The 55746-nt window shown below is 62.1% G+C and carries 55 protein-coding genes, 1 tRNA gene and 1 pseudogene (2 of these 57 cut by a window edge); 19 read left to right on the top strand and 38 right to left on the bottom strand.

The window, feature by feature from the left end; genetic code table 11:
* From nuoG to ACIPK7_RS06960, 17 genes are all read right to left on the bottom strand, one after another.
* Positions 1-1857, bottom strand: partial view of an NADH-quinone oxidoreductase subunit NuoG gene (nuoG, locus tag ACIPK7_RS07040; protein ID WP_192431094.1) — the 5' portion only. The gene continues 858 nt to the left of window position 1, outside the view; the window shows 1857 of its 2715 coding nt (coding positions 1-1857); the start codon lies at positions 1855-1857; its stop codon lies off the left edge, out of view.
* 128 nt (positions 1858-1985) lie between these two features.
* Positions 1986-3335, bottom strand: coding sequence for an NADH-quinone oxidoreductase subunit NuoF (nuoF, locus tag ACIPK7_RS07035; RefSeq protein WP_401086802.1), 1350 nt, complete (start codon positions 3333-3335; stop codon positions 1986-1988).
* Positions 3332-3832: an NADH-quinone oxidoreductase subunit NuoE gene (nuoE, locus tag ACIPK7_RS07030; protein ID WP_169887231.1), complete on the bottom strand. Its 501-nt coding sequence runs from the start codon at positions 3830-3832 to the stop codon at positions 3332-3334. The genes nuoF and nuoE overlap by 4 nt, the downstream gene beginning before the upstream one ends.
* Complete coding sequence (gene nuoC / locus ACIPK7_RS07025) at positions 3829-5610, bottom strand: NADH-quinone oxidoreductase subunit C/D (RefSeq protein ID WP_081520488.1); 1782 nt, start codon at positions 5608-5610, stop codon at positions 3829-3831. Before nuoC ends, nuoE begins: the two co-directional genes overlap by 4 nt.
* Positions 5611-5669: 59 nt before the next feature.
* The gene (locus ACIPK7_RS07020; protein WP_045214755.1) at positions 5670-6347 is read right to left on the bottom strand and encodes an NADH-quinone oxidoreductase subunit B family protein; all 678 of its coding nucleotides are present in this window, start codon (positions 6345-6347) and stop codon (positions 5670-5672) included.
* A gap of 10 nt (positions 6348-6357) precedes the next feature.
* Entirely contained in the window at positions 6358-6771 is a 414-nt protein-coding gene (locus ACIPK7_RS07015) for an NADH-quinone oxidoreductase subunit A (RefSeq protein WP_017517108.1), read from the bottom strand.
* A gap of 440 nt (positions 6772-7211) precedes the next feature.
* Positions 7212-7712, bottom strand: a complete 501-nt coding sequence (locus ACIPK7_RS07010; protein ID WP_192431096.1) for a DUF4442 domain-containing protein — start codon at positions 7710-7712, stop codon at positions 7212-7214.
* A gap of 188 nt (positions 7713-7900) precedes the next feature.
* Positions 7901-9496, bottom strand: coding sequence for an isocitrate lyase (locus tag ACIPK7_RS07005; RefSeq protein WP_192431097.1), 1596 nt, complete (start codon positions 9494-9496; stop codon positions 7901-7903).
* A gap of 511 nt (positions 9497-10007) precedes the next feature.
* Positions 10008-10799 (bottom strand): secretin N-terminal domain-containing protein, encoded by a 792-nt coding sequence (locus tag ACIPK7_RS07000; RefSeq protein WP_192431474.1) that lies wholly within the window; start codon positions 10797-10799, stop codon positions 10008-10010.
* Positions 10800-10819: 20 nt separating this feature from the next.
* Entirely contained in the window at positions 10820-11446 is a 627-nt protein-coding gene (locus tag ACIPK7_RS06995; protein ID WP_192431098.1) for a histone acetyltransferase HPA2, read from the bottom strand.
* 21 nt (positions 11447-11467) lie between these two features.
* A complete protein-coding gene (locus tag ACIPK7_RS06990) occupies positions 11468-11896 on the bottom strand; it encodes a GNAT family N-acetyltransferase (RefSeq protein ID WP_017517103.1) in 429 nt (142 codons plus the stop codon).
* On the bottom strand, positions 11889-13064 hold the full coding sequence (locus tag ACIPK7_RS06985; protein ID WP_401086796.1) for a JmjC domain-containing protein: 1176 nt from the start codon (positions 13062-13064) through the stop codon (positions 11889-11891). Before ACIPK7_RS06985 ends, ACIPK7_RS06990 begins: the two co-directional genes overlap by 8 nt.
* A 60-nt stretch (positions 13065-13124) precedes the next feature.
* Positions 13125-14495: an adenylosuccinate lyase gene (purB, locus tag ACIPK7_RS06980; RefSeq protein ID WP_401086790.1), complete on the bottom strand. Its 1371-nt coding sequence runs from the start codon at positions 14493-14495 to the stop codon at positions 13125-13127.
* Positions 14496-14590: 95 nt separating this feature from the next.
* Positions 14591-15211, bottom strand: a complete 621-nt coding sequence (gene hflD, locus ACIPK7_RS06975) for a high frequency lysogenization protein HflD (protein ID WP_192431101.1) — start codon at positions 15209-15211, stop codon at positions 14591-14593.
* Entirely contained in the window at positions 15208-16335 is a 1128-nt protein-coding gene (mnmA, locus tag ACIPK7_RS06970) for a tRNA 2-thiouridine(34) synthase MnmA (RefSeq protein WP_192431102.1), read from the bottom strand. The genes hflD and mnmA overlap by 4 nt, the downstream gene beginning before the upstream one ends.
* Positions 16336-16418: 83 nt before the next feature.
* Positions 16419-16862 carry an NUDIX hydrolase gene (locus tag ACIPK7_RS06965; protein WP_192431103.1) on the bottom strand — a complete coding sequence of 148 codons (444 nt, stop codon included), beginning with the start codon at positions 16860-16862 and terminating at the stop codon, positions 16419-16421.
* 104 nt (positions 16863-16966) lie between these two features.
* Entirely contained in the window at positions 16967-19189 is a 2223-nt protein-coding gene (locus tag ACIPK7_RS06960; RefSeq protein WP_192431104.1) for an NADP-dependent isocitrate dehydrogenase, read from the bottom strand.
* 357 nt (positions 19190-19546) lie between these two features.
* Between ACIPK7_RS06960 and icd the strand changes: the two genes are divergently transcribed.
* Positions 19547-20800, top strand: coding sequence for an NADP-dependent isocitrate dehydrogenase (gene icd, locus ACIPK7_RS06955; RefSeq protein WP_401086788.1), 1254 nt, complete (start codon positions 19547-19549; stop codon positions 20798-20800).
* Positions 20801-20873: 73 nt separating this feature from the next.
* Here icd and cspD read toward each other — a convergent pair whose 3' ends face one another.
* Entirely contained in the window at positions 20874-21149 is a 276-nt protein-coding gene (gene cspD / locus ACIPK7_RS06950; protein ID WP_192431106.1) for a cold shock domain-containing protein CspD, read from the bottom strand.
* 228 nt (positions 21150-21377) lie between these two features.
* Between cspD and clpS the strand changes: the two genes are divergently transcribed.
* Both clpS and clpA read left to right on the top strand, forming a co-directional pair.
* Positions 21378-21740: an ATP-dependent Clp protease adapter ClpS gene (gene clpS, locus ACIPK7_RS06945; RefSeq protein ID WP_401086786.1), complete on the top strand. Its 363-nt coding sequence runs from the start codon at positions 21378-21380 to the stop codon at positions 21738-21740.
* A gap of 28 nt (positions 21741-21768) precedes the next feature.
* Positions 21769-24042 carry an ATP-dependent Clp protease ATP-binding subunit ClpA gene (clpA, locus tag ACIPK7_RS06940; RefSeq protein WP_192431107.1) on the top strand — a complete coding sequence of 758 codons (2274 nt, stop codon included), beginning with the start codon at positions 21769-21771 and terminating at the stop codon, positions 24040-24042.
* 85 nt (positions 24043-24127) lie between these two features.
* Here clpA and infA read toward each other — a convergent pair whose 3' ends face one another.
* The 4 genes from infA to trxB form a co-directional block, all read right to left on the bottom strand.
* Complete coding sequence (gene infA / locus ACIPK7_RS06935) at positions 24128-24346, bottom strand: translation initiation factor IF-1 (RefSeq protein WP_002553999.1); 219 nt, start codon at positions 24344-24346, stop codon at positions 24128-24130.
* Between the two features lie 104 nt (positions 24347-24450).
* Positions 24451-25158, bottom strand: coding sequence for an arginyltransferase (locus ACIPK7_RS06930; protein WP_401086784.1), 708 nt, complete (start codon positions 25156-25158; stop codon positions 24451-24453).
* Between the two features lie 31 nt (positions 25159-25189).
* On the bottom strand, positions 25190-25894 hold the full coding sequence (aat, locus tag ACIPK7_RS06925; RefSeq protein WP_401086781.1) for a leucyl/phenylalanyl-tRNA--protein transferase: 705 nt from the start codon (positions 25892-25894) through the stop codon (positions 25190-25192).
* A 36-nt stretch (positions 25895-25930) separates the two neighbouring features.
* Entirely contained in the window at positions 25931-26881 is a 951-nt protein-coding gene (trxB, locus tag ACIPK7_RS06920; RefSeq protein ID WP_401086778.1) for a thioredoxin-disulfide reductase, read from the bottom strand.
* A 221-nt stretch (positions 26882-27102) separates the two neighbouring features.
* Here trxB and ftsK point away from each other — a divergent pair, with 221 nt between their 5' ends.
* From ftsK to ACIPK7_RS06890, 6 genes are read left to right on the top strand one after another with little or no spacing between them, the layout of a single operon-like run.
* Entirely contained in the window at positions 27103-29514 is a 2412-nt protein-coding gene (ftsK, locus tag ACIPK7_RS06915; RefSeq protein ID WP_192431110.1) for a DNA translocase FtsK, read from the top strand.
* Positions 29515-29533: 19 nt separating this feature from the next.
* Positions 29534-30157, top strand: coding sequence for an outer membrane lipoprotein chaperone LolA (lolA, locus tag ACIPK7_RS06910; RefSeq protein WP_401086774.1), 624 nt, complete (start codon positions 29534-29536; stop codon positions 30155-30157).
* A 38-nt stretch (positions 30158-30195) separates the two neighbouring features.
* A complete protein-coding gene (locus tag ACIPK7_RS06905; RefSeq protein WP_192431112.1) occupies positions 30196-31521 on the top strand; it encodes a replication-associated recombination protein A in 1326 nt (441 codons plus the stop codon).
* 46 nt (positions 31522-31567) lie between these two features.
* Positions 31568-32848 carry a serine--tRNA ligase gene (gene serS / locus ACIPK7_RS06900; protein ID WP_401086771.1) on the top strand — a complete coding sequence of 427 codons (1281 nt, stop codon included), beginning with the start codon at positions 31568-31570 and terminating at the stop codon, positions 32846-32848.
* A gap of 1 nt (position 32849) precedes the next feature.
* Positions 32850-34235 carry a siroheme synthase CysG gene (gene cysG / locus ACIPK7_RS06895; RefSeq protein WP_401086768.1) on the top strand — a complete coding sequence of 462 codons (1386 nt, stop codon included), beginning with the start codon at positions 32850-32852 and terminating at the stop codon, positions 34233-34235.
* Complete coding sequence (locus tag ACIPK7_RS06890) at positions 34232-34579, top strand: lysozyme inhibitor LprI family protein (protein ID WP_401086766.1); 348 nt, start codon at positions 34232-34234, stop codon at positions 34577-34579. Before cysG ends, ACIPK7_RS06890 begins: the two co-directional genes overlap by 4 nt.
* 76 nt (positions 34580-34655) lie before the next feature.
* On the opposite strand, the gene ACIPK7_RS06885 is transcribed toward ACIPK7_RS06890, so the two are convergent.
* From ACIPK7_RS06885 to ACIPK7_RS06855, 7 genes are all read right to left on the bottom strand, one after another.
* Positions 34656-35657 (bottom strand): glutathione S-transferase family protein, encoded by a 1002-nt coding sequence (locus ACIPK7_RS06885; RefSeq protein WP_401086763.1) that lies wholly within the window; start codon positions 35655-35657, stop codon positions 34656-34658.
* 88 nt (positions 35658-35745) lie between these two features.
* Positions 35746-36744 (bottom strand): glycosyl transferase family protein, encoded by a 999-nt coding sequence (locus tag ACIPK7_RS06880; RefSeq protein WP_401086761.1) that lies wholly within the window; start codon positions 36742-36744, stop codon positions 35746-35748.
* Positions 36741-37076: a TusE/DsrC/DsvC family sulfur relay protein gene (locus ACIPK7_RS06875; RefSeq protein WP_401086758.1), complete on the bottom strand. Its 336-nt coding sequence runs from the start codon at positions 37074-37076 to the stop codon at positions 36741-36743. Before ACIPK7_RS06875 ends, ACIPK7_RS06880 begins: the two co-directional genes overlap by 4 nt.
* Entirely contained in the window at positions 37073-37375 is a 303-nt protein-coding gene (tusB, locus tag ACIPK7_RS06870; protein WP_401086756.1) for a sulfurtransferase complex subunit TusB, read from the bottom strand. The genes ACIPK7_RS06875 and tusB overlap by 4 nt, the downstream gene beginning before the upstream one ends.
* Entirely contained in the window at positions 37375-37734 is a 360-nt protein-coding gene (gene tusC / locus ACIPK7_RS06865; RefSeq protein WP_401086753.1) for a sulfurtransferase complex subunit TusC, read from the bottom strand. Before tusC ends, tusB begins: the two co-directional genes overlap by 1 nt.
* Complete coding sequence (gene tusD, locus ACIPK7_RS06860; RefSeq protein ID WP_192431120.1) at positions 37734-38126, bottom strand: sulfurtransferase complex subunit TusD; 393 nt, start codon at positions 38124-38126, stop codon at positions 37734-37736. Before tusD ends, tusC begins: the two co-directional genes overlap by 1 nt.
* A gap of 131 nt (positions 38127-38257) precedes the next feature.
* On the bottom strand, positions 38258-38923 hold the full coding sequence (locus ACIPK7_RS06855; RefSeq protein WP_401086750.1) for a Bax inhibitor-1/YccA family protein: 666 nt from the start codon (positions 38921-38923) through the stop codon (positions 38258-38260).
* A gap of 134 nt (positions 38924-39057) precedes the next feature.
* Between ACIPK7_RS06855 and ACIPK7_RS06850 the strand changes: the two genes are divergently transcribed.
* Positions 39058-39145: transfer RNA gene (locus ACIPK7_RS06850), tRNA-Ser, on the top strand.
* A gap of 128 nt (positions 39146-39273) precedes the next feature.
* Here the strand turns inward: ACIPK7_RS06850 and ACIPK7_RS06845 are convergent.
* The 3 genes and pseudogenes from ACIPK7_RS06845 to ACIPK7_RS06835 all read right to left on the bottom strand — a co-directional run bounded on the left by ACIPK7_RS06845 (position 39274) and on the right by ACIPK7_RS06835 (position 40869).
* Positions 39274-40304 (bottom strand): annotated as a pseudogene (locus tag ACIPK7_RS06845) (tyrosine-type recombinase/integrase).
* Between the two features lie 19 nt (positions 40305-40323).
* Complete coding sequence (locus tag ACIPK7_RS06840; RefSeq protein WP_401086748.1) at positions 40324-40548, bottom strand: DUF4224 domain-containing protein; 225 nt, start codon at positions 40546-40548, stop codon at positions 40324-40326.
* 198 nt (positions 40549-40746) lie between these two features.
* Positions 40747-40869 carry a DUF4031 domain-containing protein gene (locus ACIPK7_RS06835; RefSeq protein WP_401086745.1) on the bottom strand — a complete coding sequence of 41 codons (123 nt, stop codon included), beginning with the start codon at positions 40867-40869 and terminating at the stop codon, positions 40747-40749.
* A 188-nt stretch (positions 40870-41057) separates the two neighbouring features.
* Between ACIPK7_RS06835 and ACIPK7_RS06830 the strand changes: the two genes are divergently transcribed.
* From ACIPK7_RS06830 to ACIPK7_RS06820, 3 genes are all read left to right on the top strand, one after another.
* Positions 41058-41357 carry a hypothetical protein gene (locus ACIPK7_RS06830; RefSeq protein WP_401086742.1) on the top strand — a complete coding sequence of 100 codons (300 nt, stop codon included), beginning with the start codon at positions 41058-41060 and terminating at the stop codon, positions 41355-41357.
* Positions 41358-41793: 436 nt separating this feature from the next.
* Complete coding sequence (locus tag ACIPK7_RS06825; RefSeq protein WP_401086739.1) at positions 41794-42795, top strand: acyltransferase; 1002 nt, start codon at positions 41794-41796, stop codon at positions 42793-42795.
* A gap of 124 nt (positions 42796-42919) precedes the next feature.
* Positions 42920-43363, top strand: a complete 444-nt coding sequence (locus ACIPK7_RS06820; RefSeq protein ID WP_401086736.1) for a structural protein P5 — start codon at positions 42920-42922, stop codon at positions 43361-43363.
* A gap of 200 nt (positions 43364-43563) precedes the next feature.
* Here ACIPK7_RS06820 and ACIPK7_RS06815 read toward each other — a convergent pair whose 3' ends face one another.
* Positions 43564-44190, bottom strand: a complete 627-nt coding sequence (locus ACIPK7_RS06815; protein WP_401086733.1) for a DJ-1/PfpI family protein — start codon at positions 44188-44190, stop codon at positions 43564-43566.
* Between the two features lie 276 nt (positions 44191-44466).
* Here ACIPK7_RS06815 and ACIPK7_RS06810 point away from each other — a divergent pair, with 276 nt between their 5' ends.
* A complete protein-coding gene (locus ACIPK7_RS06810; protein WP_401086730.1) occupies positions 44467-44916 on the top strand; it encodes a 4-oxalocrotonate tautomerase family protein in 450 nt (149 codons plus the stop codon).
* Between the two features lie 473 nt (positions 44917-45389).
* Here the strand turns inward: ACIPK7_RS06810 and ACIPK7_RS06805 are convergent, their stop codons facing one another.
* The 3 genes from ACIPK7_RS06805 to ACIPK7_RS06795 all read right to left on the bottom strand — a co-directional run bounded on the left by ACIPK7_RS06805 (position 45390) and on the right by ACIPK7_RS06795 (position 49218).
* A complete protein-coding gene (locus ACIPK7_RS06805; protein WP_401086727.1) occupies positions 45390-46490 on the bottom strand; it encodes a polyamine ABC transporter substrate-binding protein in 1101 nt (366 codons plus the stop codon).
* A gap of 32 nt (positions 46491-46522) precedes the next feature.
* On the bottom strand, positions 46523-47860 hold the full coding sequence (locus ACIPK7_RS06800; RefSeq protein ID WP_401086724.1) for a hypothetical protein: 1338 nt from the start codon (positions 47858-47860) through the stop codon (positions 46523-46525).
* Between the two features lie 110 nt (positions 47861-47970).
* Positions 47971-49218, bottom strand: a complete 1248-nt coding sequence (locus ACIPK7_RS06795) for a serine hydrolase domain-containing protein (RefSeq protein WP_401086721.1) — start codon at positions 49216-49218, stop codon at positions 47971-47973.
* A gap of 145 nt (positions 49219-49363) precedes the next feature.
* Here ACIPK7_RS06795 and ACIPK7_RS06790 point away from each other — a divergent pair, with 145 nt between their 5' ends.
* A complete protein-coding gene (locus tag ACIPK7_RS06790; protein WP_401086719.1) occupies positions 49364-49966 on the top strand; it encodes a TetR/AcrR family transcriptional regulator in 603 nt (200 codons plus the stop codon).
* A 574-nt stretch (positions 49967-50540) separates the two neighbouring features.
* Here the strand turns inward: ACIPK7_RS06790 and ACIPK7_RS06785 are convergent.
* The gene (locus tag ACIPK7_RS06785; RefSeq protein WP_401086716.1) at positions 50541-50951 is read right to left on the bottom strand and encodes a GNAT family N-acetyltransferase; all 411 of its coding nucleotides are present in this window, start codon (positions 50949-50951) and stop codon (positions 50541-50543) included.
* A gap of 167 nt (positions 50952-51118) precedes the next feature.
* The gene (locus ACIPK7_RS06780) at positions 51119-52078 is read right to left on the bottom strand and encodes a GlxA family transcriptional regulator (RefSeq protein ID WP_401086714.1); all 960 of its coding nucleotides are present in this window, start codon (positions 52076-52078) and stop codon (positions 51119-51121) included.
* A gap of 107 nt (positions 52079-52185) precedes the next feature.
* Here ACIPK7_RS06780 and ACIPK7_RS06775 point away from each other — a divergent pair, with 107 nt between their 5' ends.
* The 4 genes from ACIPK7_RS06775 to ACIPK7_RS06760 all read left to right on the top strand — a co-directional run.
* Positions 52186-52980 (top strand): SDR family NAD(P)-dependent oxidoreductase, encoded by a 795-nt coding sequence (locus ACIPK7_RS06775; protein WP_401086711.1) that lies wholly within the window; start codon positions 52186-52188, stop codon positions 52978-52980.
* A gap of 144 nt (positions 52981-53124) precedes the next feature.
* Complete coding sequence (locus ACIPK7_RS06770; protein ID WP_401086708.1) at positions 53125-53721, top strand: DJ-1/PfpI family protein; 597 nt, start codon at positions 53125-53127, stop codon at positions 53719-53721.
* A 280-nt stretch (positions 53722-54001) separates the two neighbouring features.
* Positions 54002-55006: an acetoacetate decarboxylase (ADC) gene (locus ACIPK7_RS06765; RefSeq protein WP_401086705.1), complete on the top strand. Its 1005-nt coding sequence runs from the start codon at positions 54002-54004 to the stop codon at positions 55004-55006.
* Between the two features lie 34 nt (positions 55007-55040).
* Positions 55041-55746: the 5' portion of an NAD-dependent epimerase/dehydratase family protein gene (locus tag ACIPK7_RS06760; RefSeq protein WP_401086703.1), read on the top strand. It continues 233 nt past the right edge of the window; only the first 706 of its 939 coding nucleotides appear in the window; it begins with the start codon at positions 55041-55043; the stop codon falls past the right edge of the window.

The raw sequence follows: 55746 nt of genomic DNA, 5'->3' as shown, positions 1-55746 counted from the left end.
GCTGACCAGGGTGCCATCGCCTTCGGCGAAGCTGGCGGCCGGCAGCAGCACGGTGGCCTTGGCAGTGGTGGCGGTCTGCTGGTGATCGGCGACGACGACGATCTTCGCGGCGGCCAGAGCGGCATCGACGGCAGCAGCGTCGGCGCGGCGGTACAGGTCGTTCTCCAGGATCACCACGGCATCGGCGGCGCCGGAGGTCAACTGCTCGAGAGCGGCTTCGACGGATTCACCACCGAAGAGGGCCAGGCCCAGGCTGTTGGCTTCCGGGACGACCAGGCTCAGGGATCCGTTCTTCTCGCGGTTCTTCAGCGCGCTGGCGATGTTGGCCGCGGCTTCGATCAGGGCATTGCTGCCCAGCGAGGTGCCGGAGATGACCAGCGGACGCTTGGCGGCAACCAGGGCATCGGCGATGCGCTGGGCGAGGGCGGCGGCTTCGGCGTCGAGGCCGGCCACGGCCGGGGCGCTCGCATCAATGGCATGGGCCACGGCGAAGCCCAGGCGAGCCAGGTCTTCGGTAGCGGCGTGCACGCACTCGGCGGCGACGTCGTCCAGGCGGGTTTCATCCAGGCTGGCGATGAACAGCGGGTTCATCTCGTGCTGGGCGATGGTCTTCACCGCGGCGTCGAGCCACGGCTGGATCTTCATCGCGGCGGCCATGTCCTCGCCCTTGCCCTTCACCGACTGGCGCAGGGCCAGGGCGATACGGGCAGCGGTCTGGGTCAGGTCTTCGCCGAGCACGAATACCGCATCGTGGTCTTCGATGTCACGGATGGTCGGCGCCGGCAGCGGGCCGTCCTGCATGACTTTCAGGACCAGTTTCAGACGCTGTAGTTCGTCAGCGGAAATGCCGCTGTAGAAGTTCTGCGCGCCGACCAGTGCGGACAGGGCGTAGTTGCTTTCCAGGCTCGCGCGCGGCGAACCGATGCCGATGACCTTGCGACCCTTGAGCAACGCTGCGGTTTGGTCCAGGGCGCCGTCCAGCGAGAGCTTCTGCTTGCTCAGCATCAGCTGCGGCTGACGCGGGCGGTCTTCGCGGTTGACGTAGCCGTAGCCGAAGCGACCGCGGTCGCACAGGAAGTAGTGGTTCACCGAGCCGTTGTAGCGGTTCTCGATGCGGCGGATTTCACCGTAACGTTCGCCAGGGCTGATGTTGCAGCCGCTGGAGCAGCCATGGCAGATGCTCGGGGCGAACTGCATGTCCCACTTGCGGTTGTAGCGCTCGGAGTGGGTTTTGTCGGTGAACACGCCGGTCGGGCAGACCTCGGTCAGGTTCCCGGAGAATTCGCTCTCCAGTACACCGTCCTCGATCCGGCCGAAGTAGACGTTGTCGTGCGCGCCATAGACGCCCAGATCGGTGCCGCCAGCGTAGTCCTTGTAGTAACGGACGCAGCGGTAGCAGGCGATGCAGCGGTTCATCTCGTGGGCGATGAACGGGCCGAGCTCCTGGTTCTGGTGGGTGCGCTTGGTGAAGCGGTACCGGCGCTGGTTGTGGCCGGTCATCACCGTCATGTCCTGCAGATGGCAGTGACCGCCTTCCTCGCAGACCGGGCAGTCGTGCGGGTGGTTGGTCATCAGCCATTCGACGACGCTGGCACGGAATGCCTTGGATTCTTCGTCTTCGATGGAAATCCAGGTGTTGTCGGTGGCGGGAGTCATGCAGGACATGACGATGCGACCGCGGGTGTCGTTCTCGTCGGTATACTGCTTGACCGCGCACTGGCGGCAGGCGCCGACGCTACCGAGCGCCGGGTGCCAGCAGAAGTAGGGGATGTCGAGACCGAGGGAGAGGCAGGCCTGCAACAGGTTGTCCGCTCCGTCGACTTCTAACGTCTTGCCGTCTACGTGGATCGTGGCCATGGGTCTAAGTCTTCGTTGGCCCGTTGTCAGCGGGCGTGGCTAATAGAAATCACGGTTTCATCGGGCCGGCGGCACGCCGCGGCACTACAACGAAACAACGCCGGGCGCAGCGCCCGGCGATCAAAGCATCAAGCGCCGACGACCTGCGGAGCTTGTACGGCCTGAGCCTGGCGGGAAATGCCCGCTTCGAACTCGGGACGGAAATACTTCAATGCGCTGCCCAGCGGCTCGACGGCACCCGGTGCGTGAGCACAGAAAGTCTTGCCTGGGCCGAGGAAGTTGACGAGCTGCTCGAGGGTCTCCAGGTCGCCCTGGGCGCCTTCGCCTTTCTCCAGCGCGCGCAGGACCTTCACGCTCCACGGCAGGCCGTCGCGGCACGGAGTGCACCAGCCGCAGGACTCGCGGGCGAAGAACTCTTCCATGTTGCGCAGCAGGGAAACCATGTTGACGCTGTCGTCCACCGCCATGGCCAGACCGGTACCCATACGAGTACCGACCTTGGCGACGCCGCCAGCGTAGAACAGCGCGTCCAGGTGTTCCGGCAGGAGGAAGCCGGTACCGGCGCCGCCCGGCTGCCAGGCCTTGAGCTTGTAGCCGTCGCGCATGCCGCCAGCGTAGTCCTCGAACAGCTCGCGCGCCGGAAGGCCGAAGGGCAGCTCCCAGATGCCGGGGTTCTTCACCTTGCCGGAGAAACCCATGAGCTTGGTGCCCATGTCTTCGCTGCCTGGGCGGGCGAGGCCCTTGTACCAGTCGACGCCGTGCTCGACGATCGCTGGCACGTTGCACAGGGTCTCGACGTTGTTCACGCAGGTCGGCTTGCCCCAGACGCCAACGGCGGCGGGGAAGGGCGGCTTGGAGCGCGGGTTGGCGCGGCGGCCTTCCAGCGAGTTGATCAGCGCGGTCTCTTCGCCACAGATGTAGCGGCCGGCGCCGGTGTGCACGAACAGCTCGAAATCGAAGCCGCTGCCGAGGATGTTCTTGCCCAGCAGGCCTGCGGCCTTGGCTTCTTCGATGGCGCGGTTGAGGTTGCGGGCGGCATCGACGTACTCGCCACGCAGGAAAATGTAGCCGCGGTAGGCCTTCAGGGCGCGCGCGGAGATCAGCATGCCTTCCACCAGCAGGTGCGGCAGCTGCTCCATGAGCATGCGGTCCTTCCAGGTGTTGGGCTCCATCTCGTCCGCGTTGCACAGCAGGTAGCGGATGTTGAGGGATTCGTCCTTGGGCATCAGGCCCCACTTCACGCCGGTGGGGAAGCCCGCACCGCCGCGGCCCTTGAGGCCGGAGTCCTTGACGGTCTGGACGATGTCGTCGGCGGCCATCTGAGCCAGCGCCTTGCGGGCGGCGGCGTAGCCGTTCTTCGACTGGTACTCCTCCAGCCAGACCGGGGCGCCGTCGTCACGCAGGCGCCAGGTCAGCGGATGGGTTTCGGCCGCGCGCGCAGTGCGGTTGGGCGTGCCGTAGGAGGTGAGGCGACTCATGCGTAGGCCTCCAGCAGTTTGGCGACGCCGTCGGGACGCAGGTCGCCGAAGGTGTCGTCGTCGATCATCATCGCCGGGGCCTTGTCGCAGTTGCCCAGGCAGCACACCGGCAGCAGGGTGAAGCGGCCGTCGGCGGTGGTCTGGCCGAGGCCGATGCCCAGCTGCTTCTGGATCTCGCCGACTACGGACTCGTGGCCGCCGATGTAGCAGACCATGCTGTCGCAGACGCGGATGATGTGGCGGCCGACCGGCTGGCGGAAAATCTGGCTATAGAAGGTCGCCACGCCTTCGACGTCGCTGTCCGGAATGCCGAGGATGTCGGCGATGGCCGGAATGGCGCCGTCCGGCACCCAGCCGCGCTGCTTCTGGACGATCTTCAGGGCTTCGATGGACGCCGCGCGGGAGTCCTCGTAGTGATGCATTTCGTGCTCGATGGCCGAGCGCTCGGTTTCGCTGAGTTCGAAACGATCTGTCTGGATAAGGGTACTCATGATCAGCGGTCCACGTCGGCCATAACGAAGTCGATACTGCCCAGATAGGCGATCAGGTCAGCGATCATGCTGCCGTTGATCACCGACGGAATCTGCTGCAGGTGCGGGAAGCTGGGCGTCCGGATGCGGGTCCGGTAGCTCATGGTGCTGCCATCGCTCGTCAGGTAGTAGCTGTTGATGCCCTTGGTCGCTTCCACCATCTGGAAGGCTTCGTTGGCCGGCATGACCGGGCCCCAGGAAACCTGCAGGAAGTGGGTGATCAGGGTTTCGATGTGCTGCAGCGTGCGCTCTTTGGGTGGCGGCGTGGTCAGCGGGTGGTCGGCCTTGTACGGGCCTTCGGGCATGTTCTTCAGGCACTGCTCGATGATGCGCAGGCTCTGGCGCATCTCACCCATCTTGACCATGCAGCGGTCGTAGGCGTCGCCATTGGCCGCCAGCGGTACTTCGAACTCGAAGTTCTCGTAGCCGGAGTAGGGGCGGGCTTTACGCAGGTCGAAATCACAGCCGGTGGCGCGCAGGCCGGCACCAGTGGTGCCCCATTCCAGCGCTTCCTTGGTGTTGTACGCGGCAACGCCGATGGTACGACCACGCAGGATGCTGTTCTTCAGGGCGGCGGTTTCGTACTCGTCCAGGCGCTTGGGCATCCAGTCGAGGAACTCGCGGACCAGCTTGTCCCAGCCGCGCGGCAGGTCGTGGGCGACGCCGCCGATGCGGTACCAGGCCGGGTGCAGGCGGAAGCCGGTGATGGCTTCGACGACCTTGTAGGCACGCTGGCGGTCGGTGAAGGTGAAGAACACGGGGGTCATCGCGCCCACGTCCTGGATGTAGGTACCCAGATAGAGGAGGTGGTTCAGGATGCGGAAGAACTCCGACATCATGATGCGGATGACGTCGACGCGCTGCGGTACCTTGATGCCGGCGAGCTTCTCGACCGAGAGCACGTACGGCAGGTTGTTCATCACGCCGCCGAGGTAGTCGATACGGTCGGTGTACGGAATGAAGCTGTGCCAGGACTGGCGCTCGGCCATCTTCTCGGCGCCACGGTGGTGGTAGCCGATCTCCGGAACGCAGTCGAGGATCTCTTCACCATCCAGTTGCAGGATGATGCGGAACGCACCGTGCGCGGACGGGTGGTTAGGGCCGAGGTTGAGGAACATGAAGTCCTCGTTCTCGCCGTGGCGCTTCATGCCCCAGTCTTCGGGCTTGAAGCGTAGGGCTTCCTGCTCGAGGTCCTGCTTGGCGGCGGACAGCGCGTAAGGGTCGAACTCGGTGGCGCGCGCCGGGTAGTCCTTGCGCAGCGGGTGACCTTCCCAGGTGGGCGGCATCAGCATGCGGGTCAGGTGCGGGTGACCATTGAAGGTGATCCCGTACATGTCCCAGACCTCACGCTCGTACCAGTTGGCGTTCGGCCAGATACGTGTGGCGGTGGGCACATTGAGGTCGCCTTCGGATAAAGCCACCTTGATCATCACGTCACTATTACGTTCGAGCGACATCAGGTGGTAGAACACGCTAAAGTCTGCGCCCGGCAGGCCGCGACGATGCGTGCGCAGGCGCTCGTCGACACCGTGCAGGTCATAGAGCATGACGTAAGGCTTGGGCACGTTGCGCAGGAAGGTAAGGACGTCGATCAGGCGCTCACGGGCAACCCAGAGCACCGGCATGCCGGTGCGGGTGGCCTGGACGGTGAAGGTCTCGGCGCCAAAGCGGGAATTCAGTTCGACGACGATATCTTGGTCGTCTGCCTTGTAAGGCGGGATGTACAGAGCGGAGTCTGCATTCATAGTCTTTAAGTCACTCGGTCAACGGTGGAGTGAAAACGGGCCTCTCGTGGAGGGCCGGATCACACTTCGTCGGGGCTGCGCAGGTTGGTGACCGCAATGCGCTGTTCGCGCTTGAGATCCTTCTGGGCAGGCATGTCGGCGCGATAGACGCCTTGATCGCCTACAACCCAGGACAACGGGCGACGCTCCTGGCCGATGGATTCCTGTAGCAGCATCAGGCCTTGCAGGAACGCCTCCGGACGGGGCGGGCAGCCGGGGATGTACACGTCCACGGGGAGGAACTTGTCGACCCCCTGAACGACCGAGTAGATGTCGTACATGCCGCCGGAGTTGGCGCACGACCCCATCGAGATCACCCACTTGGGTTCCAGCATCTGCTCGTACAGGCGCTGGATGACCGGAGCCATCTTGATGAAGCAGGTGCCGGCGATGACCATGAAGTCAGCCTGGCGCGGCGATGCACGGATCACTTCGGCGCCGAAACGGGCGATGTCGTGCGGCGCGGTGAACGCCGTGGTCATCTCCACGTAGCAGCAGGACAGCCCGAAGTTGTACGGCCACAGGGAGTTTTTGCGACCCCAGTTCACCGCACCGTTGAGAACATCCTCGAGCTTGCCCATGAAGATGTTCTTGTGGACCTGCCCTTCGATGAGCGGGTCTTCTACCGTTTCGCGTTCGCCGATCGGGTATTGATCATTGGGCGCATCCGGATCGATCCGGGTAAGTTTGTATTGCATCGCCAAAGCCTCATTGTTTTAGCTTCGCCTGCCGTGCGCGACGTGCCGCCGGCGCCCAATCGAGCGCGCCGATACGCCACAGGTAGACAAGACCTGCCAACAGAATTGCTATGAAAATGGTTGCCTCGATCAGACCGGCCCAACCGCTTTCACGGACGGACACGGACCAGGCGAAGAGGAAGAGGGCTTCGACGTCGAAGATCACGAAGAGCATCGCGACCAGATAGAATTTTGCGGATAGGCGCAGGCGGGCGCTGCCGGTAGGAACGATCCCCGATTCGAACGGTTCGTTCTTGCTGCGACCAAATGCCTTACTGCCAAGAAGGCTGGAAACCCCTAGCATGAAGGCGAGCAGGCCCAGCACTCCTAAAAGGAAGGCGGCGAGTCCCCAGTGTTGAGCTGCAAGTTCAGCTGGATTGGGCATGCCGATACTCCTTCCTACAAAAAGCGATTGTCTTGGGTTTCGGGCGCAACGCCCGAGTACTGCGAACCCGACAACTCAAGGATAGTGAGCTAAGGGTTCAGGTGATCTTTCCAATTTTATGCCCAAAGCCTTCAGCAAGTAAATTTTTCCAACACAAACAGATGCTTCTATTTCGGGCAAAAGCCTTTTGCATTTCCCGTAGCGCCCTGTTTGCGCGGCTCTGGATGCCTAGTGTGACGGCACTTCGGCTTTGGTCGAATAGTACTTTCGAGGTATTTATCCGCAATAAATCGGCACCCATAAATGATAAGAATTATCATTTGCGGTGTCGTATATCCGTAACTTTACTACATATAAGCGGCGCGGCTTTTATTTCGCCTGGTATGTGACTTCGAATTATCCCTCTGTGAACTCGTTGGTCGCCCCCGCATCCGGGTGGTTCAATTTCCCTTCCGAATCCACGCCCAGCGCATCTCGCAGCGCACCGGTTCGGCCCCCGATTCGTCCAGAAGGGTCACCTTCACCAGCGCCTCGCCGCGATCATCGTCCCGCATTGCGCGGCGCTGTTCCGGCGTCAGCGTGGCGATGGCGCGCAGGCCGCCGCTGGCCCGAAGCAGGTAGTCGACCTTGAGGGTCTTGATCAGCGGCAGCTTGTGATCGGGCAGGTTCATGCCGACCATGCAGCCGCTGGCGGACTCGGCCAGCAGCGCCATGGCTGCGGCATGTAAGCCGCCGATGTGATTGCGGGCGCGGCGATGGTTGGCCAGGCTCATTCTCACTTCATCATTGGAGAGCCACTGGATGCGTACGCCGGCGGTTCCGGCAAAGCGCACCTGAGAGCAGAACAGGCGACTCAGCAGCGGCTCGTGGAGGCGGCTTGGCAGGCGCTGGATGAGGTGGGCGGCGAGGGCGAGGCGGTTGCGCTTGGGTTTATTGCTCATGGGGCGTTCCGTTCATATAAAGGAAGCCCGAGGCTGGCACGTCGAAGCGGTTCTGCCCTTGGCGGGCGGGGAAGGGGTTGCTGGCGGTTCGGCCAAGCGCAATTCGGCCAGACACAAAAAGCAAGACCCCGGCCGGGGCCGGGGTCTTGCGGAGTCTCCCAGCCCCGAGGGGCTGGTTGAGCCAGTTCTTAGTGGAACTGGTTCATGGTGTTGTCTTTACCCGAGGCTTTCAGAGCGGCTTCGCCAGCGAAGTACTCTTTGTGGTTGTCGCCGATGTCCGAGCCGGCCATGTTCTGGTGCTTCACGCAGGCGATACCCTGACGCAGTTCCTGACGCTGAACGCCCTTCACGTAGGCCAGCATGCCCTGGTCGGCGAAGTAACCCTTGGCCAGGTTGTCGGTGGACAGCGCGGCGGTGTGGTAGGTCGGCAGGGTGATCAGGTGGTGGAAAATGCCGGCGTGGGCGGAACCGTCACGCTGGAAGGTACGGATCTTCTCGTCGGCAACCTGAGCCAGTTCGGTTTCGTCGTACTCGACGCTCATCAGCTTGGCGCGGTCGTAGGCGGAAACGTCCTTGCCTTCGGCGACGAATGCATCGAACACCTGCTGGCGGAAATTCAGGGTCCAGTTGAACGACGGGCTGTTGTTGTAAACCAGCTTGGCGTTCGGGATGACCTGACGGATGCGGTCAACCATGCCTTTGATCTGGCCAACGTGCGGCTTCTCGGTTTCGATCCACAGCAGGTCGGCGCCGTTCTGCAGCGAGGTGATGCAGTCCAGGACGCAGCGGTCTTCGCCGGTGCCCTTGCGGAACTGGAACAGGTTGGAAGCCAGGCGCTTGGGACGCAGCAGCTTGCCGCCGCGGTTGATCACCACGTCGCCGTTCTGCAGTTCGGCAGCGGAAACTTCTTCGCAGTCCAGGAAGGAGTTGTACTGGTCGCCCAGGTCGCCCGGCTCTTTGGTCACGGCGATCTGCTTGGTCAGGCCGGCGCCCAGGGAGTCGGTACGGGCAACGATCACGCCATCGTCAACGCCGAGCTCGAGGAACGCGTAGCGAACGGCGTTGATCTTGGCGAGGAAATCTTCGTGCGGAACGGTCACTTTGCCGTCCTGGTGGCCGCACTGCTTCTCGTCGGAAACCTGGTTCTCGATCTGGATGCAGCAGGCACCGGCTTCGATCATTTTCTTGGCCAGCAGGTAGGTCGCTTCCGGGTTGCCGAAGCCGGCGTCGATGTCGGCGATGATCGGTACTACGTGGGTTTCGTAGCCGTCGATCTGAGCCTGGATTTCGTCCTGCTTGGCCTTGTCGCCGGCAGCGCGAGCGCTGTCCAGGGCGGTGAAGAGCAGATCCAGTTCGCGAGCGTCAGCCTGGCGCAGGAAGGTGTACAGCTCTTCGATCAGGCCGGAAACGGCAGTCTTCTCGTGCATGGACTGGTCGGGCAGCGGGCCGAAGTCGGAACGCAGCGCGGCAACCATCCAGCCGGACAGGTAGAGGTAGCGCTTGTTGGTGGTCTTCAGATGCTTCTTGATCGAGATCAGCTTCTGCTGGCCGATGAAGCCGTGCCAGCAGCCCAGGGACTGGGTGTAGACGGAGTTGTCGGCGTCATACTCGGCCATGTCTTTGCGCATGATGGCCGCAGTGTACTTGGCGATGTCCAGACCAGTCTTGAAGCGGTTCTGAGCGCGCATGCGGGCAACCGACTCGGGGTTGATAGCGCTCCAGCTGTTACCGGTTTTCTCTTTCAGAGCGGCAACGGCCTTGATGTCGTTTTGATAAGCGGACATGGTCAATCCTTCAAAGTATGTGTGTGGTTGAGCACCGACTACCCACTCAAAACCCGTATCTGCACGGAATTGACTGCGGGTTGCTCGCCGCGGGATGGCGAAGGTACGACCGAAAAGAAGGAGTGACGCTGGAGGAGTGGGGGTAGAGCGGCGTACAGACGGGTGACTGCAGCGGTGACATCCAGAATCGCTTGCCGGCTCGTGGCAGCCGTTGGGCAATGGTGGACGGCTGAATCCGTCACTTCGTACTGTTGCTAAGGCTTGCTTCCCCGTCCCTCAGGACAACCTCTTGCCAGTCGCAACCTCGTCGATCCGCCTTGTGGGCTTAACAACACGGACCAGCGCGGCGGGTGGGCCACAGGCTCGGTCCGGAGGGCTTTGAGACCCTCTGGTTAGCGGGAGCGAAGCCATCATGCACTTTCAAACGAGCGTTCGTCAAACGTTTTGTAGTGTTTTTTTTGGACTACTACACGAAGGTCTAACGAGGACTGGCAAGTCACCTACGGAAGGATTAGTCGAGCACTTCGACCTTCACCCGGAGGGTACTGTCGCTGCGCCCCTGGGTGCTGTACTGGCGGGTGTAGCCGCTTTGCGTGCTCTGGTTGCTCTGGCTGACGCCGCCTACGTCGATCCACTGGCCAATGGGGCCGCTGACGGTGGTGTCCGCCGAACTGGTGTTCATCGAGCCCTGGTAATTGCCGTTGAAGCGGTCGTTGCGGGTACTCAGGGTGATGTGTACCAGGTTGCCCGTGAGGCTGGCGGTCACGTACATGCCCTGGTTGGCGTCGCGGTATTCGGTCTGGCTGTAGACCTGGCCGTAGGGGCCGATGCCGGCGTTGGTCACCGGCTGACTCTGGCCGACCTGGATGAAGGCGGGCGAACCCTCGGTGGTGCGCACCTGCTGGGTGCCGCCTCCGCGACTGTTGGTGGATCGATTGATAATGCGCACCTGGTCGCGGCCGTTGACTTCGCCGCGACCCGCCTGGATTTCCACATTGCCGGCGCTCACCGAGCCGTTTACCGAGTAGCCGCTCTGGCTGCCCTGGCTGCCATCGAGTGTATCGACGCTGATCAGCAGCTGATGCGGGCGCGTATCCAGTTGTTCGAGCACCTGCTGCAGTTCGCGGATCTTCGCCAGCTCGGCGTTCACCACTAGCTGGTTGCCGTAGGCGCTAACCCGGCCTTCATTGCCCAGGACCTGCTGCGCCACCGGCAGCACGTCTTCGGCGGTGCGGTAGTTGAGCGGGATGATCTCGGTGCGCGGCGCTGCGGTGGCGGCGAAGCTGATCGCGCAGACGAGCATCAGGGCGAGGGTGTGTTGGCTCAAATCAGGAAACTCCGCAGGTTCGGGTCGAGGACGCTGGTGTTCCAGGTCTGTTCGAATTGCGCGATCAGTTGGCGGACGCGGCCAGCGTTGTTGTAGTGCGCGTAACCGGCGTACTCGCCTGGCTCCGGGCGCAGCAGCAGGCCGCAGTCGTCAGCGAGCAGAAAGGCATGCTCCTCGCTCGGGTAGTCGGGATTGATCCGGTGGATCTGGCAGTAGCTGGACAGCCGACGGCTGAGGTTCAGCAGACGATGGCCTTCCTTCACCGCGCGGCTACTGTCGCGCACCAGAATCATCAGGCGATTGCGCGGATTGCCCAGTAGTAGCTGGGTGCAGGCTTCCTGGATGCTGCTGTGGTGATACAGCCACGGCTCCAGGTCGGGGGTATAGAGGTAGAGCGTGCGGCGCGCCTGCTGGATCAGTGCCAGCGCATGGGCGCGGGCGTCATCCGGCTTGCTGAAACGGTGCAGCTGGTCACCCTCGCCGAGGCGGAAAGGCGCAGGCTCCAAGGCTTCGGGCGGCAGCGCTTCGCTGGGCGGGTTGTGGACGGCAAAACGCCCCGGTGACTGGAACTCGATGTCCGGCAGTTCTACCGGGAGATCGTCTTGGTCCGGGGCGTTTTCCATGTCGCTCCTTTGAGTCGCTGCTCAGGCGCTCTCGCGCACCATGTCCACGTGGGGGAGGCCGGCGTCGAGGAATTCGCCGCTGGCTACCTGAAAGCCTAGCCGTTCGTAGAAGGGAATGGCGTAGACCTGGGCCGTCAGCAACTGGCGCTGCAGGCCCTGGCTTTCTGCCTGCTCGATGGCGGCGCGCATCAGCAGGTCGCCTACCTTCAGGCCGCGCCAGTCCTTGAGGACCGACACCCGGCCGATGTGCCCGTCCGGCAGGAGGCGGGCGGTGCCGATGGCGTAATCGCCTTCGAAGGCCAGGAAGTGCACGGCTTCGACATCCTCGGCGTCCCATTCGAGTTCCGGCGGGACCGATTGCTCGGCGATGAACACCGCCTCGCGAATGCGCCGCAGATCGGCATTATCCTTCTGCCAGTCCGCGACGCGAACCCTGATCTTGCTACTCATCGGCAAACTCCAGACTGCCCTGTTTGATCAGTTCTCCGATGAGCTTACGCCCATCGTCGTCGGCCAGCCATTGGCCGAGATTCCCTTCATGCAGCGACTGGGCCGAGCACACCAGCTTGAGCAGGTCGCGCAGTTTTTCCGGCAGGACCACGGTCTGGCCGCTGGCGAACAGCAGCAGGCCGACGTCCACTTCGCTCCAGGCCATGCGGGCGCTGGGGTTGCGGATCAGCACTTCGCCGTCCTTGATGGCGGTGGTCAGGTCGTCTTCCTCGATCTCCTCGCCAGCCACCAGTTCCGGGTAGCGCGGCTCGGTCATGAACTGGCCGAACCAGGTGAGCAGCAGGCGTTCATCGCTCATGTGCTCTTGCAGCAGGTTTTTCAGGCGGTCGAGGGCGTCGCGCTGGATCTGGTGCTGGTCGAAGTCACCTTTCATCGCCGCCATGCCGGCGTCGCTGTAGCGCTCTTCGTCGGAGAGGAACTGGGCGAGGAAGTCGGTGAAATGGGTCAGCACTTCGGCGGCACTGGGTGCGCGGAAGCCGACCGAGTAGGTCATGCAGTCGTCTTCGGCGATGCCGTAGTGGGCAATGCGCGGCGGCAGGTAGAGCATATCGCCGGGCTCCAGCACCCAGTCGGCGCTTTCTTCGAATTCGGCGAGGATGCGCAGGTCGGCATGGGGCAGCATCGGGCTGCTGGCGTCGCAGGTCTGGCCGACTTTCCAGCGGCGGCGGCCGTGGCCCTGCAGCAGGAACACGTCGTAGTTGTCGAAGTGCGGGCCGACGCCGCCGCCCGGTGCGGCGTAGCTGATCATCACGTCATCGATCCGCCAGCTGGGCAGGAACTTGAAGTGTTCCAGTAGTTCGGCAACTTCCGGGATGAACTGGTCGACGGCTTGCACTAGCAGGGTCCAGTCGCGCTCGGGCATCTGGCTGAAGGTGTCTTCCTGGAACGGGCCGCGGCGCAGCTCCCACGGGCTGTCGCCGTGTTCGAGGACGATGCGCGATTCGATCATCTCTTCCAGGGCAAGGCCGGCCAGCTCGTCTGGGTCCAACGGGCTCTTGAAATCGGGGATGGCCTGGCGCACCAGCAGGGGCTTTTTCTGCCAGTAATCGCGGAGGAATTCTTCGGCGCTGATGCCGCCCAATAGCTGAAGAGGAATAGCAGGATTCATCGTTAAGTCCTTGAAACAAAAACGCCCGGCACAGCCGGGCGTGCAAAGTCAGGGCGAATCTCAGATGCGCTTGGCCTGGGCGGCGGCGTTACCGATGTAATTCGCGGGGGTCAGTTGCTTCAGCTCGGCCTTGGCTTCTGCCGGCATGTCGAGGCCTTCGATGAACACCTGCAGGGCTTCGGCGCTGATGCCTTTGCCGCGGGTCAGTTCCTTGAGCTTCTCGTAGGGGTTCTCGATGCCGTAGCGACGCATGACGGTCTGTACCGGTTCGGCCAGGACTTCCCAGCAGGCGTCCAGGTCATCGGCGATGCGAGCGGTGTTCAGCTCCAGCTTGCCGATGCCTTTCAGGCTGGCTTCGTAGGCGATGACGCTGTGGGCGAAACCGACGCCGAGGTTGCGCAGCACGGTGGAGTCGGTCAGATCGCGCTGCCAGCGGGAAATCGGCAGCTTGCTGGCCAGGTGCTGGAGCAGGGCGTTGGCGATACCCAGGTTGCCTTCGGAGTTCTCGAAGTCGATCGGATTGACCTTGTGCGGCATGGTCGAGGAGCCAATCTCGCCGGCGACGGTCTTCTGCTTGAAGTAGCCCAGGGATATGTAGCCCCAGATGTCGCGATCGAAGTCGATGAGAATGGTGTTGAAGCGCGCGACGGCGTCGAACAGCTCGGCGATGTAGTCGTGCGGCTCGATTTGGGTGGTGTAGGGGTTCCAGTTCAGGCCGAGGTCGCCTTCGATGAATTCGCGGGCGTTGGCTTCCCAATCCACTTGCGGATAGGCCGAGAGATGGGCGTTGTAGTTGCCCACGGCGCCGTTGATCTTGCCGAGCAGCTCGACCGAAGCGACCTGCTTGATCTGGCGCTCCAGGCGGTAGACGACGTTGGCCAGTTCCTTGCCCAGGGTAGTCGGGGAGGCCGGCTGGCCGTGGGTGCGCGAGAGCATCGGCACGTCGGCGAACTTCACCGCGAGCTCGCGGATGGAGTCGGCGATCTGGCGCATCAGCGGCAGCAGCACGGTGTCACGGCCTTCGCGCAGCATCAGGGCGTGGGACAGGTTGTTGATGTCCTCGGAGGTGCAGGCGAAGTGGATGAACTCGCTGACCTTGGCCAGTTCCGGCAGCTTGGCGGCTTGTTCCTTGAGCAGGTATTCCACGGCCTTGACGTCGTGGTTGGTGGTGCGCTCGATGTCCTTGATGCGCTGCGCGTGCTCCAGCTGGAAGTCGTCGGTCAGCTGGTTCAGCAGGGCGTTGGCTTCGGCGGAGAAAGGCGCGACTTCAGGGACGCCGGCGTGGGCGGCGAGACGCTGGAGCCAGCGAACCTCCACCAGGACGCGGAAACGGATCAGGCCGTATTCGCTGAAAATCGGACGCAGGGCGCTGGTCTTGCTGCCGTAACGGCCGTCAACGGGGGATACCGCGGTAAGGGAGGAAAGCTGCATGGGGCGTTCTCGTAGCTGTCGGTCAACGAAAAGGGCGCACATCATACATGAATGGCGCGAACCGGTCGCCCTTGCGACGACCGGAAGGGCGTGTTTCAGCCGCGAAGCAGGGGGCGCAGTTCGTTCAGCATTTTCTTCCGGCTGAACAGCATCTGCCAGCGGTTGCCGCCGAGCTGTCGCCACAGGCGCGCGGAGCGGATGCCCGCCAACAGCAGGGCGCGGATGCGCGCGGCATTGGCGTTGATCTGCAGGTGGCGCATGTCGCCATGTACCTGGATGCGCTGGCGGAAGGTGCTCAGGGTGTCCTGGTAGAGGCCGGCGCAGGAGGCGATGACGTTCTCGTGGACCAGGCCGAAGTGCTGCACTTGCTGCTGAACCTGGTCCAGGCGGGTGCCCATGATGTCGAGCATGTCGGGACGCTTGTTGAGCTGGCGCTCCAGGCCGATCAGCGACAGTGCGTAGCGCAGCGGCTCGCGCTGCAGGCTGTTGGGGTCGCGCTCGAGGGCGCTGACCAGCGCGCGGAAGCCCTCGCGCAGGTTGGCGGTGTCGCCGCCGTAGACGTCGAGGGTGGTCTTCGGGTCGCGCACCAGCAAGCTGCCGAGCATGCAGCCCAGCGGCGCCTCGGGAATCTGTCCTGTGCGGGCGAGGCGGTCTACCAGGGAGGCGGCTTCGAAGATGCCGGAGAGGGCGATGATCTGGTCGTGCAGATCGCTCATTTACGGTCCTTAGCGAACGCGGGTTCAGCGGATTCGATGACGCCGCCACCAAGGCAGACTTCGCCGTCATAGAAGACGACGGACTGGCCGGGGGTGACGGCGCGCTGCGGCTCGTCGAAGACGGCGCGGTAACCGTTCTCGGTGCGTTCCAGCACACAGTCCTGGTCGGCCTGGCGGTAGCGCACCTTGGCGCGCAGGGGCTTGGGCTGGTCCAGGTCGATGGGGTTGACCCAATAGATGTGCGAGGCGTGCAGGGCGCGGGAGAACAGCCATGGGTGGTCGTTGCCCTGGCCGACGACCAGGACGTTGCGCACCAGGTCCTTCTCCAGTACGTACCAGGGGCTGTCGTCGGCATTCTTCAGGCCGCCGATGCCCAGGCCCTGGCGCTGGCCGATGGTGTGGTACATCAGGCCGACGTGCTTGCCGATGATGGTGCCGTCGGTGGTCTCGATGTTCCCCGGCTGGGCCGGCAGGTACTGCTTGAGGAAGTCGCTGAAACGGCGCTCACCGATGAAGCAGATGCCGGTGGAGTCCTTCTTCTTCGCAGTGGCCAGGCCGTATTTCTCGGCGATGGCGCGAACCTCGGGCTTCTCCAGTTCGCCGACCGGGAACAGGGTCTTGCCGATCTGCTCGCCACCCACGGCGTGGAGGAAGTAGCTCTGGTCCTTGTTCGGGTCCAGGCCCTTGAGCAGCTCGCTGCGGCGGTCTATGTCGCGGCGGCGCACGTAGTGCCCGGTGGCGATCAGGTCGGCGCCCAGGGCAACGGCGTAGTCGAGGAAGGCTTTGAACTTGATTTCGCGGTTGCAGAGGATGTCCGGGTTCGGTGTGCGACCGGCCTTGTATTCCTCAAGGAAGTGCTCGAAGACGTTGTCCCAGTATTCCGCGGCGAAGTTGGCGGTATGCAGCTTGATGCCGATACGGTCGCAGACAGCCTGGGCGTCTGCGAGGTCGGTCATGGCGGTGCAGTACTCGGTGCCATCGTCCTCTTCCCAGTTCTTCATGAACAAACCTTCCACCTGGTAGCCCTGTTCCTTGAGGAGGAGGGCGGAGACGGAAGAATCCACGCCGCCGGACATGCCGACGATGACGCGGGTGTTCTGGGGGGCTTTGAGTGAGTCAGACATGGCAGCGGGTCACGAACGCAGGTAAAGAGGGCGATTCTACCAGAGCCGAGCGGTAGAGGCTCGGCTGCCGATTTGGGCTTGGCTCAGTCGCGGATCAGGGCCAGCGGGAAGCGTTCGCCTTCCAGGTAGTCGTCGATGCAGCGCAACACCAGATGGCTGCGCCAGCGCTCGGGCTGTGCGGCCAATTCTTCGCGAGTCATCCAGCGGGCGCCGAGGATGCCGTCGTCGAGCTCGCGCTCGGGATGATGGCGCAAGGGGCGCGCGGCGAAACAGACGCGCTGGTAGGTCACGCCGTTGCTCGGCGCGGTGTACAGGTAGATGCCGGTGACGGCGGTCAGCTCCACGTCCCAGCCGGTTTCCTCGAGGGTTTCGCGCATGGCGGCCTCGAGCAGGGTCTCGTTGGCTTCCAGGTGGCCGGCGGGCTGGTTGAAGACCTGCTTTTTGTCAGCGGACATTTCCTCCACCAGCAGGAAGCGGCCCTGGTCTTCGACGATGGTGGCGACGGTGACGTGTGCTAGCCAGCGCATGGTCATGATCTCGTTGGGGCGAAAAGGTGCGAGTTTAACGTGGCGGGGTGCAGAAAGCAGAACCCCCGGGAAGGCCCGGGGGTTCTGGTGTCACACGAAGCGGCTTACGCCAGTGCGTCGATCGCGGCGTTGAAGGTCGCACTCGGGCGCATGACCTTGCTGGTCAGCTCCGCGTCGGAACGGTAGTAGCCACCGATTTCCGCCGGCTTGCCCTGTACACCGTTGAGTTCGGCGACGATGGCCGCTTCCTTCTCGGTCAGGGTCTTGGCCAGGTCGGCGAAGTGGGCTTTCAGCTCGGCGTCGTCGTTCTGCTCGGCCAGGGCCTGTGCCCAGTACATGGCCAGGTAGAAGTGGCTGCCGCGGTTGTCGATCTCACCGATCTTGCGCGACGGCGACTTGTTGTTGTCGAGCAGCTTGCCGGTGGCGATGTCCAGGGTCTTGCCCAGAATCTTGGCCTTGGCGTTGTCGGTCTTGATGCCTTCTTCCTCGAAGGAGACCGCCAGGGCCAGGAACTCGCCCAGTGAATCCCAGCGCAGGTAGTTCTCTTCGACCAGCTGCTGTACGTGTTTCGGAGCCGAGCCGCCGGCGCCGGTTTCGTACATGCCGCCGCCCGCCATCAGCGGAACGATGGACAGCATCTTGGCCGAGGTGCCCAGTTCCATGATCGGGAACAAGTCGGTCAGGTAGTCGCGCAGGACGTTGCCGGTCACCGAGATGGTGTCCAGGCCGCGCATCTGGCGTTCCATGCTGGTGCGGATGGCTTCGTTGTAGCCTTTGATGCTGATGTCCAGGCCGGTCAGGTCGTGGTCTTTCAGGTACAGCTCGACCTTCTTGCGCAGCTCGTTGTCGTGGGCGCGTTCCGGGTCCAGCCAGAAGATGGCCGGGGTGTTGGAGGCGCGGGCACGGGTAACGGCCAGCTTGACCCAGTCGCGGATCGGGGCGTCCTTGGTCTGGCAGGCGCGCCAGATGTCGCCGGCCTGCACTTCGTGCTGCATCAGGACCTTGCCGTCGGCATCGACAACGCGCATCACGCCGTCAGCTTCCAGTTCGAAGGTCTTGTCGTGGGAGCCGTATTCCTCGGCCTTCTGCGCCATCAGGCCGACGTTCGGTACGCTGCCCATTGTGGTCGGGTCGAATGCGCCGTTGGTTTTGCAGAAGTTGATCATTTCCTGGTAGATGCGGGCGTAGGTGCTTTCCGGCATTACCGCCTTGGTGTCTTTCTGCTTGCCGTCCTTGCCCCACATCTGACCCGAGTTGCGGATCATGGCCGGCATGGAGGCGTCGACGATCACGTCGCTGGGGATGTGCAGGTTGGTGATGCCCTTGACCGAGTCGACCATCGCCATTTCCGGACGGTGGCTGTACACCTCGTGGATGTCGTGCAGGATTTCTTCCTGCTGCGAGGCCGGCAGCGACTTGATCTTGTCGTAGACGCTGGAGATGCCGTTGTTCGGGTTCACGCCCAGCTCTTCGAACAGCTGGCCGTACTTCTCGAACACGTCCTTGTAGTAGACGGTGACGGCGTGGCCGAAGACGATCGGGTGGGAGATCTTCATCATGGTGGCCTTGACGTGCAGGGACCACATGACGCCGGTTTCCTTGCAGTCCTGCAGGGTCTTCTCGAAGAAGGCGCGCAGTTTGCTGCAGCTCATGAACATGCTGTCGAGGACTTCCCCGTCCTGCATCTTCAGGGTCTTCTTGGTTTCGACCTTGCCGTCCTTGCCGACGAACTCGATGCGGACTTCACCGGCTTTCGGAATGGTGACCGATTGCTCGCTGGAGAAGAAGTCGCCGCCACGCATGTAGTCGGCGTGGGAGCGCGAAGCCATGCTCCACTTGCCCATGCTGTGCGGGTGTTTGCGCGCGTAAGCTTTTACGGCGGCCGGGGCGCGGCGGTCGGAGTTGCCCTCACGCAGGACCGGGTTCACGGCGCTGCCCAGGACCTTGGCGTAGCGGGCGCGGGTGTCTTTCTCTTCGTCGGTCTGCGGGTCTTCGGGGAAGTCCGGAACGGCGTAGCCCAGCTTCTGCAGCTCGGCGATGGCGCCCTTGAGCTGCGGTACCGAAGCGGAGATGTTCGGCAGCTTGATGATGTTGGCTTTGGCGTCGGTGGCCAGTTGGGCCAGATAGGCCAGATCGTCTTCGATCGCCTTGTCGCCGAGCTTGTCAGCGAAGGAGGCCAGGATACGGCCCGAAAGAGAGATGTCGCGGGTCTCGACGTCGATGCCGGCGGAGGCGGCAAAGGCTTTTACGATGGGAAGAAGCGAATAGGTCGCGAGGGCGGGTGCTTCGTCGGTGAAGGTGTAGGTGATCTTCGAGCGGATGGACATCTCGTTCTAACTCTCTTCTTTGCTGGGCGCGCACAGAGTCTCGAATCGCGTTGGTACACGCTTGCGTTCAACGAAGTGGTTGACCGACCTTCGAGATTTGCCGCGGGGATATTGGGGCGCCAGTAGAGCGTTGTACGGCGGGATCCTGGTGGGGACGTGCGCCGCTGCGAGGAGAGAGTCTGGTCCCAGACTGCTCGGACCTCGATGACCATTAAGTCATGCCGGCCAGTATACCACCCTAAAGGCAGGGTGAAGCGTGTCCCTTTTTTAGACTAAGGAATGATGTAGTTCGATTACCGACTTGTGAGCTACCCTCAGTGGCTGCAAGAGGGTTTCAATCAAAAAGCGGAGTTCAGCATGGGATACCAAAAGATCCAGGTGCCGGCCGGTGACAAAATCACCGTCAACGCCGATATGTCCTTGAATGTACCGAAGAACCCGATCATCCCCTACATCGAGGGTGATGGCATTGGCGTCGATATCAGCCCGGTCATGATCAAGGTCGTCGACGCTGCCGTCGAGAAAGCCTACAAGGGCGACCGCAAGATCGCGTGGATGGAAGTCTACGCGGGCGAGAAAGCCACCCAAGTCTACGACCAGGACACCTGGCTGCCCCAGGAAACCCTGGATGCCGTTCGCGATTACGTCGTTTCGATCAAAGGCCCGCTGACCACTCCGGTGGGTGGCGGCATCCGTTCGCTGAACGTGGCCCTGCGCCAGCAACTCGACCTTTATGTCTGCCTGCGCCCGGTGCGCTGGTTCGAAGGCGTTCCCAGTCCGGTGAAGAAGCCCGGCGACGTGGACATGGTGATCTTCCGCGAGAACTCCGAAGACATCTATGCCGGCGTCGAGTGGAAGGCCGGCTCGCCCGAGGCGCAGAAGGTCATCAAGTTCCTCACCGAGGAAATGGGCGTCAAGAAGATCCGCTTCACCAACGACTGCGGCATCGGCATCAAGCCGGTCTCCCAGGAAGGCACCAAGCGCCTGGTGCGCAAGGCCCTGCAGTACGCCGTGGACAATGACCGCAGCTCGGTCACCATCGTCCACAAGGGCAACATCATGAAATTCACCGAGGGGGCGTTCAAGGACTGGGGCTACGAAGTGGCCCGCGACGAGTTCGGCGCCCAGTTGCTCGATGGCGGCCCGTGGATGCAGTTCAAGAATCCCACTACCGGCAAGAATATCGTGGTGAAGGACGTGATCGCCGACGCCATGCTGCAGCAGATCCTGCTGCGCCCGGCCGAGTACGACGTCATTGCCACTCTCAACCTGAACGGCGATTACCTGTCCGACGCCTTGGCGGCGGAGGTGGGTGGGATCGGTATCGCGCCGGGCGCCAACCTCTCTGATTCGGTGGCCATGTTCGAGGCAACCCACGGCACTGCGCCCAAGTACGCTGGTCTTGACAAGGTCAATCCGGGCTCGGTGATCCTTTCGGCCGAGATGATGCTGCGCCACATGGGTTGGCCGGAAGCGGCCGACCTGATCATCGGCGGTGTGAATGGCGCCATCGCCGCCAAGACCGTGACCTACGACTTCGAGCGACTGATGGACGGTGCCAAGCTGCTGTCGTGCTCCGAATTCGGCGACGCGATCATCGCCAAGATGTAACCGGGTGATGCTTCGCCCATGAAAAAGGCCGGCTTGTTGCCGGCCTTTTTCGTTTCGTCTGATCCGTGACGAATCAGGCTTCCGCCGTGAGGTTCTCTACCTCGCTGCTAGGGGCAGCTTGTGCGGATGGGGTGGATGCATTGGCGTTGACGGGCTGGATGTTCACCGCGTGCAACCCCTTCGGACCTTGCAGGATCTCGAAACTGACGGGTTGGCCGGCCTTGAGAGTCTTGTAGCCATCCATCTGGATTGCCGAGTAGTGAGCAAACAGGTCCTCATCTCGGCCATCAGCCAGGATGAAACCGTAGCCCTTGGCGTTGTTGAACCACTTGACCTTACCGCTGAGCATGCTGATATCCCTCTGCAAAGGACTCCATCGCTGGAGTATCATCCACTACTATTCCGCTATGCCTTTTTCCTGAAGACTGGCGTCCGGAACTCCTGATACCCTCCGGGGGTATCCTTTGGTTGTAACACCCTTTTGCCGTTAGTCAAGGCGGCGTCGTCTGGGCCTGGGAGGTGTTTCAAACTCCGGTCGGCCCACTCATTCACCCACTCGCAAAGCTTTTATTCCAGCATGCATGCAAGTAGCCAGATTCGACTAACATTCAATCAGGACCGCCCGAATCCATTGGAAGACGACGGGGCGGGGCTGGCGGTTGAAGAAGCCAAGCCTGCCCTGAAGGCACCATCGATGTATCGGGTCATCATGTTCAACGATGATTACACCCCGATGGATTTCGTGGTTGAGGTGCTCGAGCTGTACTTCAACATGAACCGCGAGCAGGCAACCAAGGTCATGTTGACTGTGCATACCCAGGGCAAGGCGCACTGCGGGACCTTTACCCGTGATGTCGCGGAAACCAAAGCCATGCAGGTCAATCAATATGCGAGGGAGAGCCAACATCCACTGTTGTGCGAAATTGAGATAGAAGGTTGATGCGGATGTTTGGGAGCGAGGTGAAGTCATGTTGAATCGAGAGCTCGAAGTCACCCTCAATCTCGCCTTCAAGGAGGCGCGGGCGAAGCGGCATGAGTTCATGACCGTTGAGCACTTGCTGTTGGCGCTTCTTGATAATGAGGCTGCCGCAACGGTTCTGAAGGCGTGCGGTGCGAATCTGGACAAACTGCGGCGAGACCTGCAGGAGTTTATTGATTCCACCACGCCGCTGATCCCCCAGCACGACGAGGATCGCGAAACCCAGCCGACCCTGGGCTTCCAGCGCGTTCTGCAGCGTGCCGTATTCCACGTGCAGAGTTCCGGCAAGCGCGAAGTCACCGGCGCTAATGTGCTGGTCGCCATCTTCAGCGAGCAGGAGAGCCAGGCGGTGTTCCTGCTCAAGCAGCAGAGCGTCGCGCGGATCGACGTGGTCAACTACATCGCCCATGGCATCTCCAAGGTGCCGGGCCATGCCGAGCATCAGGACAGCGAGCAGGAGATGCAGGACGAAGAGGGCGGCGAGTCTTCCACTTCCAGTCATCCGCTGGATGCCTATGCCAGCAACCTGAACGATTTGGCGCGCCAAGGTCGCATTGACCCGCTGGTCGGTCGTGAATCGGAAGTCGAGCGCGTCGCGCAGATCCTCGCTCGTCGCCGTAAGAACAACCCGCTGCTGGTGGGTGAGGCTGGCGTCGGCAAGACCGCCATCGCCGAAGGTCTGGCCAAGCGTATCGTCGACGGCCAGGTGCCGGACCTGCTGTCCGATAGCGTCGTCTATTCCCTGGACTTGGGCGCATTGCTGGCGGGCACCAAGTACCGCGGCGACTTCGAGAAGCGCTTCAAGGCGCTGCTCAACGAGTTGCGCAAACGTCCGCACGCTGTGCTGTTCATCGACGAAATCCACACCATCATCGGCGCCGGTGCGGCATCGGGTGGGGTGATGGATGCGTCCAACCTGCTGAAGCCGCTGCTTTCGTCCGGTGAGATTCGCTGCATTGGCTCGACCACTTTCCAGGAGTTCCGCGGCATCTTCGAGAAGGATCGCGCGCTGGCTCGTCGCTTCCAGAAGGTCGATGTCACCGAGCCGTCCGTCGAGGATACCTTCGGTATTCTGAAAGGCCTGAAGCCACGCTTCGAGCAGCACCATCACATCGAGTACAGCGATGAGGCGCTGCGTGCCGCCGCTGAACTGGCCGCCCGCTACATCAATGACCGCCACATGCCGGACAAGGCCATCGATGTGATCGACGAGGCGGGTGCCTACCAGCGACTGCAGCCGGAAGAGAAGCGCGTGAAGCGCATCGAAGTGCCGCAGGTCGAGGATATCGTCGCGAAAATTGCGAGGATTCCGCCCAAGCACGTGTCCAGCTCCGATAAAGAGCTGCTGCGTAACCTTGAGCGCGATCTCAAGCTGACCGTGTTCGGCCAGGCTGCAGCCATCGAGTCGCTGTCCACCGCGATCAAGCTGTCACGTGCCGGCCTCAAGTCGCCGGACAAGCCGGTCGGTTCCTTCCTGTTCTCCGGTCCGACCGGTGTGGGTAAGACCGAGGTGGCTCGCCAGCTGGCCAAGGCGCTGGGCGTGGAACTGGTGCGCTTCGACATGTCCGAGTACATGGAGCGGCATACCGTGTCCCGTCTGATCGGTGCGCCTCCGGGCTACGTCGGTTTCGACCAGGGCGGTCTGCTGACCGAGGCGATCACCAAGACGCCGCACTGCGTGCTGCTACTGGACGAGATCGAGAAGGCGCACCCGGAAGTCTTCAACCTGCTGCTGCAGGTGATGGACCACGGCACCCTGACCGACAACAACGGGCGCAAGGCGGACTTCCGCAACGTCATCCTGATCATGACCACCAACGCAGGCGCGGAAACCGCGGCGCGGGCCTCTATTGGCTTCACGCAGCAGGACCACTCCACCGATGCCATGGAAGTGATCAAGAAGAGCTTCACGCCGGAGTTCCGCAACCGCCTGGACACCATCATCCAGTTCGGCCGCCTGAGTCACGAGACCATCAAGAGCATCGTCGACAAGTTCCTCACCGAGCTGCAGGCGCAGCTGGAGGATAAGCACGTGCAAATCGAGGTCAGCGATTCGGCGCGTGCTTGGTTGGCGGATAAGGGGTACGACCCGCAAATGGGCGCTCGCCCGATGGCGCGGCTCATCCAGGACAAGATCAAGCGGCCGTTGGCTGAGGAGATCCTGTTCGGCGAGTTGGCTGAGCACGGCGGCGTGGCTCATGTGGACCTGAAGGATGGCGAGCTGGCCTTCGAGTTCGAGGTGATCGCAGCAGAGCCGGCCTGACGCGCTTTCGTCAGGCCAAACGAAAACGCCCGGCAATGCCGGGCGTTTTTCTGTGTGCCGGTTTCTTGCCGGCACCTACCGTCTGTCAGCGAGCGCGGTAGGTAATGCGACCCTTGGACAGGTCGTAGGGCGTCAGTTCAACGCGAACTTTGTCGCCGGTCAGGATGCGGATGTAATTCTTGCGCATCTTCCCGGAGATGTGCGCGGTAACGACGTGCCCGTTCTCCAACTCCACGCGGAACATGGTGTTGGGCAGGGTGTCGACGACAGTGCCTTCCATTTCGAAGCTGTCTTCTTTCGACATGCAGTAGAACCCTCGGTATCTATGGTTGCCTGAAGTTTCAGGGCATTAAAAAAGGCACACATTGTGCCTGAAATCGCCCCACAACGCCAATGGGTGTTTTCGCTTCAGTTCAGCGCCACCCAGCGCTGGTTCACGAAAAGCTCGATCGGGCGGTACTGGGTCTTGTAGTTCATCTTGCGGCAGTTCTTGATCCAGTAGCCGAGGTAGACGGCGTGCAGGTTCAGGCGTTCGGTCTCGGCCACCTGCCAGAGGATGGCGAATCGGCCGAGACTTCGCCGCTCCTCGTCCGGGTCGTAGAAGGTGTAGACCGCGGAGAGACCGTTGGGTAGTACGTCAGTCACTGCCACGGCCAGCAATCTGCCATGCAGGCGGAACTCGAAGAAGCAGCTGAACGGCAGGTCGCGGACCAGGAAGGTGGCGAACTGATCGCGACTGGGTGGGTACATGTCCCCGTCTGCGTGGCGCTGCTCGATGTAGCGCATGTAGAGGGCGTAGTACTCCTCGGTGAAGGCGGGGCGCTTGCGGAGCACTTCCAGGTCGGCGTTGCGCTTGATGATGCGCTTCTGCTGGCGGTTCGGTTGAAAGCCAGCGGCCGGAATGCGCGCAGGGATGCACGCGGTGCAATGCTGGCAATGTGGCCGATAGAGGTGCTCACCGCTGCGCCGGAAGCCGACCTCGGAAAGCGAGGCGTACAACTGTGCGTCCATGGGCTGGCTGGGGTCGAGGAACAGGGTGGTGGCCTGTTCCTCGGGCAGATAGCTGCATGGATGCGGTTGCGTGGCGTAAAACTTCAGGCGGGCGAGCTCGGTCATCTTCAACCCCTGCGAGGTCCCTCAGGCAAGTTTAAGACAGGCTGAGCGGGTCCGCCTGCGAAGTCCAGTCCTGCGATGGCGTTTCGTCGAGATGACGGCGCAGGTAGTTGGCAAATTCGCGGCGGGAAATAGGGCGGGCGCCGAAACTGTGCAGGTGCTGGGTCGGCATCTGGCAGTCGATCATCACGAAACCGGCGGCGTGCAGGCGTTGCACTAGGGTGACGAAGGCGACCTTGGAGGCATTGTCGGCGTGGCTGAACATGGATTCGCCGAAGAACAGGCGGCCGATGGCCAACCCGTAAAGTCCGCCGACCAGTTCGCTGCCGCGCCAAGCTTCTGCCGAGTGAGCGATACCCAGGCGGTGAAGCTCGCAATAGGCGTCCTGCATCGGCGTGGTGATCCACGTGCCGTCCGCATAATCGCGCGGGCCCGCGCAGCCGTGGATGACTTGCTCGAAGGCCCGGTCGATGGTGACCTGGTACTGCTGCTGGCGGATGACCTTGGCGAGGCTGCGGGAGACGTGCAGTTCTTCGGGAAGCAGAACGGTGCGCGGGTCGGGCGACCACCAGAGAATCGGCTGGCCGTCCTGATACCAGGGGAAGCAGCCATGGCGGTAGGCCTGGATCAGGCGCTGCGGGTTGAGGTCTCCGCCGGCCGCAAGCAGTCCGTTGGGCTCATGCAGGGCCTTATCGAGGGGCGGAAAGTCGAAATTGCTGCGGGAAAGCCACTTGATCATAGGGAGGAGGGGAGGGCGAGCCTCCCCTGGCGCCGATCAGTTGTCGTCGAGGAACTTTTCGGCGTCCAGCGCGGCCATGCAGCCGGCACCGGCGGAAGTGATCGCCTGGCGGTAAACGTGGTCGGCCACATCGCCGGCGGCGAACACGCCGTCGATGCTGGTCAGGGTCGCGTTGCCTTCGGCGCCGCCTTTGATCTTCAGGTAGCCGTCGTGCATCTCCAGCTGACCCTTGAACAGGTCGGTGTTGGGCTTGTGGCCGATGGCGATGAACACGCCGGACAGGTCCAGTTGGTGGGTTTCGCCGCTTTCAGCGTCCTTCAGGCGAACGCCGATCACGCCCGTGTTGTCGCCCAGGACTTCGTCCAGGGTGGTATTCCAGTGCAGGCGTACGTTGCCGTTCTTGGCTTTCTCGAACAGCTTGTCCTGCAGAATCTTCTCCGAGCGCAGCTTGTCGCGGCGGTGGATCAGGTGGACTTCCTTGGCGATGTTGGACAGGTACAACGCCTCTTCCACGGCGGTGTTGCCGCCTCCGACCACGCAGACGACCTGGTTGCGGTAGAAGAAACCGTCACAGGTAGCGCAGGCGGAAACGCCCTTGCCCATGAAGGCTTCTTCCGAGGACATGCCCAGGTACTGGGCCGAGGCGCCGGTGGCGATGATCAGCGCGTCGCAAGTGTAGGTGCCGCTGTCGCCCTTGAGGGTGAAGGGCTTCTGCTGCAACTCGGCGGTGTGGATGTGGTCGTAGACGATCTCGGTATCGAATCGCTTGGCGTGCTGCTCCATGCGCTGCATCAGGGCCGGACCGGTCAGACCCTCGACGTCGCCGGGCCAGTTGTCGACCTCGGTGGTGGTGGTCAGCTGGCCGCCGGGCTGGATTCCGGTGATGACAACAGGCTTGAGGTTGGCGCGCGCAGCGTACACGGCCGCGGTGTAGCCCGCGGGGCCGGAGCCCAGGATGATCAGGCGCGAATGCTTGACTTCACTCATAAAAAGACTCCATAAGCCTTTGTCACGTAAGAGAATGCATGCTCCAATTGAGCAGCCGAAAAGCGGTGTTGGGCTATGCTACACCGAACCCCGGAAAGCCGGCAAAAGCGCAATCGGACACGCCCGGGTTCGCTGGCATCGGCCGGCCAAAGCCGTACAATAGGCCCATTTCGCGGCCCAACGACTCTCGGACGCGCGTATAGCGCAGGAATAGAAGCGTTTTGAAGGACACCACAGCAAGCCATGCCGCCGCCTGGCGCCAGCAACTGCACTACCGTCTTAAGGAAGGGGCTCTGATCGCGCTCGGTGCGCTCTGCCTTTACCTTTGGATGGCGCTGCTCACCTACGATTCCTCCGATCCGGGCTGGAGCCACTCCAGCCACGTCGAGCAGGTGCAGAACGCGGCCGGACGCTTGGGCGCGCTGAGCGCGGACATCCTGTTCATGGTGTTGGGCTATTTCGCCTACCTGTTCCCGCTGCTGCTGGCGGTGAAGACCTACCAGGTCTTCCGTAAGCGCCACATGCCCTGGGAGTGGAGCGGCTGGCTGTTCTCCTGGCGTCTGATCGGCCTGGTGTTCCTGGTCCTGTCCGGCTCCGCACTGGCTTACATCCATTTCCACACCAGCGGTGCCCATATGCCGGCCACGGCTGGCGGGGCTCTGGGCGAGAGCCTGGGCCAACTGGGCATCAATGCGCTGAACGTGCAGGGCAGCACGCTGCTGTTCCTGGCGCTGTTCCTGTTCGGCATGACGGTGTTCGCCGACCTGTCCTGGTTCAAGGTGATGGACGTCACCGGCAAGATCACCCTCGATCTGTTCGAACTCATTCATAACGCCACCAACCGCTGGTGGAGCGCCCGCAGCGAGCACAAGCAGCTCGTCGCCCAGTTGCGTGAGGTCGACGAGCGTGTGGCCGAAGTCGCCGCGCCCATCGTGGCGGACCGCCGCGAGCAGGCCAAGGTCAAGGAGCGCCTGATCGAGCGCGAGGAAGCGCTGGTCAAGAGCGTGCAGGAGCGCGAGAAGCGCGTGGCGCCGAAGATCGACGTCCCGCCTCCGCCCACCAAGCCGGCCGAGCCGAGCAAGCGCGTGCTGAAAGAGAAGCAGGCGCCGCTGTTCGTCGATACTGCCGTGGAAGGCACGCTGCCGCCGCTGTCGATCCTCGACCCGGCGTCGGAAAAGAAACAGAGCTACTCGCCCGAGTCCCTGGAGGCCATGTCGCGCCTGCTGGAGATCAAACTCAAGGAGTTCGGCGTCGAGGTCATCGTCGAGTCCGTGCATCCGGGCCCGGTGATCACCCGTTTCGAAATCCAGCCGGCCGCCGGTGTGAAGGTCAGCCGCATCTCCAACCTGGCCAAGGACCTGGCGCGCTCGCTGGCCGTAATCAGCGTGCGCGTAGTGGAAGTCATCCCCGGCAAGACCACCGTCGGCATCGAGATTCCCAACGAAGACCGGCAGATGGTGCGCTTCTCCGAAGTGCTGATGACGCCGGAATACGACGAACACAAGTCCACCGTGCCGCTGGCCCTGGGCCACGACATCGGCGGCAACCCGGTCATCACCGACCTGGCAAAGATGCCGCACCTGCTGGTGGCCGGTACCACCGGTTCCGGTAAGTCGGTGGGCGTGAACGCCATGCTGCTGTCGATCCTGTTCAAGTCCACGCCGGAAGAGGCGCGGCTGATCATGATCGACCCGAAGATGCTGGAATTGTCGATCTACGAAGGCATTCCGCACCTGCTCTGCCCGGTCGTCACCGACATGAAGGAGGCTGCCAACGCGCTGCGCTGGAGCGTCGCCGAGATGGAGCGCCGCTACAAGCTGATGGCGGCCATGGGCGTGCGTAACCTCGCCGGCTTCAACCGCAAGGTGAAGGACGCGGAGGAGGCCGGCGCCCCGCTGACCGACCCGCTGTACCGCCGCGAGAGCATGGAAGACGAAGCGCCGCTGCTGCAGACCCTGCCGACCATCGTGGTGGTGGTCGACGAATTCGCCGACATGATGATGATCGTCGGCAAGAAGGTGGAAGAGCTGATCGCGCGTATCGCCCAGAAGGCGCGTGCGGCGGGAATCCACCTGATCCTGGCGACCCAGCGTCCGTCGGTGGACGTGATCACAGGCCTGATCAAGGCGAACATCCCGACCCGTATCGCTTTCCAGGTCTCCAGCAAGATCGACTCGCGCACCATCCTTGACCAGGGCGGCGCCGAGCAACTGCTGGGTCATGGCGACATGCTCTACCTGCCGCCGGGCACCGGCCTGCCGATCCGCGTCCATGGCGCCTTCGTCTCCGACGATGAGGTGCACCGCGTCGTCGAGGCGTGGAAACTACGTGGCGCGCCGAACTACATCGAGGACATCCTCGCCGGCGCCGATGAGGGCGGTGGCGGTTCGTTCGAAGGTGGCGGTGGCGGCGAAGGTGGCGAGGGCAGCGAGGACGATCCGCTCTACGACGAGGCAGTGCGCTTCGTGACCGAAAGCCGCCGGGCTTCGATCTCCGCCGTACAGCGCAAGCTGAAGATCGGCTACAACCGCGCCGCGCGGATGATCGAAGCGATGGAAATGGCCGGTGTGGTCACTCCGATGAATACCAATGGCTCGCGCGAAGTAATGGCGCCGGCCCCGATCCGTGATTGATTCGACTTCGAGGATTTCGATGCGTCTGATCCGCCTGTTGTTCGTTGCTGCGCTTGCTGTTGCCGGCGTCCAGGCCCATGCCGACGAGGCTGCTGCGCAGCGCCTGAGCGGGATGCTTACCAAGGCCCAGACAATGACCGCGCGCTTTTCCCAGCTGACCCTGGACGGCAGCGGCACCCGCCTTCAGGAAACCACCGGCACCCTGGGCCTGAAACGCCCCGGCCTGTTCCGTTGGCACACCGATGCGCCGAACGAGCAGCTGCTGATCTCCAATGGGGAGAAGATCTGGCTGTACGACCCGGACCTGGAGCAGGTGACCATCCAGAAGCTTGATCAGCGCCTGACCCAGACCCCGGCGCTGCTGCTCTCCGGCGACGTGTCGAAGATCGGCCAGAGCTTCGACATCACCGCCAAAGATGGCGGTAACGTGGTCGACTTCACCCTCAAGCCGAAGTCCAAGGACACCCTTTTCGACAGCCTGCGGATTTCCTTCCGCAGCGGCGTGGTGAATGACATGCAGCTGATCGACAGCGTCGGCCAGCGCACCAATATCCTGTTCTTCGACGTGAAGATGAACGAGGCGATGGACGCCAAGCAATTCGTCTTCGACGTGCCCAAGGGCGTCGACGTCATCCAGGAATGATCGGCGCCCGGCGCCTGCTTTAAGTAATAGGTAAGACAGTGGATCTGTTCCGCTCCGCCCCCGTTTCCCAGCCCCTGGCCGCGCGCCTGCGCGCGACCAGCCTGGACGAGTACGTCGGCCAAGAGCACCTGCTCGCCCGCGGCAAGCCGCTGCGCGAGGCACTGGAGCAGGGTGCGCTGCACTCGATGATCTTCTGGGGCCCGCCCGGAGTGGGCAAGACCACCCTGGCGAAGCTGCTGGCCCAGGTCACCGACGCGCATTTCGAGACCATCTCCGCGGTGCTCTCGGGTGTGAAGGAAATCCGCCAGTCAGTGGAAGTGGCCAAGCAGCACGCGGCGCAGTACGGCCGCCGCACCATCCTCTTCGTCGACGAAGTGCATCGCTTCAACAAGAGCCAGCAGGATGCCTTCCTGCCCTATGTGGAAGACGGCACGCTGATCTTCATTGGCGCGACCACCGAGAACCCGTCTTTCGAGCTGAATAACGCGCTGCTCTCCCGCGCCCGCGTCTATGTGCTGAAAAGCCTGGACGAAGCAGCCCTGCGACGACTGGTCGAGCGCGCGCTGACCGAGGAGAAGGGGCTGGGCAAGCGCAACCTGAGCCTGCCTGACGACAGCTTCGCCATCCTCATGGCTGCCGCTGATGGTGATGGGCGGCGCCTGCTCAACCTGCTGGAGAACGCCTCCGACCTCGCCGAGGACAACGGCGAGATCAGCGCCGAGCTGCTGCAGAACCTGCTGGGCGACTCGCGCCGGCGCTTTGACAAGGGCGGCGAGGCCTTCTACGACCAGATCAGCGCGCTGCACAAGTCGGTGCGCGGTTCCAGCCCTGACGGCGCGCTGTACTGGTATTCACGTATGCTCGATGGCGGTTGCGACCCGCTCTATATCGCCCGCCGCGTGGTGCGCATGGCCAGCGAGGACATCGGCAATGCCGATCCGCGGGCCCTGACCCTGTGCCTTCATGCCTGGGATGTGCAGGAGCGCCTTGGCAGTCCTGAAGGTGAGCTGGCGATTGCGCAGGCTATCGTGTACCTGGCCTGCGCGCCGAAGAGCAATGCTGTCTACAACGCCTATAACACGGCGCGCCGTGACGTGGCGGAGAGTGGCTCGCTGGAGGTGCCGCTGCATCTGCGCAATGCACCGACAAAGCTGATGAAGAACCTGGGCTATGGCGACGAGTACCGCTATGCCCATGATGAGCCGGATGCCTATGCGGCTGGAGAAGACTACTTCCCCGAGGCCATGGAACCGCGCCAGTATTACCAACCCGTGCCGCGCGGGCTCGAACTGAAGATTGGCGAAAAGCTGCGCCACCTGGCCAGCCTCGACAAGGCCAGTTCCCGCCGTCGCAGAAAATCCTGAAGTGGCGCCCGCGAGCGCCGCCTGACACTAGACACGAGAAGACACCATGCTCGATTCCAAACTGGTTCGTACCCAGCCGCAGGAAGTGGCCGAACGCCTGGCCACCCGTGGCTTCACCCTGGATGTGGCGCGTATCGAAGCGCTTGAGAGCCAGCGCAAGTCCGTGCAAACCCGTACCGAGACCCTGCAGGCCGAGCGTAACTCGCGCTCCAAGGCCATTGGCCAGGCCATGAAGAATGGTGAAGACGTCGCGCCGCTGAAGGCCGAGGTCAACCGCATGGCCGAGGAGCTGGAATCCGGCAAGCGCGAGCTGGACGCCATCCAGGCCGAGCTGGACAGCCTGCTGCTGAACATCCCCAACCTGCCCCACGAGTCGGTGCCGGTGGGCGCTGACGAGGAGGAGAACGTCGAAGTCCGTCGCTGGGGCACCCCGCGTACCTTCGATTTCGACATCAAGGACCACGTCGCCCTGGGCGAGCAACATGGTTGGCTGGACTTCGAGACCGCCGCGCGCCTGTCCGGCGCCCGCTTCGCGCTGATGCGCGGCCCGATCGCCCGCCTGCATCGCGCCCTGGCGCAGTTCATGCTCGACCTGCATACCCGCGAACACGGCTACGAAGAGGCCTACACCCCGTACCTGGTGCAGGCTCCGGCGCTGCAAGGCACTGGCCAGCTGCCGAAGTTCGAGGAAGACCTGTTCAAGATCCAGCGCGAAGACGAAGCGGACCTGTACCTGATCCCGACTGCCGAAGTCTCGCTGACCAATATCGTTGCCGGCCAGATTCTCGATGCGAAGGAGCTGCCGCTGAAGTTCGTCGCTCACACGCCCTGCTTCCGCAGCGAAGCCGGTGCGTCGGGCCGCGATACCCGCGGCATGATCCGCCAGCACCAGTTCGACAAGGTCGAGATGGTGCAGATCGTCGAGCCGTCCAAGTCCTGGGAAGCCCTGGAAAGCCTGGTCGGCAACGCCGAGAAAGTCCTCCAGGCCCTGGAACTGCCATACCGCGCCCTGGCGCTGTGCACCGGCGACATGGGCTTCGGTGCCGCCAAGACCTACGACCTCGAAGTCTGGGTGCCGAGCCAGGACAAGTACCGCGAGATTTCCTCCTGCTCCAACTGTGGCGACTTCCAAGCCCGCCGCATGCAGGCGCGCTACCGCAACCCGGAAACCGGCAAGCCGGAGCTGGTGCACACCCTCAACGGCTCGGGCCTGGCCGTGGGCCGTACCCTGGTCGCCGTGCTGGAGAATTACCAGCAGGCCGACGGCTCGATCCGTGTGCCGGAAGTGCTCAAGCCGTACATGGCGGGCATCGAGGTAATCGGCTGAGATGGACTTCCTGCCGCTGTTCCACATCCTGCGCGGACGTCGCGCGCTACTGGTCGGCGGCGGTGATGTCGCACTGCGCAAGGCGCGCCTGCTGAGCGATGCCGGCGCAGTGCTGCGAGTCGTGGCTCCGGAAGTGCATTCGGAGCTGCGTGAGCTGATCGAGGAGGGCGCGGGCGAATTGCTCCTGCGCCCCTACGCTCATGGTGATCTTCAGGATTGCGTGCTGGTAATTGCCGCCACCGACGATGAACCACTCAATGCCCAGGTTTCCCGCGACGCCAACGAGCGTGGCGTGCCAGTCAACGTCGTCGATGCGCCGGCGCTATGCAGCGTGATCTTCCCGGCCATTGTTGATCGTTCTCCGCTGGTGGTGGCGGTTTCCAGTGGTGGCGACGCGCCGGTGCTGGCACGTCTGCTACGCGCCAAGCTGGAAACCTGGATTCCCGCGACCTATGGCCAGCTGGCCGGTCTCGCCAGCCGCTTCCGCGAGCGGGTGAAGCAGCGCCTGCCGGATCTTCAGCAGCGCCGGAAATTCTGGGAAGACGTCTTCCAGGGCCCGATCGCCGAGCGCATGCTCGCCGGCCAGCCGAGCAAAGCTGAGCGCCTGCTGGCGGACAAGCTGGAAGCGCCGCAGGCCGAGTCTCGTGGTGAGGTCTATCTGGTTGGCGCCGGTCCGGGCGATCCCGACCTGCTGACCTTCCGCGCCCTGCGCCTGATGCAGCAGGCCGATGTGGTGCTCTACGACCGCCTCGTTGCGCCGGCCATCCTCGAGTTGTGTCGGCGTGACGCGGACCGACTCTACGTCGGCAAGCGCCGTGCGGACCACGCCGTGCCGCAGGACGAGATCAATCGCAAGCTGGTCGAGCTGGCTCAGCAGGGCAAGCGCGTGCTGCGCTTGAAGGGCGGTGATCCGTTCATCTTCGGTCGGGGAGGCGAGGAGATCGACGAACTGGCGGCCAATGGCATCCCGTTCCAAGTCGTGCCGGGTATCACGGCGGCCAGTGGTTGCGCGGCTTACGCCGGTATTCCGCTGACTCACCGCGATTACGCGCAGTCCGTGCGTTTCGTGACGGGGCACCTGAAAGATGGCAGCACCGACCTGCCGTGGAACGATCTGGTCGCTCCCGGGCAGACGCTGGTGTTCTACATGGGCCTGGTGGGGTTGCCGGTCATCTGCGGGCAACTGGTGCGCCACGGTCGCTCCGCCGATACGCCTGCCGCGCTCATCCAACAGGGCACCACGCTGCATCAGCGGGTTTTCACCGGCACCCTGGGCAATCTGCCGGGGCTGGTGGCCGAGCATGAAGTGCATGCGCCAACCCTGGTAATCGTCGGGGAAGTGGTGCAGCTGCGCGAGAAGCTCGCGTGGTTCGAGGGGCAGCGGTGAGAACCCTGCGCGTCGCAATCCTGGGGGCCGCGTGTGCCCTAGGTTGCTTCGCCTTACCGGCCCATGCGGCCAGCTTCGACTGCAAAAAGGCCAGGCAGGCAGACGAGAAGGCCATCTGCGCGGATCGCCAGCTTTCCGAAATGGATGTGCAGGTGGCGACGACCTACCGCCTGCTGCGTGGCCTGTTTGCCATGGGCATGCGCGGTAACCTGGGGGACTCCCAGCTCGCCTGGCTGGAGCAGCGCCGCGCCTGTGGCGCCAACAAGGCCTGCCTCAAGCAGCGCTACCAGGAACGCCTGGACGCGCTGCAGAAGGTCTACGACGGTATCGACAAGCCGATCTGACTCGGCACTCCTGCAGGCGCGGACCTTGCCTGCGAATCGCGGTTGTGGCCCACTCCTAGAGGAGCGGTGCCGCTGGTCAGCCCTTGCGCGCTATCCCTTTACCCGGCAGGTGGTCCCGTCCGTGCGGCCCGGTGAAGTCCTGCAGGGGGCCGAGCGGCACGACGCCGGTCGGGTTGATGGTGCGATGGCTGGCGTAGTAGTGGTTCTTGATGTGCTGGAAATCCACCGTTCCGGCAACGCCCTCCAGTTGATACAGCTCGCGCAGCCAGCCGGACAGGTTCGGGTAGTCCGCCAGGCGCCGCAGGTTGCACTTGAAGTGGCCGTGGTAGACCGCGTCGAAGCGGATCAGCGTGGTGAACAAACGCACATCGGCTTCAGTCAGGTATTCACCGGCCAGGTAACGCTGCTCGCCCAGGCGCTCTTCCAGCCAACCCAGATCGTTGAACAGAGTCTTGAAGGCCTCTTCGTAGGCGTCTTGCGTCGTCGCGAAGCCGGCGCGGTACACGCCGTTGTTCACTGCCGGGTAGATGCGCTCGTTCAGCTCATCGATCTGCGCGCGCAGCGGCTCGGGGTAGAGGTCCAGCGTGTTGCCGGTGATGCCGTCGAAGGCGCTGTTGAACATGCGGATGATCTCCGCCGACTCGTTGCTGACGATGCGTTGCTCGTGCTTGTCCCACAGGAGCGGCACGGTCACGCGGCCGGTGTAGTGCGGGTCATCTTTGGTATAGCGCTGGTGGAGGAAGGTCAGACCGTCCAGCTTGTCGCCGCTGGAGCCGAGGGCATTGTCGAAGGTCCAGCCGTTTTCCAGCATCAGCCAACTGACGACGGAAACGTCGATCAGCGATTCCAGGCCCTTGAGCTGGCGGTAGATCAGCGTGCGGTGGGCCCAGGGGCAGGCCAGTGAAACGTAGAGGTGATAGCGGCCGGCTTCGGCGCGGAAGCCGCCTTCGCCGGTGGGGCCGGGCTGGCCGTCGGCGGTAACCCAGTTGCGGCGCTGCGCGTTCTCGCGCTGGAAGCGGCCGTCCTTGCTGGTGTCATACCACTGGTCATGCCAGCGGCCATCGATCAACTGTCCCATCTGATTGCTCCAGAAAACGGGGGAGATGGGACCAGTCTATCGGCTGTGACTCGATTGTTTAGCGCAAAAACAGGATTCCAAGTATCGACTAAATCGATTTGTCCCGCGCAGCCCAGCGCCTATCGGCTTCCGCGAAGGCTTTGTCGCGCTGCAATCCCAGGGCGCGCAGGGCGAGTGCCATGGTCGCGCGGACGGCCAGTTCGCCGTAGGCGTCCTCGGCTTCGCCGCGCCAGAAGGCGGCCAGGTGTGCAGGGTTCAAGGTTTCAGGCTTGACGTGGCGCAGCGGCGACAGTGCCGGCCACTCCTCGTCCCAGGCCTCGCCGCCGCGACAGCCGTAGAGATGGGAGGTAGCGTCGGGGTTCATCTCGATCTCGCCGCCTTCGCCCTTGATGACGATGGCGTAGTCGCCGAGCAGACGGCTGCCCTCACGGTGCACTTCCTGATAGCCGGGGTGGAAGATGCTCTGCAGGACGCAGGTAGCGCCCAGCGGGTTGAGCAGGCGTACGGCGGAGTGCATGGGGGAGCGCAGGCCCAGGGTGTTGCGCAGATCGATCATGTGCTGCAGGCGTGGCATCCAGTCAACCAGAGGGGCGAAGGCGATGCCTTTGGCGTCCAGTGCTGCGCTGACGGAATTCCAGTCACGGCACAGCGGCAGGCCGAGCTGCTCTAGAAGCTGTTCGCTGTAGACCCGGCCGGCGGTATGCGCGCCGCCGCCGTGCAGCAGGATACGGGTGCCGCTGCCTCCCAGGCACTTGGCGGCCAGCAGGTACCAGGGCAGGTGACGCTTCTTGCCGGCGTAGCTGGGCCAGTCGAGGTCTACGGCGATCTTCGGCGCCTGTAGGCGGGAGCGCACGGCTTCGGTGAAGCCGGCGAGTTCCTCGGCGCTTTCCTCCTTGTGCCGCAGCAGCATGAGGAAAGCGCCCAGCTGGGCTTCCTCGACCTTGTCGTCAAGGATCATGCCGAGGGCTTCGCGGGCTTCCTCGCGGGTCAGGCCACGCGCGCCGCGCTTGCCTTTGCCCAGGATGCGGACGAACTGGGCGAAGGGGTGTTCGGCGGGTGTCTGCAGGACGAGCGGGGCGGCGGTCATAGGCAATTGGTCGGCTTCGGCAGGCCGGCGAGCTTGGCGGCAAGCTTGGCCGGGGTGCCCTTGAATAGGAGGTTTAGGTGCAGACTGCTGCCCTTTTCCGCGCCCAGCTTCTGGGCTACGTACTTGATAAGTGGACGGTTGGCCGGCGAGAGCTGGAACTCGCCGTAGAACTCGCGCAGCAGCAGGAGAATTTCCCAGTGCTCGGGCGTCAGGTGGATGCCTTCGTTCTGCGCTAGGGCCTCGGCGGCTGCATCGCTCCAGTCGTTCAGGTCGACGAGGTAGCCATCCTTGTCCAGCGGCAGGGAGCGGCCGTTGACCAGTAGGGTGCTCATAGCCAGGCGTTCACCTTGTCGAAGCGGGTGCAGAGTTCGACGAAACCGGGGTAATCCACGGCAACGACTCGGGAGGGCACACCATTCAGGCCGCGGGCCTGCAGGTCTTCCTGCAGGGCGAATAATGCGTTGCCAGCGGGGAGCGCCTGGAGCGCCTGTGCAGGTTTGCTGCCGGGTCGCAGCGCGTAGACGGCGTCGCCGCTCAGCAGGATGCCGTCGTCTGTCCCCAGCAGGAGCAGGCAACTGTCGAATCGGCCGTCATTGAACGGAGAGTGCGAGAGCAGGTGGAGAGTTGCCATCAGATCGTAATCACCTGGTCGTGGGATTGCAGCAGGTTGCGCAGGGCGTCATCGTCCAGCGCCTGGGCGGGCAGCGTCAGGCAGGTGCCGTCCAGTCCGCGCTCTGCGAGGCTGCGGCTACTGGTGTAGAGCGCTTCCACGCCGAACAGTGGTAGAGCTTGCAGATTGGCCTGCAGGTCCTTCTGCTCGACCGTTGCGGGACGCTGGTCGGGCGCGAGCTGGAAGGCTCCGTCATCGAGAAAGAGCATCGAGATCGGCAGGTCGAAGGCGCCGCCGGCGAGGGCGATATCCAGCGCCTCGCGGGCGGCTGGGCCGGCCCAGGGCGCCTGGCGGCTGATGATCAGCAGGGACTTGGCCATCAGTTGCCTCCGAAGCAGACCAGGCGGTCCGCCAGTTGCGCTGCTTCATGTAGTTGGCCGAGGCCGGAAAGCTCCCAAGGCGCTTGCAGGTTCGCCGCGGGGCGGGAGTAGCGGTTGGCTTCTTCCGTATTGAGCACACCCCGGCGCAGCGCGGCGGCAATGCAGACCACTCCATCCAGCTGGTGGTCGGCGACGAAGCGCGTCCAGGCGGCGGCGACGTCCAGTTCGTCCTGGCTGAAGACGTTGTTTGCCGAGGCGCTGTGCACGCCGCCCTGATAGAAGAACAGTCGGGTGATTTCGTGGCCGCCGGCCAATGCAGCCTCGGCGAAGCGCAGGGCGCGTCGGGCTGCCGGCGAGTGCGGGGGGGAGAAGAGGGCGATGACGAATTTCATGCTCGGACTGATTTCATGCTCGGACTGACTGCAGCGATGTATCGCCGAATGATACGGTAACGCATATTTTTTGCCCTGCTGGAAATGAAAAAAGCCCGTCGAAACGGGCTTTTTCCTGGGCGGCTTGAGAATCAGTCGTCGCTGCCCATGATGCCGAAGATCTGCAACAGACTGATGAACAGGTTGTAGATCGACACGTACAGGCTGATGGTGGCCATGATGTAGTTGCGCTCACCACCGTGAATGATCGCGCTGGTCTGGAACAGGATCATCGCCGAGGAGAACAGCACGAAGCCGGCGCTGATGGCCAGTTGCAGGCCGCTGATCTGGAAGAAGAGCGAGACCAGGACGGCGCCCAGCAGCACGAAGAAGCCCGCAGTGATGAAGCCGGACAGGAAGCTCATGTCCTTTCGGGTGGTCAGTACGTAGGCGGACAGGCCGAAGAACACCAGGGCGGTCATGAAGAAGGCCGAGGAGATGATGCTCGCACCGTTGGCCATGCCGAGGTACATGTTCAGGATCGGGCCGAGGGTGTAGCCCATGAAGCCGGTGAGGGCGAAGGTGCTGACCAGGCCCCAGGCGCTGTTGCGCAGCTTCATGGTGAGGAAGAACAGGCCGTAGAAGCCCAGCAGCACCACGAAGAAGCTGGGGTAGGGCAGACGCATCTGCTGCGAGGCGAAGGCCACCAGGCCGCTGAAGGCCAGGGTCAGGGCCAGCAGGCCATAGGTATTGCGCAGGACGCCGCTGACCTCTTTCTGCTCCACAGCTACGGAGTCGAGATATTGCCGTTCTTGCATGTCGAGACACTCCTGTTAAGCGGGATACGGATCCATGACCGTAGTGGTGCTCATCATAACAGAGGGAAAAGCGTGCTGAATCATCAGAGTTTGACAGTGTGTTGCGATCCGGTAATATTGCCGCCCACTCATGTGGAAGCGTGGCCGAGTGGTTTAAGGCAACGGTCTTGAAAACCGTCGACGGGCAACTGTCCTAGAGTTCGAATCTCTACGCTTCCGCCACCATTACAACGTTGAAAGCCCCGCACTGCGGGGCTTTCGCGTTTCTGGCGTAGTTGGCGAGTTGCTCGCCTGGGGAACTATCACGCGTAGAGTTCCGAAATGATCCGGAACGCGTTCCGAAACTTTCGCTAAATCGACGGCTTGGCGATCGCTCCGACCCGCATGTAAACCAGCTTCGTAATTTCCTCTTCGGTGTGGCCAAGTAACCGGCTCGCCTCCTTCACGTTGTTGATCTCCGTTACAGCCTTCGGGCGGATGTCGCGGAACTGGAACTCGCCGATCCGCTTCGCCAACTGCTCGTCGCTGGCCTCGATCTCCGCGCCCCGCGCCTGGTCGCGCGCGGCGTCCCAGCGCAGTTGCAGCATCTTGCCGGTCATCCGCCGATCGTTGGCGCTGGTGATCAGGTAGGGGCTCTGCCATCTGCTTGATCAGCTGGCCCAGGCTGTTGTCCTGGTCGCCGTTGCGGATCAGGATGCGGAGCTTGTTCGTCATCTTCGCCTGCTTCACTAGCATGTGGTCGCCTTCGATGTCGTCGCGGCGCATCACCAGGACGTCGGCCGGGCGCTGGCCGGTGATATAGGCCAAGTACATCGCGTCCTTTAGCTCCGGTGTCGCACAGCGGTACACGGCAGCCCAGACCACTCCGTTGGCGTAGTAGTCCCGCGGCGTCTCCTTGTTCTTGCGCACGCCCTGGCATGGGTTCTGGCTGGCGGTGAGCCCCCACTCCCTGGCCAGGTTGAAGACGGGCGATAGGGTGGCGATCTCCCGGTTGCCCCGGACCTTCGCTTTCCGCGCATCGTGGTACTGGGCATTCATCGCCGGCGTCAGCGCGTCGATCGGCGCGTCGTCGAACACCTTCCGGAGCTGCTTCAGCTCCATCAGGTTGTCCTTTTGCGTGCGGGGCGCCTTCTTCGGGATGACGTCCCGGACGTACCGGTCGAAGATCGAGCGCATGATGCGCAGGTCCGCCGGCTTCTCCTTGTCCTGTAGCTCAGCCCACTTGATGCTCGCCATGTCCAGATCGGTGCCCAGCGGACGCTCCTTGCCGCTGGAGGTCCTCGTAGTAGTAGCCAATCCAGACTTTTCCATTCTTGCGACTGCGCTTCCGCCGGTACATGCCCGGCGGAAGGTCGCGGTTTTCCTTGTTCCGTGGTCGCATTCAATTCACCCGAGTGAAGTCAGGCGCCCAGGCTGGGGGTGGGAAGTTGCGCCGGCTGGATCACCAGCGCGTCCGGCTTGGTGCCGAGCATCATCCTGGCGTACTGTCGGCCGACCAGCGGGCGCTTGCCGCGGGCCTCGACGAACACCCAGTTATGGGACTTCAGCCAGCGGCGTTGCCAGCCGTAGGCGGTGTAGCCGGTGATCTCGGCCAGTTCCTCGTCGGAGAGGATCTCGCTTTCCATGGGCAATACCTCTTCGCGCTGGCGCTGGCCGGCGGGTTTCGGAGTGGTTGGTCAGACGGAGGCTGCAGCGCGGCGCTTGCGCATCAGCTCGGAGACGTCGTTGGGGTAGTCGATCTCCGCCGCGCCGTGCTGGATGGCCAAGGCCTTCTTGCTGAGGCAGATGTCGAAGTGGCTTTTGATGGTGCCGGGGTGCTGGTGTCATTTCCGCTGCACGCCGATCTTGTCAGCCATGGCCAACAGTTCGGCATCATTGTCCGCGAACATGTGGCACATCTTCATGCGGCCGAAGGTGGCGTTCATGTTGTCGACGTAGACCGCCATCAGGCACCTCCTTGCACCGACGAAGCGATCAGCTTCACCAGGAAGTTGTGCGATTCCTGGGCGTCCGGGAGGTTGGAGAACTTAATCTTCACTTCGTACTTTCCGTTGCCGGAGCACGACGTCCTGACCGTCCGCTTGACTGCATCCACCCGCTCAACGCGATGAACTCCATAATATGGAGGAGGTTCATGCAGTGGCTTCTGCCGGACGAGTCGCTCTATCCCTACCGGACAAACACCTTCACCAACCACGCGTCGCTCACATTCACCTTCAACAACGCCACCCCTCCGAGTGACTACCAGATGGGGCTGCATCACTATCGGGCGACAACTGCTGGCGGTGCTCCTGTCGATGGATTCGTCGTGCTGCAGAAGAATCCTGATGGAGGTGCATTGCAGACCCTCTACCCGTATGCAGCTCGTGACAGCCGGGTCCTGACCAGCACTGCAAACGTCTCCGGGAACTCGTGGAATCCATGGACAGGTTAGGTGCATGGCCCGTTGAACGGATGGGCGGACTACAACGACGGAACCGTCGTCACCTCTGCCAGCCACGTACTGACGGTCGACGGCTATGTGGAGCTCTTTGGGATGATCAAGGGGGGGCGGTGACTGACGGGACGGTAGTTGCGAAGCTCCCCGTCGGGTTCCGCCCCCCTGAATCCTGAGAATGCCATTACCTATTCCGCCGCAACCGCGGGCCTTGCCGCTTGGTCGGTTCTCTCGAACGGAAACATTGTTGGCGCGAAGGGCTTGTCATCCGCGGGTACCAGTCTGGCTGGGATCAAATTCCGCCGCGGAGCGTAAGAACGATGACCATGGATGGTCGAGCCAATTGGCCATCCATTGATCTTGTACCGAACCTGAGACAATATCCGCAGCCAGTAGGGTTCCCGATACATAATGACAAGGGAGAGGTCAGGCAGTGGTATCTGAGAGTTGGTGCACAAATCTAAGAACATTTTCCATGTTTCTTGTGGTCGCTTTGCATGCTTCTGGCATCTGGCTTTTCGGAAACATTGAGTCGTTTAATTGGAGCTTTGCCAATGTTGTAAACTCGGTCGGGCGCCCGGCAGTCCCATTCTTCTTCATGATCAGTGGATATCTTCTGTGTGGATCAAAGCAGTTGCCATTTAAAGTGTTTTTTAAGAAGCGGTTTAATAGGATTTTCCCTTCATTTGCTTTTGTAACGGCCTTTGCGCTGCTTTACCGGTATGTGAACGGAGAGGAGTTTGCCTTCAGGGTCCTATGGGACTGGGTATATAATCCTCAGTACTATCATCTAGGCTTCCTTTACGCGCTTTGCATGGTCTACCTTGGCATCTGGCTGGTGAGGCCTTCGAGTGATTCGATCAATCCGCTTGCAGGGGCAATTGGATGCCTGTGCTTCATTCTCATCGTGGGCGGAGGGATTGCTCAGCATGAAAGGGGCGAAGCGCTCCGGATGGAGACGTATGCTGGGTATCTGTTCTACGCATTTGCTGGATATTTCCTCGGCAAAATTCCGAGGTCTTGGTCTGCCGTCATAGCGAGCGCAGCGCTAGGCTTTATGTCCTTGGCGTTCATCGTGATTCAGACTTACTCACTTTCGCTTCAAACTGGGTCTCTCAATCAGTTCTGGTATGGATACATGTCAATGCCAGTGATTCTTGGATCATTTTTCCTGTTCTACGCGTCTCGGCATATATTTGATCTTTGGGCTCCATCAAAATTTGTTTTGATTCTGTCGAATGCATCTTTATTCGTGTATTGCTTCCATCCCTTCATAATTGACGTTTTCCTTCGTAACGTAAAGTCTGGCGTGCTGTTGGAGAATGCCCTTCTCGGCATGGCGGCTATTGTCATATTCTGCGTTGGGGTACTCACATTCATATACACCGCTTGGAATGCTGCTTCCCGGAGACTGACGGCCTCTGATGTTGTATGACCGTATTCGAACCCTGAGTGGGAATAGTCAAGCTCGCGTTGTGCCTATCAGAGTTAGCTGAGCCCTAATTTAACTTCCCCAAAGCCCGCCTCCTGGCGGGCTTTTTTTCGCTTGGAGAAAGCCCATGACCACCCGCGGCGTCCGCAACCAAAAGCCCGGAAACATCGACTGCAACCCGCGCAACGACTGGCAGGGGCAGCTCGGCCTGGAGGTTGGCGTGGCCAAGCCGCGCTTCGCCCGCTTCGATACTCCGGAGAACGGCATCCGAGCTTTGGGCAAACTGCTGTTGGTGTACCGCGGCAAGGACGGCATGCCCGGCGTGGGTGGCCCCGGCATCGACACCGTGCGCGAGACAATCGGGCGCTGGGCGCCGGGCAACGAGAACGACACCGAGGCTTACATCGGTGCCGTGGCCAAGGTCCTGGGCGTGCAGCCCAACCAGGTGATCGACGTCCGGCTGTCGGCGACGCTGCGCGGCCTGGTGGTAGTGATCATCCGGCCCGAGAACGGGGGTGTGCCGTACCAGGACGCGGTGATCGACGAGGGTGTGCGGAGGGCGCTGGCGTGACTTGGCTGGCTGCCAACTGGAAGCCGCTGCTGGCCGGCCTGCTGCTGTTCCTGGCCGCCGCCGGTGGCTGGATGAGGGGAGCGCGCGCATGGATGCGTCTTGGCAGGTCCGCTGGGACGACCACGAGAAGCAGGATCAGAAGGCTTCGGCCGCCTTCGAAGCTCGGGAGCGCGCCGAGGAGCACCGCCGCCAACAATCCATCAACAAGGTTGATCGAGGATGGCCAGAGGAACATTGACCAGGCGCGCGCTAATTCTGATGCCGCTGCTGATCAGCGCGTGCGGGACGCAGCCGCCAAGCACGCCGACCGGATTGCTGCAGCTGAAGCCGGCCGCGATTCCTGCACTGCCGCCGCAAGCCAGGCAGCGGCCAAGCACGATCACGAATGGCGACTGCAGTTGTCGACGGTCGAGGAGGAGTGCCTTGCTGACGGAGCCGGCGATTTCGGGCGACAAGCGCCGGCGAAGCAGATGCAGCATGAGGTCCGTTTGCGCAAAGGCGGCTCCCGCGGTGGTCAATGGCGGATCGGCCAGCACCATGAAGTCAGGGTCGACACGGTAGCCCGGAGCGATTTTCCGCAGGTGCGGTGCCAGCCACCAGGAGGTCGTAACCCGCCGCCCCTCCAGCAGTCCCGCCGCATGCAGCAGAAAGACTGCAGAGCATGACGCGGCGATCTCCTTATCGCTTGCGACGTGAGTATTCAGCGCCGAAAGCAGGGGACTCGCCCAGGGCTCTTCGAGGCGCTGCTGAAGCACGCCGACGTCACCGACGCCGATACCCGGTATGACCCAGGAGTTGTCCTGGACGTCATGCTCGAGCGGTTCCACCTACAGTTACAGACCATGTGCCAGTGTCACCGATCCGGGGCGAGGGCCACATATCCGCCAGCGGGGCGTGGCCAGGCCGCGCCGCTCGCCGACGCTTGCGGCGGTGGCGAGGATGTCCAGCGTAGAGGCCACGCTCGAGGCGAAAGCACCCGGTATCACCACAATGGTGAAATCGTCCATTGTGGGATTAGGCTCGAAAGAGGACGGATCAGACACCATTGCCTGAAGCGAACGCCAGGCTCAATAGCGCCTCAATCCATTGCCAAGGTTTCAGCCATGCCCAACATCCTGATCAAGGTACCCACCGGCGCTTTCAGCGATCAGCAACGAGAGCGACTACTGACGCGCGTCAGCGAGGCAGCCATTGCTCATGAGCACATGGGAAACGATCCTCGGCAGCGCAGCCTGTGCTGGGTACTGATCGAGGAAGTGCGGGCTGCCGACTGGCTCTGTGGGGGGATCAGCGTGCGCGTCCACGCGATTCCCTGTATCGTCATGGTCAAGGTGCCGGCTGGCGTCCTTGATGAGCAGATGCGCAGGGACTACGTGATGGGCCTGCACCAGGCAATCGAAAAAAATGCAGAGCCGGATGACGGTCGCATGCTGATGACTTCGATACAGCTGACGGACATTGCCGATGGCACATGGGGGGCGAACGGCAGTCTCTGGCGCCTGGCCGATTTCACCCGGGCTGCCGGGTACGGGCATCTCCTCCTTGGTGCGTAGAACGCCGTACCGGGTCGGGAGGCCAGATGCGGTTGCAATCTTTCCTCCCGCAGACGTCCGCCATCGGCCGGTTGTTGCCTCTGACGAGAGGCAGCCACCGGCCCATAGCTGACTTTTCAAAATATCGCGACCCGAATACCCAAGCACTAATGCAATCAGTCGGTTGGGCGCCGTAGGTGGCCTGATAAGAAGATTTTCAGGAAGTTAAGGTGGAAGTTGAGTATCCCTGATCTATGGCAGGACAAAGTATTCGAGCGTAGTGCAACTGCCCCTTTGTCGTAAGAAGCTTGTAAATATCGCTGGGTACTGGCGTATCGAGGTCGGCGACAGAACTGGAGATGTCGAAGCCCGTTAAAGGACGGTAGGCGAGGAGGCGCAATCATCCTGCCGGTGCTTCCTCAGGGGCTGCCAGCCAGAGACCTGCTTCCGCCCAGATGTGGGCGGAAGTGGCCGGGGAATTTTTGGAGCCTGCGTCAGGTTCCGGACTTTATCTTCGTCCAGCTGCGGGTCATGGTGCGCTCGATGCTGATGGGCACCGGCGACAGGGTAAACAGGTTGCCGCGCTGGTCGGCCGGGATGAACATTGCGTGGTTCTGCAGCAGCTCCTGGGCAACGTTGTCCTGCGCGTCACGGTTGGGATTCGGGTAGCCGATGATGTTCGATACCTGGACGATCACCCTTGGGTCCAGCAGGTAATTGATGAACGCCTGCGCCTCCTCGGGATGTTTTGCGCCCTTGGGAACAGCCATGGTATCGGCCCACATCAGTGTGCCTTCGCGGGGTAGCAGCATGCGGATGTCGTTGCCATTCTTCGCGCTGGTGGCCATTGCCTGGGCCTGCAGTACCGCGGCGGACCACCCGACCACGATGCACACGTCGCCGTTGGCCAAGTCGGAGGCCAGCTTGGCCGAGTTGAAGTAGCGGATGAAGGGGCGGATTTTCAGCAGCAGCGCTTCGGCTTTTTGATAGTCGTTGGGGTTGCGACTGCTCGGGTCGAGCCCCAGGTAGTGTAGGGCGATCGGCAGCAACTCCTCAGGCGCATCGAGGAAGGCGACGCCGCATGATTGCAACTTGCTGATGTTCTCCGGCTTGAACAGCAGGTCCCAGCTGTCCAGCTTGGCCGCTGCACCCAGGGCCTTGCGCACCTTTTCGGCGTTGTAGCCGATCAAGGTGGTGCCCCACAGGTAAGGCACTGCGTACTGGTTGCCCGGGTCCACCCGTTCCAGGTTATGCATGATGCCCGCATCCAGGTGCGGCCAGTTGGGTAGTTGCTGGCGGTCCAGTTTCTGGATGGCGCCGGCCTGGATGAACTTGGCGATCTGCACCGTATTGGGGAAGACCAGATCGTAGCCGGATGTGCCGGTGAGCATCTTCGACTCCAACGTGTGCGGGCTGTCGAAGACATCGTAATTGACCTTGATGCCGGTCTGGGTTTCGAAGTCCTTGATCACCTGCGCCGGCAGGTAGTCGACCCAGTTGTAGATATTCACTTCACGTTGCGCAGCGCTCGCAGGGGTGAATGGAAGGCTGGCGCAGAGGAGCAGGGCGGCGAACCATTTCTTGTCTAGTTTCATCGGATCAGCTCACGTTGAGGGGGCGGCCTGGGTCACAGCTTGTAGATGAAGAACCATTCCAGAGTGTCGAAGCGGTCGTTGCCCAGCACTTCCTTGGCGCCGGCCTGAGGGTCGACCCAGTTGTAGGCCAGCGATGTATAGATGTGCTCGGTGGGCATCCACTCGACGTACACCCCGGTCTCGTTAGCGAAGTCACGGTCGCTCACCGGGATGCCGAAGTAGTAGTTGGAGTTGAGTTTGAACTGGTGATACTGCGCACCGGCGGACCACTGCTCGTTGAAGTGCACTTTGCCTCGCCAGGTTTGGGCTTTCTCGTTGCTGTTGTAGAGCAAATAGTTGCCGACGACGTCGCCGATCACCCAGGTGCCCCAGTCAACATAGCCTTTGCTCAGCGGGTCCCAGTCCTTGCGGGTGTTGTCGTTGGGATCGTTGTCTCCGGAGAAGTCGGCGTAGCGGTAGCCAATGGTCGGTTGCAGCGGCAGGTCCTGGAAGCTGTAGTCCGCGGAGGCATACCAGGCGCTGGCATCGTAATCGATGCCCTTGCCGCCGCCGCGTTCGATGGCGTATTCGCCGTTGAGCTGCAGGGATTCGAGGCCTGGAGGACTGGCATTGAGTACGCGCAGGTTATAGACGTCCATGCCGTCGCGCGGGATGAAGGCATTCTGCTTGTCGTCCTTGGCGTCGACGCTGAAGCCCATGGCGCCCAGAGTGGCGTTGGGCAGCTTGAGGTCAAAGTTGGCACCGGTCATGCGCAGGTCGCCTAAATGATCGTCGGTGCGCAGGCTGAAGGCTTGGGCCGAGAACATCTCGTGCTGCCAGGACAGTACTCCCGCATCACGAAAGGCAGTGCGCGGCGCGCTGAAGTAGGCGCCATCGCCGTACTGGTCGAGGTTGCCGTCCATCACCAGGAAGCCGTTGCCGACCATGTAGTTCTGGTCGCCCAGTGTCAGGCGCCAGTCACCGGCGCGAAAGCCCGCGTAGGCCTCCTCAACCGAAGTGTTGTGTTCGTCACCGCGGGTATATCCGCCCGGGTCGCCATCGCCGGTGGTGCCGGCGGCGACCAGCGAGCCGCCGCCTAGAAAGGCGAAGTCCGGGCTTACTGCATACTCGAAGGTTACGCCTGGCTTGAGGTAGTACTCCTGCCAGTCGTAGTTCTCTTTGTTGCTCAGTTCGCCGCTGCGCAGGTCGATGCGACCCAGGCCGAAGTTGGCGTTGTGGCTGTTGATTGCGGTGGCCGATGCACTGAGCGAGTACTCGCCCTTGAAGTCACCGCTCTCGAAGGCTACGCCCGCGCTGGCTAGTGGGCTGCCAGCGATGAGCGTTAACGCAAGTGCACTGCGGGGCGCAGACGTGAAGCGTCTGGTGGTCATGTCAAAGCTCCTGTATGTCGTTTTTGTTGGAACAGGGCAGTTACGCGGGCAAAGCGGGGCCCGCAAGGACGCATGCATGGGCTGCGTCCGTCTTGGGTGACAGGGTTATTTCAGGTCTCGCTCAGGGATTGGGCGAGCGTCTTGAGAAGGTGCACTGTGTCGGTATCGATCACGTTCTCGGCTTCGGGCGCGGAGGACTGCTTGATGATCACCACCTCGGCCTTGTAGTCGATGAACACCCACTGGCCATGGATGCCGACAGCCATCAGCGCGTGGTCGTTGAAGACATACCACTGGCTCTTGTAGGAGGCCTGCGGACTCCACTCGGAGAACTCCTTGTTGGTTGCATACACCGCCGGGTCATTGCCCTTCAGCAGACGCTCAACCGCCGCCTCCGGCAGCACCTGATGGCTGTTGAAGTGGCCCCGGCCGAGCAGCATCAGGCCAAAGCGGCCCATGTCACGCAGCGTTGCGTTGAAACCGAAACCGACTACGCCCTGGCCCGACGGATCGGCCAGCAGGAAACCATCGCGCTCGCACCCCAACTGCCGCCACAAGCGCTCGAACAGGACGTGGCAGGGCAGACCGCTGGCGCGCTGCATGATCCAGCCCATGGCTTCGGTGGTTGCCGTGACATAGCGGAAGAAGCCGCCATGCTCGCCCTTGCGTCCGAAGGTGCGCAGCCAGTCGTGGATCGAGGCGGATTTCTCGAACCCCGCCGGCACCGGGGTGAGGCCCACCGTGTAGTGGAGCCGCGATGTTGGTGAGTTAGGGTCTTCATAGTGCTCGACATAGTCGATGCTGATGGCCATATCCATCACCTGGCGCACGCTCGCGGTCTCGAACGCGGTGCCGACAAATTCGGGCACGTACGAAAGCGCGGGGCGGTCCGGGTCGAGCAGGCCCTGCTCGATCAGTTGCTCGGCCAGGGCGCCGGTGAGCGACTTGGTGACCGAGAACATGATGTGGCGAGTGTCCGGGGTCTGATGATTGAAATAGCGTTCGCAAAGCACGCGGTCTTTCTTGAGCACCAGGAAGCCGTCGGTAAAGGTGGCGTCCAGGTGCTGCTGCAGGCTGACCTGCTCACCACTCAGGCTGGTGAAGGCGAAGTCATGCAGCACGTCCTGCGTCGGCCCGAGGCCACTGACCGGCGCATTGCCGGCGGCCACCACCAGGGTCGGACAGAGTTGGCTCATGTGCTGGAAGGTCCAGCGGTTGTGGGGCGGCAGCAGGGCATCGGCGGCCCCGACGCTCAGTTGCGCAGCGTACGAACGCTCCCGCGGCTGCGGCGGATTCGGCTGGAGGCTCAGGCGTTCGGCATAGGCTTGCACCAGGGCCGCTTGCAGATCGAGGGACATGGATCACTCCTGGGAGAACGATGAGGCCACAGGCGCTGGCCGTGGCAAGCTTTTCTCACCATAAAAACTTTTAGTCAACTAAAAGTTTTATTCGAAGAAAACCTATAGAATCTCCCGGAGACTGATTCAGCAGTGAGGGAACGCCTTGAGCGGACTTCGTGAACGACAGAAAGTGGCGCGGCGCCAGGCGATCAGCCAGGCAGCGGTTGAGCTGTTCCGCCTCCAGGGGTACGGCACCACCACCGTTGAGCAGATCGCCGAGCGCGCCGGAGTATCGCCGCCTACGGTGTTCAACTACTTCGGAAGCAAGCAGGAGATCCTCAACGACTTGCTACGGGCGACCGACGAGCGCGTCGTCAAGGAGATGGTCCAACTGGCGCTGGACTTCGAGGATCCGGTGGATGTGCTCTGCCACCTGGAGAGTCTGGTTCTGAAGTACGAGCTCGAAGCGCTGCCGGTATCGGTCTGGCGCGAGCTGTTGGCGATGCACTACAGCGGAGCGTCACCGGAGCAGCTAAAGCTGAATAACGAAGTGCTCAATGCCGAGGTCAGTGTTTTGCTTGGCCATCTCCAGGAGGCCGGCAAGGTGCGTCACGATCTCTGCCCAGACTATGTGGCGCAGTTGCTCAACGAGTTTCTCACCCTGGAATTCCTCAAGCTGATAAGCGTCGAACCCTTGGATTTCCATACCCATCAGCTAAGCGTACGGCGTTTCGTCGAAGTGCTGTTCACGGGCATCAGACAATAGACGTGTACGGTCTATCTGCAGCAACCCAAGGAAGTCGGCTTCCGACCCATGCTGGCGTTAGGTAGCTTGGCCAGTTAAGGCTGCTCACTATGGGCGAGAGCCCATATTTCCCACGAAAATCACTGACCTGGCACAGAGTCTATTTACCTCAGGCGCACCACGCACGGCCTCTCAGCACTTGCGGATTCGTGATAAACATCGTCCAGCCAACTCAAGATTTCATCCGCACCTATGAAGTTGGGGATGACTAGATCCGTAGCCCTTGAGCGCTTTCCTGCACTTTGATCAAGAAAATAAACCTGCCATTCATTTTCGACCTTCTGGACGCCTAGCGTTCTTCCGAATACGTCATAGACCATCATCACTTTTCGTCCTGTTTGATTCGGCGAGTCGAGAGGGCTGCTCATGGTGGGCGTCGGGGTGTGGCAGTCATGCGGCAGGTCAATGCGAGTCCCGATGTCCATCATTCGAAGTGAACCGATATCGTGCCCCCATGCCTGCTAATGGCCTGAAGACGCCACGAATGATCAGTACGGATCAGCTCGCGCGGGTCGTCTGCACTCCTGTAGCGATCTCAGGAACGGAGCTTCACAAACACGAGCTCCGGGTCGCCCTCATCCAGGTTCTCGATCTGACCACTGGGACTGAAACCGAGCTTGCCGAGTAGCTTGCGCATTGGCGCGTTCGAGGCATTCGTCGACGTGAATAACTTCGCCGCCTCGCACTGAGACTCCAGCTCGTGGAAAATTGCGGATCCGACTCCTCGGCGTCGCGCCGAATCCCTCTCCACGATGAGCGGGATGAAGGCTTGTTCGAAGAACGAGTCGTTGAGTACGCCATACCCCAGCAACACCGAGGTATCGCGTGCATCCACTGCGACCCAGCATTGTCCGACTGAGATCGCCTGCGCGATGAACTCCCGGCGCCTCAGTTCCTGCTGGGCGATTGCATCCAGATCAATCAGCGAATCGAGGTCACTGCTCAAGGCGAGCCGCACCTGTGATTGTGAAGTCATTGTGGTACCGGGGCGTGGGCTGGAAGTGGTCAGTGTAACCGTCTATTCGACGTCCAGCGCATAACAGCTTCCAGCGACCCAAAGCGGGCATCGCGGACATCCGATCAAGCTCGTGCTACTTCGGTCGTATCGGTGATTCAGTTGTGGCTCGCCAGAACCTGATGTGCGTCTCGACGTACCGCCTGCGGGGGAACACCGAAGCCGCGAAGGAAGGCTTCGCGCAGGTGGCGGCGATCGCGGAAACCCGTCTCCCTGGCAACCACATCGAGAGAGTGGCGACTCTGTTCGATCATCAGTCGGGCGGCCTCCAGTCTCAGCCCCTCGATGGCCTTGGCCGGAGACTGCCCGGTTTCGGCGGTGAACACGCGGGTGAATTGGCGGGGACTCAGGTGAGCAACTTCGGCCAGCTCCTCGACGCTGAGTGGCCGCATCAGGTGCTGGCGGGCGTAGTTCAGGGAGCTCTGGATACGGTCGGACTTGGGCGCGAGATCGAGCATTTCGGAGTGCTGCGATTGCCCACCGGAACGGTGCTGGTGCATGACCAGCTTGCGCGCCACAGAGCGAGCGACGTCTGAGCCCAGGTCCTTTTCCACCATGCCGACGGCGAGATCGAGGCCGGCGGTCATCCCCGCCGATGTCCAGAAGGGTCCGTCGACGATGTAGATGCGATCCTCCTCGACCGCAATCTCTGGATGACGAGTCTGCAAAGCCTGGGCATAGGCCCAATGGGTGGTGGCTCGGCGTCCCGCGAGCAGCCCGGCCTCTGCAAGTACGAAGCCGCCGGTGCAGATGCCGACCGTGCGTCGTGCCTGGTTGCCGGCCTTGCGGACAAAGTCGAGTACGGCAGGGGAGGGTTCGCTCTCGACGGGGTTGTTCACCCCGACCACTATCCAGGTGTCGGCCAGCCGTGGCGCCTGCAAGGCGCGGGTTTCCAAGGCTAGACCCAGCGATGAACGTACCAGTCCGCCAGCTGGCGAGTAGTTCTCGACGCTGTAGAAAGGCTCCCCGGCGACCAGGTTAGCGAACTCGAAGACCGTCTGCGTGGCCAGGGAAAGTACCTGGAAGCCGTCGGTCAGCAGATAGCCGATGCGGTGCATGATCGTATCTCGTATGTCCTGAATCACTACCTTATACGTCATTTAAGATATCGCCAAGCCGCTGCATCCTGATCTCCAGTTCCTTCCCCACCCCCTGGAGAATCACCATGACTCAATCTGATCTCGGTACCGCACTGATCACCGGCGCTTCATCCGGTATCGGTGCCATCTACGCAGAACGCCTGGCCCGTCGCGGTCACGACCTGATCCTGGTGGCTCGTAATCGTGGTCGCCTGAACGCCTTGGCCAAGCGTCTGAGCGATGAAACCGGTCGCTCCGTCGAAGTCATCGTCGCAGACCTGGCCGACAGGGCAGATCTTGCAAAGGTCGAGGAGGTGCTTGGATCCGATGCCAGTATTTCCTTGCTAGTGAACAACGCCGGTATTGGCGCGACGCGGCCCTTGCTCGAGTCGAACGTGGACAAGCTGGAAGATCTGCTGACGCTCAATGTGAATGTGCTGACGCGCCTGACCTATGCGGCTGTGCCAGGTTTCGTCGCTCGCGGTCGCGGTACGCTGATCAACATTGCCTCCATCGTGGCCATCGCCCCGGAGGTGCTGAACGGCGTGTACGGCGGTTCCAAAGCGTTCGTTCTCGCCTTCAGCCAATCCCTGCGTCATGAGCTTGCTGACAAGAATGTCAGGGTGCAGGTAGTACTGCCCGGGGCGACCGCTACTGACTTCTGGGGCATCGCCGGCACCCCGCTGGAGCACTTGCCAGGGGCTATCGTGATGAAAGCGGACGATATGGTGGATGCGGCGTTGGCAGGGCTCGACCAGGGCGAGTTCATCACCATTCCGGCGCTACCGGAGATAGCTGATCTCAACGAATATGAGGCAGCGCGTCAGCGGCTGATGCCCAACTTGTCGCGAAGTGACCCGGCTGCACGCTACCACGGCTGATCTGCGAGTTTACCGGCCGCCGGCTCGGCCATGGTGCGGCGAAAGGATCGCCGCACCATGGCTGGCGAATACCCAGGTGGCAGTCGACACCAGACTGATAGGCCTCCGACTTCATATCCATTCAAGGCACCGAGCGAACGAACCATGCATGTCGCCATTTTGACCTTCGACGGCTTCAACGAACTGGATTCCCTGATTGCCTTCCACCTGCTCAAGCGCGTGAAAAGGCCGGATTGGCGGGTTTCTATCGCAAGCCCTGGACGACACGTGTGCTCGATGAATGGGTTGATAGTGGAGGCGCAGGCGTCCCTGGAGGACGCCTGCCAAGCGGATGCCGTGCTCGTGGGCAGTGGTATCAATACACGCAACGTGGTTGCGACTCCCGAACTGATGTCTCGTCTGCGATTCGACCCTGCGCGACAACTGCTGGGCGCTCAGTGCTCGGGCACGCTGATCCTGGCCAAGCTCGGGCTACTCGAGGGTGTGCCAGCCTGTACGGATCTGGTCACCAAACCCTGGGTAGAGGACGCGGGAATCGATGTGATCAACGAGCCTTTCACTGCAAGGGGCAACGTTGCGACCGCCGGTGGCTGCCTGTCGTCCCAGTACCTGGCCACCTGGTTCATAGCCCGCCTGGCCGATGTCGATACCGCCAGGAACGTGATGTTCTATGTGGCCCCAGTGGGCGAGAAGGAAGCCTGCGTCAGCCGAGCACTGGACAACATTTCGCCGTTTCTCTAAGGGAATGGTGTAGCCATCTGCTACTGACTGCGAAGCGGACGCGCACTTCCGAGTTATCAAGTCCGCCTCAGGGCAGCGTTGCTTCGCCCCTATCACCCATAAGCCAAGCGAAGCGACATTCAGCGCACTTATCTTCCCTCATTGCGCCGTGAATAAGCCCGAGAGTTCCTTGACCTTAAATCTAACTTCAACCTTAGGGTTCCGCATAGACACCGCCAACTGAGTTGGTGGAGATGCTGCCTCCCATCGCGGAGCAGCCCAAGACGCGGATACCTTCGATATGAAACCTGTTTTACCTGCCCTCGCTTGCGGCTTTCTTCTTAGCGCTTTCGTTCTGCCTTCCTGGGCTTCGGAGCCAAGCGCTCCAGTTGCCGCCCAAGCCTCCACGACGATTGCCGGACAAGTGATCCCCGTTGTGGCAGGAGGGCTGTACGATCGGTACCACTCCAATCCACCGCTCTCGGTGATTGCCCAGGAAGCTCCGGAAATCGACCTGAGCTGGTTCAAAAGCCTGACGAAGACCAAGGTGGACATGGGCTTTGAGTCCTATTCCCCGAATTTCTACTACAGCAACAGTCGGGTCACGGCGGTTTTCACTGCTGATCTGGACAGACTGAGGGAGCTGATGCCCGCCAAGGTATTGGAGCAGGTGCAGCCACTGCAGATCTGGCCGGGGCGAGGGGTGGTTGCCCTGACTGCCTATGCCTATCACTACTGCGATAACGACAGTTACAACGAAATCGCCTTGTCTATCGTTACCAACAAACCCGGTAGCCGCAACCTGGGGCCCCTCAGCCTGGTCAGCCAGTCGATGAGCAAGGACTTGTGGGGATATGTGCTGAAGCTGCCGGTCAACACTGAGCTTGCCAGAGTGCGAGGGGTAGTCGGCTACAACCTGCCCAAATGGTTGACCCCCATCGACTATCGCGAAACCGACAAGTCGGTGGTCGTGACCATCAGCGATAGCCAGACCGGGAAGACCGACGTGACGCTGGAAACTGCAAAGCTTGCCGATCTGTCGCAGGACGATGAATTGGTGACCAACAGCTTCACCAACCTCGATCACAAATCAGAGCTCAGCTACGGCTATGCGGTTTCACGGCAGCAGCGTCACGCCTCCACGACCAGTGCGGATGCCGTCAGGTTGACCCTGAGCGATGGCAGCCTGTCGACCTACATCAGGTCGCTGAAACTGGGTTCGATGTTGAAGTATGAGTACGTGCCGCAGTTCCAGAGTGCGCTGTATGCGCCGGCGCCGCTGCAGACCATGCTGCCACGCGAATAAGAGCTGCAGACCCAAGGTCCATTGAGGAGACCGCATGCAAACCATTCTGGGCGCCACCGGCCAGATTGCGGTGGAACTGGCGCGGGAGCTGTGCCGCACCTATACGACAGACTTGCGCCTTGTGAGCCGTAGCCCCAGGAAGGTCAATGACTCCGACTCCCTGGTGTCGGCCAACCTGCTCGATGCAGCCCAGGCTGCCAGGGCGGTGGAGGGCAGCAGCACCGTCTACTTCACTGCGGGGCTGCCGCCGGATACGCGGCTGTGGGAAGAGCAGTTTCCAGCGATGCTCAGGAACTCGCTGGAGGCGGCCCGGGCGGCAAAGGCCAAATTCGTCTATTTCGACAACACCTACATGTACCCGCAGGATGATCGCTTGCTGACCGAGGCTTCGGTATTCGAGCCAGTCGGCCGCAAGGGCAGGGGGCGCGCGGCGATGGCGTCGATGGTTTTGCAGGAGATGGCGCGCGGCGAGATTCCCGTCGTCATCGGCCGGGCACCGGAGTTCTATGGTCCCGACAAGACGCAGAGCATCACCAACCGGTTGATCATCGACAAGATCAAGTCTGGCCAGACGCCGCGTGTGCCGGTGCGGGACGACACCAGGCGCACGCTCATCTGGACTCCCGATGCGAGCCGTGCGCTGGCTGCCCTGGGCAACGCAGCGGACGCGTTCGGACAAACCTGGCATCTGCCCTGCGACGATGATCGCCTGACCTACAGGCAGTTTGTTGCGCTGGCAT

Source organism: Pseudomonas sp. NPDC086581 (assembly GCF_044746165.1).
Taxonomy (GTDB): domain Bacteria; phylum Pseudomonadota; class Gammaproteobacteria; order Pseudomonadales; family Pseudomonadaceae; genus Pseudomonas.
Note: the sequence above shows the minus strand (reverse complement) of the source record. Positions and strands in the feature narration are given on the sequence as shown.

Coding starts and splice junctions, on each gene's coding strand:
- nuoF (WP_401086802.1), bottom strand. CDS start 3,335: ATGAGTCGCCTCACCTCCTACGGCACGCCCAACCGCACTGCGCGCGCG.
- nuoC (WP_081520488.1), bottom strand. CDS start 5,610: ATGAATGCAGACTCCGCTCTGTACATCCCGCCTTACAAGGCAGACGAC.
- ACIPK7_RS07020 (WP_045214755.1), bottom strand. CDS start 6,347: ATGCAATACAAACTTACCCGGATCGATCCGGATGCGCCCAATGATCAA.
- ACIPK7_RS07015 (WP_017517108.1), bottom strand. CDS start 6,771: ATGCCCAATCCAGCTGAACTTGCAGCTCAACACTGGGGACTCGCCGCC.
- ACIPK7_RS07010 (WP_192431096.1), bottom strand. CDS start 7,712: ATGAGCAATAAACCCAAGCGCAACCGCCTCGCCCTCGCCGCCCACCTC.
- ACIPK7_RS07005 (WP_192431097.1), bottom strand. CDS start 9,496: ATGTCCGCTTATCAAAACGACATCAAGGCCGTTGCCGCTCTGAAAGAG.
- ACIPK7_RS07000 (WP_192431474.1), bottom strand. CDS start 10,799: ATGCTCGTCTGCGCGATCAGCTTCGCCGCCACCGCAGCGCCGCGCACC.
- ACIPK7_RS06995 (WP_192431098.1), bottom strand. CDS start 11,446: ATGGAAAACGCCCCGGACCAAGACGATCTCCCGGTAGAACTGCCGGAC.
- ACIPK7_RS06990 (WP_017517103.1), bottom strand. CDS start 11,896: ATGAGTAGCAAGATCAGGGTTCGCGTCGCGGACTGGCAGAAGGATAAT.
- ACIPK7_RS06985 (WP_401086796.1), bottom strand. CDS start 13,064: ATGAATCCTGCTATTCCTCTTCAGCTATTGGGCGGCATCAGCGCCGAA.
- purB (WP_401086790.1), bottom strand. CDS start 14,495: ATGCAGCTTTCCTCCCTTACCGCGGTATCCCCCGTTGACGGCCGTTAC.
- hflD (WP_192431101.1), bottom strand. CDS start 15,211: ATGAGCGATCTGCACGACCAGATCATCGCCCTCTCCGGCATCTTCGAA.
- mnmA (WP_192431102.1), bottom strand. CDS start 16,335: ATGTCTGACTCACTCAAAGCCCCCCAGAACACCCGCGTCATCGTCGGC.
- ACIPK7_RS06965 (WP_192431103.1), bottom strand. CDS start 16,862: ATGCGCTGGCTAGCACACGTCACCGTCGCCACCATCGTCGAAGACCAG.
- ACIPK7_RS06960 (WP_192431104.1), bottom strand. CDS start 19,189: ATGTCCATCCGCTCGAAGATCACCTACACCTTCACCGACGAAGCACCC.
- icd (WP_401086788.1), top strand. CDS start 19,547: ATGGGATACCAAAAGATCCAGGTGCCGGCCGGTGACAAAATCACCGTC.
- cspD (WP_192431106.1), bottom strand. CDS start 21,149: ATGCTCAGCGGTAAGGTCAAGTGGTTCAACAACGCCAAGGGCTACGGT.
- clpS (WP_401086786.1), top strand. CDS start 21,378: ATGCATGCAAGTAGCCAGATTCGACTAACATTCAATCAGGACCGCCCG.
- clpA (WP_192431107.1), top strand. CDS start 21,769: ATGTTGAATCGAGAGCTCGAAGTCACCCTCAATCTCGCCTTCAAGGAG.
- infA (WP_002553999.1), bottom strand. CDS start 24,346: ATGTCGAAAGAAGACAGCTTCGAAATGGAAGGCACTGTCGTCGACACC.
- ACIPK7_RS06930 (WP_401086784.1), bottom strand. CDS start 25,158: ATGACCGAGCTCGCCCGCCTGAAGTTTTACGCCACGCAACCGCATCCA.
- aat (WP_401086781.1), bottom strand. CDS start 25,894: ATGATCAAGTGGCTTTCCCGCAGCAATTTCGACTTTCCGCCCCTCGAT.
- trxB (WP_401086778.1), bottom strand. CDS start 26,881: ATGAGTGAAGTCAAGCATTCGCGCCTGATCATCCTGGGCTCCGGCCCC.
- lolA (WP_401086774.1), top strand. CDS start 29,534: ATGCGTCTGATCCGCCTGTTGTTCGTTGCTGCGCTTGCTGTTGCCGGC.
- serS (WP_401086771.1), top strand. CDS start 31,568: ATGCTCGATTCCAAACTGGTTCGTACCCAGCCGCAGGAAGTGGCCGAA.
- cysG (WP_401086768.1), top strand. CDS start 32,850: ATGGACTTCCTGCCGCTGTTCCACATCCTGCGCGGACGTCGCGCGCTA.
- ACIPK7_RS06885 (WP_401086763.1), bottom strand. CDS start 35,657: ATGGGACAGTTGATCGATGGCCGCTGGCATGACCAGTGGTATGACACC.
- ACIPK7_RS06880 (WP_401086761.1), bottom strand. CDS start 36,744: ATGACCGCCGCCCCGCTCGTCCTGCAGACACCCGCCGAACACCCCTTC.
- ACIPK7_RS06875 (WP_401086758.1), bottom strand. CDS start 37,076: ATGAGCACCCTACTGGTCAACGGCCGCTCCCTGCCGCTGGACAAGGAT.
- tusB (WP_401086756.1), bottom strand. CDS start 37,375: ATGGCAACTCTCCACCTGCTCTCGCACTCTCCGTTCAATGACGGCCGA.
- tusC (WP_401086753.1), bottom strand. CDS start 37,734: ATGGCCAAGTCCCTGCTGATCATCAGCCGCCAGGCGCCCTGGGCCGGC.
- tusD (WP_192431120.1), bottom strand. CDS start 38,126: ATGAAATTCGTCATCGCCCTCTTCTCCCCCCCGCACTCGCCGGCAGCC.
- ACIPK7_RS06855 (WP_401086750.1), bottom strand. CDS start 38,923: ATGCAAGAACGGCAATATCTCGACTCCGTAGCTGTGGAGCAGAAAGAG.
- ACIPK7_RS06840 (WP_401086748.1), bottom strand. CDS start 40,548: ATGGAAAGCGAGATCCTCTCCGACGAGGAACTGGCCGAGATCACCGGC.
- ACIPK7_RS06835 (WP_401086745.1), bottom strand. CDS start 40,869: ATGGCGGTCTACGTCGACAACATGAACGCCACCTTCGGCCGCATGAAG.
- ACIPK7_RS06830 (WP_401086742.1), top strand. CDS start 41,058: ATGCAGTGGCTTCTGCCGGACGAGTCGCTCTATCCCTACCGGACAAAC.
- ACIPK7_RS06820 (WP_401086736.1), top strand. CDS start 42,920: ATGACCACCCGCGGCGTCCGCAACCAAAAGCCCGGAAACATCGACTGC.
- ACIPK7_RS06810 (WP_401086730.1), top strand. CDS start 44,467: ATGCCCAACATCCTGATCAAGGTACCCACCGGCGCTTTCAGCGATCAG.
- ACIPK7_RS06805 (WP_401086727.1), bottom strand. CDS start 46,490: ATGAAACTAGACAAGAAATGGTTCGCCGCCCTGCTCCTCTGCGCCAGC.
- ACIPK7_RS06800 (WP_401086724.1), bottom strand. CDS start 47,860: ATGACCACCAGACGCTTCACGTCTGCGCCCCGCAGTGCACTTGCGTTA.
- ACIPK7_RS06795 (WP_401086721.1), bottom strand. CDS start 49,218: ATGTCCCTCGATCTGCAAGCGGCCCTGGTGCAAGCCTATGCCGAACGC.
- ACIPK7_RS06780 (WP_401086714.1), bottom strand. CDS start 52,078: ATGCACCGCATCGGCTATCTGCTGACCGACGGCTTCCAGGTACTTTCC.
- ACIPK7_RS06775 (WP_401086711.1), top strand. CDS start 52,186: ATGACTCAATCTGATCTCGGTACCGCACTGATCACCGGCGCTTCATCC.
- ACIPK7_RS06770 (WP_401086708.1), top strand. CDS start 53,125: ATGCATGTCGCCATTTTGACCTTCGACGGCTTCAACGAACTGGATTCC.
- ACIPK7_RS06765 (WP_401086705.1), top strand. CDS start 54,002: ATGAAACCTGTTTTACCTGCCCTCGCTTGCGGCTTTCTTCTTAGCGCT.